Below are 56,497 nucleotides of genomic sequence, written 5' to 3'. Positions count from 1 at the left end.
CGGCGGGTCCGCGGCGATCCGCGGCATGCCGTCGACGGTCTCGGTGAGCTTCTCGAAGGCCTGCAGGCTGTCCCGCGTCCGGGCCTTCGCCATCGCCTGGGCGAGGCCGCGCTGGCCCCGCTTCGGGGCGTGCTCGGCGGCCAGCTCCTGCAGGGTGTCCGCGTCCATCCGGGCATACCAGACGTCCAGGTTCCGCATCTCGGCGAACCGGGCCATCGACTCACGGTACTGACGCACGGTGGCCCGTACGATGTCCGACCGCTCGGCGTCGTCGAAGCCGTTCGCCCGTCCCGCGATGACCAGGCTCGCCGAGAGCCGCTTGACGTCCCACTCCCAGGGCCCGGGAAGGGTCTCGTCGAAGTCGTTGATGTCGAACAGCAGCTGGCGCTCCGGCGAGGCCAGCAGCCGGAAGTTCAACATGTGGGCGTCACCGCAGAGTTGGGCGTGGATCCCGGAGTCGGGGCTGCCCGCCAGGTCGGAGGCCATGATCGCGGCGGCGCCGCGGTAGAAACGGAAGGGCGACTCGGACATCCGGCTGTAGCGGATCGGCACCAGCTCGCTCACCCGCTTGGCCGACTGCGCCTCCAGGATCGCCAGCGGATCCGGCCGTTTGGGGCCCGGCCGGTACTCGGCATGGCTGGAGCGGGGCGCCGTCCGCCGGGCCTCGCGCCCGCGCGCCGCGCGCTCCTCGGGCGTGGCGTGCGCCGCCGGGGTCGCCGTGCTCTGGTCCTTCGCCATCGGGGTCCTCCTGCCCTGAAGGGGTGCGGCCGAATGCCGCCGCGCGGGGCGGCCGCGCACAGACCCTCCGATCATCGCCGCCCCCGCCCGATCCGGCCTGCCGTGCGGCCGCCGCCACCCGTACGCCCACCCCCGGTGGTGGCCGTACCGGGCCGCGCTTCTCCTGGGAGGGCGAACTGCCGCAGGCCCCGACCCGAGGAGAGTGCGATGGCGTCGAGCGAATCCGAGCCCGGCCCCGGCGAATCCGCGGCCGGCGGGCCCGGCCCGCGCAAGCCGCCGGAACCCGCCCCGCCGGGCGGACCGCCCCCCGGCGGCACCACCCCGCAGCCGCCCGCCGCCGAGCAGCCCACCGTGGTGACCCGCGGCGGCACGGACGAGGTGGCCGAGCTGAAGGCCCGGCTCGCCACCCTGGAGGCAACCACTCCGCCGCACAAGAGGGAGCACCACCGGTGGCGGACCTCCGGCGCCGTGGTGCTCATCGTCATCGCCTCGCTGCTCTCCATGCTGTCCGTGATGGCGGTGTGGACGGCCAACTTCGTCGGCGACACCGACCGCTACGTCCAGACCGTCGCCCCGCTCGCCACCGAGCCGGACGTCCAGGACGCCATCACCAACCGGGTCACCACCGTCGTGCTCGACCAGATCGACGTGAACGCCCTGGTCAAGCAGCTCTCGGACGCCGCCGCCCAGCAAGGCGTGCCGGAGAACCTGGCCGGGCTGATCGGCAACCTCAGCGGCCCCATCAAGAGCGGCCTCACCGACCTGGTCAGCTCGACCGTCCACAAAGTGGTGACCAGCGATCAGTTCGCCACCATCTGGGCCGACGCCAACCGCCTGATCCACAGCACGCTCGACAAGGCGCTCACCGGCAAGGGCGGCGGCACCGTCAAACTCGAGAACAACCAGGTCTCCATCGACCTGGCACCCCTCATCGAGAAGGTGAAGACCCAACTGGTCGACTCCGGACTCTCGGTCGCCTCGAAGATCCCGGACGTCCACACCAACTTCGTGATCTTCTCCTCCAAGGACGTCGGCAAGATCCGGACGTACTTCCGGGTGCTGGAGATCATGGGCAACTGGCTGCCGATCGTCACGGTGCTGGTCGCCGCGGGCGGCGTCTTCCTTGCCGTCAACCGCCGCCGGGCGCTGATCGGCGCGGCGGTCGGCATCGCCCTCGCGATGCTGCTGATCGGCGTCGCTCTGACGATCTTCCGGGCGATCTACCTGGACCACCTGCCGCCGGGCGCCAACCAGGCGGCCGCGGGCACGGTCTACGACACCCTGATCCGGTTCATGCGTGCCGGAATCCGGGCGGTCGGTGCCGTCGCCGTGGTCACCGCCGTCGGCGCCTTCCTGATCGGGCCGTCGAAGGCCGCCGTCGCCGTGCGCACCGCCTGCCGGCGCGTCATCGGCGCCGTGCGCGAATCGCTGTACTCGCTCGGCATGAAGCTCGGCCCGGTCGGCCCGTTCGTGCACCGCTGGAAGCGGTGGCTGGGCGTGCTGATCCTCGTGGTCGCGGCCGTGGTGCTGGCCACCTGGAGCTACCCGACCTGGGCCGTGGTCGTGTGGATCACCGTGGTCGTGGCGATCGCCTTCGCCATCAGGGAGTTCCTGGACACCGGTCCCGAGGGCGACCGCGGAGCGCCGCCCGCCCGGACGGGCGGACCGCCGCCGGCCACCGCCTGACCGCCCCGGGGGCGGGGCCGACCGCCCCGCCCCCCGCTCAGTCCGTTCCGCGCCCGGCGCGCCGTCGGCCGATCCGCTGCCACGCCGCCCGCTGGGCGCGGAGCGCGAGCGTGCCGACCACCACGAGCACCCCGACGTTCAGCAGCAGTTGCAGGAACGAGCCCCAGGACTTGTCCCAGTCCTCGAACGCCGCCGAGACGCTGACGTCCGCGGCCGCCGGAATGGTCGTCACCGAGATGAACACCCCGAGCAGCGCGCCGGTGCGCGCCTCGGTCAGCGAGACGATCCCCACCACGCCCGCCAGACAGGCGACGACGACCGAGAAGAAGTCCGGTGTGCCGATCAGATGGGACACCGGCTGCAGACCCAGGTCGTAGGCCCGCGACTGCAGGCCGAAACCCCGGATCAGCAGCGCGAACAGAAACGTGATCAGCATCGCCGCCAGGAAGCCGCAGACCAGTGCGGTGAGCCCGCGCCGGACGGCCCCCCGGTCGCCGCGGTCCAGGCCCAGCGCCACCCCGACGATCGCCCCGTACTCCGGGCCGACCACCATCGCCCCCACGATCAGGATCTGCGAGTTGGTGACGATGCCGACCGCGCCGATCAGCGCCGCCACCACCAGGTACAGGTAGAAACTCGGCGCGTAGCCGCGCTGGGCACGGATCCGCGCCTCCACCGCAGCCCAGATCGGCGCGTGCGCGCGCCGGCCGAGACTGCGCCGGCCGGCCTCGGCGGCGGTGCCGTAGTACGCCAGGTCCACCGGTTCGATCACCACCGACCCGCGGCTGTCCAGGCCCAGCCCGTGCAGGCCGAGCAGCACCTCGTTGGCGCGACCCGCCAGCACGTCGAAGGCCAGCGCGTCGCCGTCCGGGTGCCGGGCCGCGCCCGGCTGCACCACCAGGTTCAGCACGCACAGGTCGCCCGCGAGCAGCTCCACGGCCCGCCCGGTCAAGTCCGGCGGACTCACCGCACGGACATGGATCGAATCCACCCGGACCTCCCGCCGTTCCGACCCGCCTCCGGCCTCCAGTAACACCGCAGCCCGCGGCCCGGGGCGTGCAGGCGCGCCGGGCCGCGGCGGGCGCGGTTGGGCCGTCCGGTGGATAGTGGACCGAGCGGGGGACAGCCCGAGAGGGGACCTTCATGGACCGCTACCCGCCGATCGCCGACCACGGGCTGGTGGGCGACCTGCAGACCTGCGCCCTGGTGTCCGCGGAGGGCGTCGTCGACTGGTTCGCCGCCCCGCGGTTCGACTCGCCGAGCCTGTTCGCCGCACTGCTCGACCACGACCGAGGCGGCTACTTCCGGCTCGCACCCGAGCACCCCGGCTCCACCTGCCGGCAGCTCTACTACCCGGACAGCGCCGTCCTCGTCACCCGCTTCATGTCCCCCGACGGCGTCGGCGAGGTGGTCGACCACATGGTGCCGATCCACGGCGCCGCCACCACCCGGCACACCCTCGTCCGCACCGTCCGGTGCGTGCGCGGCGAGGTCCGCTTCACCCTCGAGTGCCGGCCCCGCTTCGACTACGGCCGGGCCACCCACGAACTCGACCTGCGGCCCGAGGGCGCTGCCTTCCGCAGCCCCGGCGGCGCCGCCCACCTGCGGACCACCTTCCCGGTGGAGCGCGACGGGCACGACGTCGTCGGCCGGGTGACGCTCGCTCTGGGGGACAGCGCGGTCGCCGCGTTCACCGCCTGCGCCCCCGACGACCCGCCCCCGCCGCCGGTGACCGTCGAGGACGCCGCCGAGGAGCTCGGGGCGGTCGTCGACTTCTGGCAGGACTGGGCGCGCAACTCCCGCTACCGGGGCCGCTGGCCCGACATGGTCAACCGGGCCGCCATCACCCTGAAACTGCTCACCTACCGCCCCACCGGCGCACCCGTCGCCGCCGCCACCATGGGCCTGCCGGAACAGGTCGGCGGCGAACGCAACTGGGACTACCGCTACACCTGGGTGCGGGACGGCTCGCTCTCGGTGCGCGCCCTCATCGACCTCGGCTTCATCGAGGAGGCCGGCGCCTTCACCCGCTGGCTCGGCGCCCGGCTGCGCGACCGCGCCGAGGTCGAGGGCGAGGCCCTGCAGATCATGTACAAGGTCGACGGCGAGCCACTGCTGACCGAGGAGATCCTCGGCCACCTGGAGGGCTACCGCGGCTCCGCGCCCGTCCGGCTCGGCAACGCCGCCTCCGACCAGTTGCAGCTCGACATCTACGGCGAGGCGCTGTACGCCCTTACCGAAGGCAGCGAGGTCGAGCTGCAGGCCGGCTACCGGGGCTGGAAGATCGTCGCCCGCACCCTCGACTGGCTCGCCGACTCCTGGGACCGCCCGGACGAGGGCATCTGGGAGACCCGCGGCGGCCGCAAGGACTTCACCTACAGCCGGCTGATGTGCTGGGCAGCCTTCGACCGCGGCGTGGACCTCGCCACCCGGTTCAGCCGGCCCGCCGACACCGCCCGCTGGACGAAGGCCCGGGACGCCATCCTGGAACAGGTGATGGAACGCGGCTGGAGCGAGAAGCATCAGGCCTACGTCCAGCACTACAGCGGGGACGTGCTCGACGCCTCGCTGCTGCTCATCCCCCGGGTGGGGTTCCTCGCCCCCAGGGACCCGTCCTGGCTCGCCACCCTGGACGCCATGGACCGCACACTGGTCTCCGACAGCCTGGTCTACCGCTACGACCCGGCCGCCTCGCCGGACGGACTGCGCGGCTCCGAGGGCACGTTCAGCCTCTGCACCTTCCTGTACGTCGACGCCCTCGCCCGCGCCGGGAGGCTGCGGCAGGCCCGCTACACCTTCGAGAAGATGCTCACCTACGCCAACCACGTCGGCCTGTTCGCCGAGGAGATCGGGCCCACCGGCGAGCAACTCGGCAACTTCCCGCAGGCGTTCACCCATCTGTCGCTGATCATGGCGGCCACCACCCTGGACGACGCGCTCGACCGGCTGCGCCGCTGATCCGCGGCCTCCCTACGACGTGGGCGGGCTCAGCAGGACGGCCCTGTCGCCCGGTGTCGCGGTGGGGGTGCGGTCGTCGGTCACGGGGAGGAGGCGGCCGTCGGGCTTCACCAGGCAGAGGAGACGGTGGCCGTCGGGCAGGCCGCCGTTCACCGGACGGGTGGTGACGCGGGCGCCGTCCGCGTAGTGCCGGGCCACCTCCGGGCGGGTCAGGCCGCCGCCGAAGAGTGCCTCGCCCCCGGTGTACGGTGCCACCACGCCGCGGCTGCCCGCGGCCGGCGCCAGCCGGTACACCGCGCCCTCGAGCGTTTCGTGCAGGGTCATCGAGGCCAGCGCGTTGAAGTCGTCCTCCTCGGTGAGCAGCAGCACGCCGGTGATGCCCTCGAGTTCGGCGCCCGCGCCGGTCGCAGCGGCGAGCAGTTCGCCCGGCGCCAGCTCCAGCCCGGCCTCGGTGATGCGGGCCCGCTCCGCGTCCGCGCCGGCCCACATCAGCACGTCCAGGCCGAGCGAGCGCAGCGCCCGTCCGAGGTCGACGGCGAACGCGTCGCCGCCGACCAGCAGCGGCCGCGAGCGGGCCGGCCGCAGGACGCCGAGCCGTTCGGCGACCGGATAGGCCGTCAGCCCGTACACCGTGACGGTGGCGACGATCACCACGAAGGTGGCGGGCAGCAGCCGTTCCGCGCCGTCGACACCCTTGGCGATCAGGGTGGCGGAGAACGTGGAGGCGGTGGCCGCGGCCACGATGCCGCGGGGCGCCATCCAGCCGACGAACAGCCGCTCGCCGCGGGACACGTCGGTGCGGAGCGTCGCCAGCAGCGCGACCGCCGGGCGGACGACCAGGACCAGCGCCGCGGCCAGACCCAGGGTGGGCAGCACCACGTGCCGCAGCGAGTCCGGGGTGACGGTGGCCGAGATGGAGACGAAGAGCAGGCCGATGATCAGCGAGACCAGGGTCTCCAGGAAGGGCCGGCGGGCCGGCAGGTCGAGGCCCGGCAGGTTGGCCATCGCCATGCCCATCACCACCGCGGCGATCAGCCCGGTGTCGTCGCGCAGCGCGTCGCAGCCCGCCGCCGCCCCGATCACGGCGGCGAGCTGGGCGGTGGTGCCGAGGATCTCGTTCGGCCGCAGCCGGCGCAGCACCAGCCAGAGCACCGCGGCGCCGACGGCGCCGCCCGCGCAGCCGACCAGGACGCTGAGCCAGAACCCGCCGAGCTGGCCGCGCAGCCCGTCCTCGCCGGAGGAGACGACGCCGTGGAAGACGAAGGCGCCGAGGATGCCGCCGACCGGGTCGATCAGCGTGCCCTCCCAGATCAGGATGCGCTGCAGCCGCTCGGTGGGCCGGACGAAGTGCAGCAGCGGCCCGACGACCGTCGGCCCGGAGACGACCAGGATCGCCCCGAGCATCACCGCGGAGCGCTTGGACATGTCGAGCAGCGGCGCCGCGAGGGCGGTCGCGGCCGTCCAGGTGACGATGGTGCCGAGCCAGATCAGCCGGACCACCGTCCGGCGGGTGTGCCCCTGCAGGCGGCGCAACTCCAGACCGAGGCCGGAGTCGTAGAGGATGACGGCGACGGCGAGCGAGACCAGCGGGGAGAACGCCGGGCCCAGCAGCAGCTGCGGGTCGACGGTGTCGGTGAGCGCCCCGGCGGTGAAGCCGACGGGCAGCAGCACCAGCAGCGCCGGGATCCGCAGCCGGGCGGCGAGCAGCTGGGAGGCGGCGGCGAGCACCACGATCAGCCCGGTGCCGACCAGGATCTGATCGGCGGTCACGGGCCGGCCCCCTCGCCCGGGCCGCGGCCGCCCGCCACGTCGGCGTCGGTCAGCGGCTCCAGCACGCCGTGGGTGTCCAGCCGGTAGAGCACCACCAGGGCCGGACCGATCAGCACCACGGCGACCGCGCTGACGAACAGCAGCCACTTCAGCGGCCCGTCCGCGCCGGCGGCCTGCTGCACCGTCAGCGAGGTCGGCACCAGGTACGGCCTCTGGGCGAAGCCCCACGCGGCGACCACCAGCACCACCGAGGCGACCGAGCTGTACCGCGCCCAGCCGGCGGACCGCCCCGCGACCAGCCATCCGGTGGCCGCGGCCGCGACCGCCGCGGCGGCCAGCAGCGCGAGCCCGATCCCGTGGGTGAGCCCGTGGTGGACGTAGGAGGCGTGGTCGTCGGTCACCGTCAGCCCGATCAGCGCCAGGACGGCGACGGCGGCGAGGCCCGCCCAGGCCCGCAGCCGGAAGTACCGCACCAGGTCGGGCGCGTCGAATCGGCCGGCGTCGGCGGTGAGGAACACCGCCCCCAGGTAGGCGGTGGCGGCGACGGTGAGCAGCCCGGTCTGCACCGAGGCGGTGTTCGCCCAGACGTCCGCGGAGGCGGTCGTGCCGGGGGCGACCCGGCCGGAGGCCACCCCGCCGACCACCGCGCCGAAGAAGAACGGGGTGACCACCGAGGACACGGCGAACACCGCGCCGTACACCCGCCGGGCCGCCAGCCGCCGGGCGGGCTTGCGCAGGGCGAAGCCCGCGCCGCGCAGCAGCAGGCCGACCGCGGCCAGCGCCAGCGGCAGCCACATCGCGGTGAACACCGTCTGGAAGAAGACCGGGAAGCCCGTCCACATCAGCACCAGGACGAAGATCAGCCAGACGTTGTTGACCTCCCACACCGGGGCCATCGCGTGGTCGATCAGCCACCGGGGCCGGCGGCCGCGCTCCGCGCCGCCCGCGACCAGGTCCCAGAAGCCCGCGCCGTAGTCGACCCCGCCGCCGCAGGCGTAGGCGGCCACCGCGGCCAGCAGGATCCAGGCCAGGACGTCCGCGGTCACGGGGCGCCCCCACCGCCCGCCGCGGCCGCCGGGCGGGGCCCGCACGGGGTGTCGGCCGCCGGTCCGTCGCCGGGCGGCGGGCCGGTGCCGACCGGCCGCCGGCGGGTGCGCACTTTCGGCAGCACCGTCAGGAAGGCCGCGAAGAGCAGCAGGTGGACGCCGACCACGACGCCGGACATCGTCCGGAGCGAGGCGGCGGCGGTCGGGACGTCCCCCCGGCGGCCCGTCATGCCCGGCCACAGCAGCCCGAACTCGAAGGACAGCACCGTGCCCGTCACGATGCCGACCGCGAACCGCACCGCCGTCACCGCCGGCCGGCGGCGGGCCGGCAGCGCCGCCACCGGGTCGTTCCGGCGCAGCCCTCGGTGGTGCATCACCGGGGTGACGAACGGCAGCGCCACACCCGGCGGCACCAGGGTGATGTGCGCGGCCGGGGTGAACGCCGTGAGCTCGCGGGCGGGCAGCAGCTGCGCCGGCGTGCCCGCCGGCAGGAATGGTGCGGTCGTCATGCGGCCCTCGGAAGCTCGAACCGGACAGCAGGCGGCACCGCCGGGCGCACGCGCCCCGCGCGGTGGCCCGCGCCAGCCTTCCGCCGCCGCGCCCGGAGCGCAGGCCACGGCTCGCGGCACTGCGCCGTCGGAGTGAGCGCTGTCCCCCCGACGGCCCATCCGCGGCGCCCGCGCCCTGCGTGTTCGACCCCGTGTGCGCCGTCACACCCCGGGTCTACACTCGCGGTCTGACGCCAGGTCAGGCCGGGGCGCGGTGCGCGTCCGCGGGGGGCGGCTACGGGGGTGCAGGTGGCTCAGGGGTCGGCGCGCGAGAGCGCCCGGATCGGCGGTGTGCGTACCACCGCCAAGTACGAGGTCGACGCGCTGGTCAAGGACCTCATCGACCAGTTCAGCGGCGCCCGGCTGCCGATGCCGGTCGTCGTGCTGTACGCCGAGGACGACGACCCGGAGCTCGACCGCGAGGTCCGCGGCGTGGTGCACGCCGTCCAGGAGGCCCAGGAGAGCGGCGGGCTGCCGCACCGGGTGGTCTCCGGCGCCGACGGCGACGACCCGCACCGTAACGCCGTCGGCATCATCGACGGCCTCGCCAAGGGCCCCTGGGCCCGCCGCGGGCCGTCCTGGTACCGGGCCTACCCCGCGCCGCGCTCCCGCCTCGTCGCCGCGATCGAAGCGGCCGCCCGGCACACCCTCACCACCCCGGACGCCGCCGGGCGCTCCCTCGACGACCTCGTCGAGTCCGTCCTCGGCCGGCTCCGCGACCTGCACTGGCGGCCCGAGCCGCGCACCAGCGGCGGTGAGGTGCAGCGGCTGCTGTCGCCCGTGCTCAACTCCACCACCCTGATCGGCGCCTTCGTCCTCGCCGGGCTCACCAGCCTGCTCACCCAGGCCAGGTGGCAGGTCGTCGTGCTCGTCCTGCTCGCCGCGCTGCTGCTGCTCGGCGTCACCGGCTTCGTGCGCCGCAACACCGCGCCGCTCTCCTGGCTCGGCAGGGCCAGCCGCTGGTTCGCCACCACCACCTTCCTCGCCGCCTCCGGCCGGCAGGCCGCCGCCTGGTCGCTCTGGCGACCCCGGATGTCCTGGGACGTCACCCGGGCCCGCGCCCGCGAGGTCGCCGGCGAGATACTCAAGGCCCAGCTGCCCGACACACCCGCCGAGGAGAAGGACCGCGCCCAGCAGTTCCACCTGCAGCTGCGCACCCTCGCCCTGCTGGAGGACCTCCGCTGGGCGCACCGCTCCTGGGCGCCCGACCTGCGCGGCCGCAAGCGCCGCGTCCCGCCGGTGGTGTTCGTGCCCCGCGCGGACGCCCGCAACGGCGCCCTCCGGGTGCTCGGCGCGATCTCCGACGTCCGCAGCCGCCGCAGCGAGCAGGACCCGCTGCTCGTCCTCGCCGCGGTCGCGCACGCCGACGTCGCCGCCTGGCAGGAGGACGCCGGCACCGACCCCGGCACCGTGCACGCCGTCGGCTCCCGCCGCCGCGGCCCGTACGAGAACTGGGTCAGCGACCTGCGGGTGCGCCAGGCGCCGAGCCGCGGCCGCGCCCTGGCCTGGACCCTGCCGGTGCGGCTCACCCGGCTCCAGCTGAGCGCCGGCGAGACCACCCGGCTGACCGCGGTGCCCGTCCGGCGCTCCTGGTGGTTCCTCTGGTCCCGCTGGACGGTGCTCGCCGTCCTCGTCCTCGCCGCCTGCGGCGGCGTGCTGCGGGTGCAGCAGCTCGGCGGGCACTACTGCGAGGCCCGGCTGCTCGGCTCCAACCCGGACGCGGTCTGGCGGACCGACCCCGGCGGCACCCGCGAGTGCGTCGGCGTCGCCACCGGCGGCGTCTCCTTCGCCGGCGACGGCGACGGCATCCGCCTCAGCGGCACCCTGCCCGGCGAGGGGACCGACCGCACCGGCGCCGACGTCGACCTGGCCACCCTGGAGGCCGCGATCCGGCGGGAGAACGCCCGCGTCGACGCGCTCCCCGACGTCCGCTACGTGACCGTCGTGTACGCCGGCTCGCTCACCACCACGGCCGGCCAGCAGCCGCGCGCCCTCAACAGCCTGAAGGAGCTGACCGGCGTCCACCTCGCCCAGCTGCGCAACAACGCCGGCGACCCGCTGAAGATCAAGGTGCTGCTCGCCAACGGCGGGCAGGACATGTACTTCCAGACCGAGATGGTCCGGCGGATCGTCGACGTCGCCCGACGGGACCGCTCGATCGTCGGTGTGGTCGGCCTCGGCCGCGACACCTCCGACAGCGACAGCTCCCTCACCCTCCTCCAGCAGGCCGGCCTCGCCGTGGTCAGCACCACCAACTCCGCGACCTACCTCGCCAAGGGCCACGTCAACTACTTCGGGCTGGCCGCCACCGACCAGGAGGAGGCCGCCGCCCTGCGGCAGATCGTCGACGGCCTCGCCCTGCCGACCGCCGACCGCTGGGCCGCCGTGCTCACCCGCATCCCCAGCCGCGACGACCGGTACAGCCCGGAACAGGCCCAGTACGGCTCCGCGATGCTCAAGGACGCCGGGTTCCAGCTGATCGGCGGCCACCCCCTCGAGTACGGGCTCACCAGCAACGGCGACCCCGACTTCGAGGCGGCGCTCAGCACCAGCTGCCACTCCGAGCACCAGCCGGCCGTGCTCTACCTGGCCGGCCGGGCCGACGACGTCAACCAGCTGATGCGGCGCCTCGCCGCGGACGCCGGCTGCAGCCGCCCGCTCACCGTGCTCACCGGCGACGACCTGACGAAGGCCCAGTTCCGGACCGGTGCCACCTGGATGGCGCCGCAGGCCACCCTCTACTACACCGCGCTCACCGACCCGTCCGTCACGGCCCGGGCCTCCGACCTCGCCGAGGTCGCCGCAGCCGGGCTCCGGCTCGCCCCGCGCGGCGACAACCCGTACGAGGACGACGTGTTCTCCGACGGCGCGCTCGCCCTCGGCTACGACGCCACCGCCGCCCTCCAGGCCGGCGCGGCCAAGGCCGGCGCCTCCCAGAAGGGCGGGGTCGGCTCGGTCATGGCGGGCCTGCGCGCGGTGGAGATGAAGAACCGCGCCACCGGCACCGTCGACTTCCGGGACACCCGGCCGCTCGCCACCGGCCCGCAGCCCGGCCACGGCCTGCACGTCATCCGGGTCCGCCGGGCCGCCGAGGGCGCGCCCCTCATCGAGCACATCTGCGGCCGCCCGGCCGGCGACCCCCGCCCGCTCACCGGGTGCACCCCGTGACGGCCGCGGCCGTCGGCGGGGGTCAGTCGGGCTGCTCGGCGAGCAGCCGGAACGCCCGTGCGTCCGCCTCGATCCGGTCGAGGTCGAGGGCGCGACCGGTGCCGACCTCGCTGAACATCGCCTGCATGCTGCCGTCCGCCCAGAGGCAGAGCCCGCCGGGGAAGCCGCCCAGCTGCTCGGCCGGCTGGAGGCCGCACTTCATCGCGCCGCCCCGCGGGCCGGGGTCGGCGCGGTGCATCTCCTGGGCCGGCTGTCCCGAGGCGGCGCCCTTCTTGATCGCCTCGTCCACCGACCAGGCCGGCGCGAAGTCGTGCCGCTGGTACCCCGTCACCATGACGTACCCGGTGCTCGGGGTCCCGTAGACCGCGGCGAACGCCTTGGGGCTCGCCAAGCCCGCGGCCGCGTCACTCTGCACCCGCCGCACCAGCGGGTTGTCCGTGTCGGCGGGCATGCCGCTGAACTCCGCCGGGGTGACGTACCGATAGGCGCCGAGGGCGGCGAAGCGGTCCGCGGTGGCGTACCCAGCCCCGGCCAGGACCAGCACGACGGCCGCCCGGCGATCAGCCACCGGCGGCGGTGCCGCGACGGGGCCGGGGCCGGGTCCGCCACGGCGAAAGGTGATGCCTCGTCGGCCGGCGGTGTGTCCTGGACGGGCGGCGTCTGCGGCGACGACATGCGTGCTCCCCGGGCTGGTTCGATGAGCGCACATCGAACCAGCCCGGGAAGGTCCTGACAAGATCCATTCTTCGACGGGCCGGGGCCCGACGCGTCCGGTCAGCCGCAGTGGAATCCGGTGACGGAGTTGAAGAAGGCGTGGCGGTGCGCGGTGTCGTCGGTCTGGGCGTTGAGGTAGATGCAGTGCCCCTTGCCCTGGACCGCCACCGGCCCGGCGTAGTAGCTGTAGTCGACGTCGTTCACCGGGTCGTAGACCTCCTGCAGCTCGTTGCACGGGCCCGGGGTCGTCTGCTGGCACTCGATCAGGGTGACCAGGGTCGTGGTCGGGGTGCCGTAGAGGCTGCCCAGAGCCGTCGTAGAAGAGGTGCGCGTAGCTGTACACGGCCCCCGAGTCGGGCCACGGCCCCGCTCAGGGCGAGCCGCCGTGACAACGTGCGCATCATGGGGTGGACCTCGCTGTCGTACACGGGGGCGCCCGACGGCACGGGCGTATCCCGCCTCACCGGCCGTCAGGCCCGGTGCCACAGGCCCGGCACCGCGAAATGACCTTGTCGAGCCCCCGTATCACGGCGTATCGCGCCGAGCGGCGGCCGAGGTCGGGCCGCAGGTGGCGGAGGAGAAGGAAACGGTTGCGCGCCGGCGCCGTCCTCGGCCGGTGCGGCGGGCTACACCGGGTGGCCGGCCGATCGAAGGCCCTCGCGGACGGCGAGGGCCGCGGTGACGGCGCCCGCATGAGCCTCCGGGCGGGCGTCGGTGGCGGCGGCGATCCGGGCGGCACGCCGCTCGGCGGCCTCGGCGACCTGCCGGGCCTCCTCGTCGGTCAGCCGGGCGCCGTCCCGGCAGACGGCCCGTCGTTCGCGCAGCACCTCGGCCTGCCGAAGGGCACGCGCCAGCGCCACCTCGGCCTCGGTCACCCGGTCGGTGAACCAGTTCGTCACGGCGTCCCGCACCACCGCCGGATACGGTGCGCCGCGCTCCTCCCCGTCGGCCATCTCACTCCTTCCGGGCCTTCGCGCAGGCCCGCGCGGCCCGCGCGAGCTGCTCCTGCTCGTGGGCCCGCTGCGCCGCGAACAGCATGCCGCAGCCGAAGGCGTCCTCGCCGCGGCGGCGCGCCCTGGCGGCGATCTCCAGCAGTGCGGCCTCGGCGACCACGCCGTCCTGGTGGTCGCCCAGCGGCTGCTGGACGCGCTTCATGTCCTTGCGCAGCCGACCGGCCCGCTTCTGCGTGAGCGGGGTGACGCTCTCCGCCGCGTAGCGGGCCCGTTTGGCCGCCTTGCGGGCACGGTGCAGCGCCTTGTCCCGGGCCGGGCCGGGCGGCAGGTCGAGGGCGGGGCCGAGCCGCCGCAGCACGCGCCTGCGCTGCCGCTCCAGCACCCGCCGCGCCTCGCGCCCGCCGCGGCGGGCCCGGTCGGTCAGCGGCGGGCGGGCGGCGAGCTCCTCGACCGCGTCCAGCAGGGCGTAGTAGCGGCGGCTGCCCATGGCCTCCAGGGCGACGCGGTGCGCCCGCGCGTAGCGGCGTCCGAAGCGGGCGCGCAGGCGTGCGCGGACCTCCGCGGGCCGGGCGGCGGCGGGCAGTCCGGCGGCCTGGGCGGCGAGCCGCTGCCCGAGCACCTCCGGATCGCGGGCCCGGCCGAGCACCCGGCCGAACCAGCGCAGCTCGGCGTCCAGCCGGTCGACGGTCCGACCGTCCAGCAGCTTGCGGTGCGCGGCCAGCGCGCTGCGCAGCCGGCGGACCCGGACGCGCATCCGGTGCACCGCGTCCGGCGCGTCGCGGCGGACGGCCGGGTCGAGTGCGCGGAGTCCGGCCGCCTGCTCGCGCAGGTAGGCGGTGAGCGCGGCGCCGACGCTGCCGGCGGGCGGCTCGGCCGGCCGCGGCCCGGCGGACAGCCGGTCGCCGAGCACCCGGCCGAGCTTGGAGCTCGCGGCGGCCGGGCGCAGGCCCTCCTCGCGCAGCCGGTGCTCGACCGCGTCCAACAGCTCGGTGGTGCCCTCGGCCAGCTCCACCTCGGTCTCCAGCCAGCGGCTGACCTCGCCCGGTGGGCGGTCGGGGCCGCCCAGCGTCCGGGCGGACACCTGGTCGCGGACCACCTCGGCGAGCGTGCGGTCGTCGGCGTCGATCAGCAGGGTGATCTCCCGCCGGGTGCGCAGCCGGGCGACCGGCGCGAGCGGTCCGCCGCGGGCCGCGCCGCGGGTGAGCCGCAGGAGTTCCTTCGGGGGTGTCCGGCCGCGGCCGGCGTCCAGCGGCAGCCGGGTCTCGATCCGGATGCCGTCCGAGGCGGGAGTCTTCAGGTGCCAGCCGGCGTCGTGGCCGCCCTTGCGGCGGCGCAGGGTGATGCCGTCGCGCAGCAGCCGCAGGTCCGGGGTGTCGAAGTAGACGGCGTCGAGGCGCTCGGTGCCGCCGGGGACGGCCCGTGCCACCCGGGGCAGCCCGTCCGCGGTGAGCGGCTGCCGCGGAGCGCCGTCGTACTTGCGCTCGATCTCTTCGTGCACGGTCGTCATACCGACCGTCTGTCCGCTGCGGGGCCGGTTCAAGCCGGGCGGCGGCCGGTGATTTCGTCCGGCCGGCCCGGCGGTGCGGGGCGGATCACTTCTGCTTGACCGCGGAGATGTCGAACTCGAGCACGATCCGGTCGGAGACCAGGACGCCGCCGCCCTCCAGCGCGGCGTTCCAGTTGACGCCGAAGTCCTTGCGGGAGATGGCCACCGAGCCCTCCAGGCCGACCCGGAGGTTGCCGTAGGGGTCGACGGCGTTGCCGGTGTACTCGAGCTCGATGGTGACGGGGCGGGTGGTGGCCTTCACGGTGAGGTCGCCGGTGACGTGGTAGCTGATGGTGCCGACCTGCTCGACGGCGGTCGTCACGAAGGTGATCTCGGGGTGGTGCGGCACGTCGAGGAAGTCGTTGGTGCGCAGGTGCTGGTCCCGCTGCTGGTTGCCGGTGTCGATGCTGCCGGCCCGGATGGTGACGCGGGCGTTCGAGTGGCCCGGGTCCTCGCTGTCCAGGTGCGCGCTGCCCTCGAACTCCTGGAAGGAGCCGTGGACCTTGGTCACCATGGCGTGGCGGGCGACGAAGCCGAGCCGGGTGTGGGTGGGATCGAGGACGTACTCCCCGGTGAGCCGGGGCAGCGTGGTGGACATGGCGGCGCTCCTCCTCGGGCGCGCCCGGCGGCGGACACCGCACGGGCATTCCCCTCTCGGCGGGCTCCTGCCCGGCTCCCGGCCCCGCGACACGCAGGGCGGCGGGGAAACGGGAACGGCCGCGGTCACCCGCGCGGGGCGGGTGGCCGCGGCCGTCCGGCACCGGGGCCGGCGGATCAGGCGTGGGCCGCGGCGGCCGGCTCGCCGGTCTCCGTCGCGTCCTCCGCCGTGTCCTCCGCCGCGCCGTGTCCGCCCTGCGGGCGGGCGTGCTTGGGCAGCAGGAAGATCGCGACGAAGACGACCGCCATCATGGCGAGCTCGACCACGAGGGTGATCTGCTCGGCGTGCACGAAGTCGCCGCTCTTCACCTGCTCGAAGAAGACCGTGCCGAGGATCGCGGTGCCCAGCGCGGCACCGAACTGCTGCACCGAGGTGAGCGTGCCGGAGGCGGAACCGGTCTCGTGCGGCTCCACCGAGGCGAGCACGGTGTCGAAGAACGGCGCCATCACGAAGCCCATGCCGAGGCCGGTGACGGTCAGCGCCGGGGCGAGCTGCCACGGGGTGACCGTCAGGCCCTGGAGGTGCAGGGTGAGCATGATGCCGCCCACGCCGAGCGCCATCACCAGCAGGCCGCCGTGCATGACCTTGCGGCCGAAGCGCTGCAGCGCCTGCGAGGCGACGAACGCGACCACCATGCCGAGCGAGGACGGGATGCCCGCGAGGCCGGCCTTGAACGGCGAGTAGTGCAGGCCGATCTGGGTGTACAGGCTGAAGGTCAGCCAGAAGCCGGTCATCGCGGAGAAGAACAGCAGACCGAGGACCATGCCGCCGCTGAAGCCGCGCTTGGCGAACAGGCTGGGCTCCACCAGCGGGTCGCCGCCGGTGCGGCTGCGCCGGCCCTCGTACCAGCCGAAGAGGCCGAAGACGGCGACGGAGGCGGCGATCAGGGCGAAGGCCCAGACCGGCCAGTCGTGCTCGCGGCCCTGCACCAGCGGGAAGATCATCAGGGCCGAACCGGCCGCGGCGAGCAGCGCGCCGAGCAGGTCGAGACGGACGGCACGGGCGCTCTTCCACTCCGGCAGGAAGGTCAGGCCGCCGACGATGGCGAACAGGCCGAGCGGGATGTTGATCAGGAAGATCATGCGCCAGCCGGTGCCGAACAGGTCGGCGTCGACCAGCCAGCCGGCCAGGATCGGGCCGCCGACCGTGGACAGGCCCATGACCGGCCCGAACAGGCCGAACGCGGTGGCCTGCTCCTTCTCGGAGAACATCTCCTTGAGCATGCCGAGGCCCTGCGGCAGCATCACGGCGCCCAGCAGGCCCTGGAAGACCCGGGCGGCGATCAGCTGGTCCGGGCCCTGGGCGAGGCCGCAGCCGATCGAGCCGAGGGTGAAGCCGACGGCGCCGATCAGGAACATCCGGCGGCGGCCGAAGATGTCGCCGAGCCGTCCGCCGGTGATCAGGCCGATCGCCATGGCGAGGGTGTAGGCGGCGCCCATCCACTGGATGGTGCTCTCACCGCCGCCGATGTCGGCACGGATGGACGGTGCGGCGATGTTGGTGACCAGCGAGTCGAGGAGGTCCATGACCTCGGCGGCGAGGATCACGAACAGCGCGGCCCACCGCCATCGGTACGGGGCGGGGGTGTCGGTCATGGCATCTCCAGAGGACGGGGAACAGCGTTTTCATCGAACGAACAACGTTCTACGGACGCGATCGCCGTTCTGTCAAACAGTATTCGTGGCGGCGAACGATGTTCGTCCTCGGTTACGATGTTCGTCGACGCCCGTCGACCTGGGCGTCCGTCGATCTGGAGGAGGTGGCCGTGGCCTCGGAGATGCCCGCGATCCCGTGGCACAAGGTGCGCAAGGCGGACAGCCGCCAGCCGCTCACGCCCGAGGCCGTCGTCGAGGCGGGGATCGCGGTCCTCGACCGCGAGGGGCTCGAGGGCCTCACGATGCGCCGGGTCGCGCAGGAGCTCGGCACCGGCCCCGCCTCGCTCTACGCGCACGTCTCCGGCAAGGACGAGCTGCTGGAGCTGATGCTGGAGCGCATCTCCGGTGAGATCCGGCTGCCCGAGCGACCCGAGCCGGAGCGCTGGAAGGAGCAGGTCAAGGAGATCTGCCGGGAGGCGCAGCGGGTCTACACCGCGCACCGGGACATCACCGTGGTCTCGCTCGGCGGCATCCAGCTCGGCCCGAACAAGCTGAAGGTCGCGGAGTTCGTGGTCGGCCTGATGATCTCGGCCGGCATCCCGCGGCAGGTCGCCGCCTGGGCGATCGACGGCCTCGGCCAGCTGGTCGACGCGGACGCCTTCGAGGCCTCGCTCTACACGACCAGGATCGCGGCGGGCGTGGACGTCGACGCCTACTTCGACAGGGTCCGGGAGTACCTCGGCCGGCTCCCGGAGGACCGCTTCCCGCTGATCAAGGGCATGGCGGAGACGATGGTCGTCGGTGCCGGCGACGAGCGCTTCGACTTCAAGGTCGAGGTCTTCCTGCGCGGACTCGAGTCGTACATCGAACGGTAGTAGCCCCCGGCTTGAAGCAAAGTTTTTGCGTTAAGCGCCGGGATCGGTATGCTTAACGCAACATCTGAGCTTTAATCGGAGGGGCGCCATGTCCGCGCAGCACGCCGCACCGACCCCTGCCTGGACGGTGGGGGAGATCGTCGTCCGCCGCATCGACGAGGTCGAACTGGCGCCGGAGACCGGTGCGTGGCTGCTGCCCGGCGCCACCCCCGAGGTGGTCGCCGGCCACCCCTGGCTGCAGCCCGACTTCGTCGGCGCCGACCGGGCGCTGCGCCTGGCCAGCCACAGCTTCGCGGTGGAGGCCGGCGGTCTGCGGATCCTCGTCGACACCGGCGTCGGCAACGGCAAGGACCGCGCCAACCCCGCCTGGCACCGGCTCGACACCGACTACCTCCGCCGCCTGGAGCGGGCCGGCTTCGCCCCCGAGGCGGTCGACCTGGTCGTCCTCACCCACCTGCACACCGACCACGTCGGCTGGAACACCCGCCGGGAGGGGGGCGCCTGGGTGCCCACCTTCCCCAACGCCCGCTACCTCGCCGACCGGGCCGAGTGGGACCACTGGGCCTCCGCGGAGATGGACGGGCCGCGCCGCCAGATGTTCCGCGACTCCGTCCACCCCGTCGCCGAGCACGGCCTCCTCGACCTGGTCGACGTGCCCGCCGACGGCCTGGAGATCGCCCCCGGGGTCACCCTCGTCCCGGCGCCGGGCCACACCCCCGGGCAGGTCGCCGTCCGGCTCGGCAGCGGCGGCGCCGCGGCGGTCATCACCGGGGACTGCATCCACCACCCGGTCCAGCTCGCCGAGCCCGGCATCCACAGCCACGTCGACATCGACCCCGCCCGGGCCGGGGAGACCCGCCGCGAGCTGCTCGCCGCCCTGGCCGACACCGACACCCTGCTGCTCGGCAGCCACTTCCCGCCGCCCACCGCGGGCCTGGTGCGGAGCGACGGCGCGGCCTACCGCCTGCAGCCGGTGCCGCCGGGCACGGTCTGACGGCGTCCGGCGTCCGGCGTCGGGTGTCCGGCGTCAGGAAGCGGCGAGGTGCCGCTCCAGGGCGGTGACGACCAGGCGGTGGTCGTCGGCCTGCGGGAGGCCGGAGACGGCGACCGTGCCGACGACGCCGACACCCTCCACGGTGACCGGGAAGGCGCCGCCGTGCGCGGCGTAGGTGTCCGGGTCGAGCCGGGACTTCTCCTCGAACGTCTCGCCCTTCGCCGCGAACCGCAGGCCCACCAGGTAGGACGAGCAGCCGTAGCGGTCCACGGTGCGGGTCTTGCGCAGCAGCCAGGCGTCGTTGTCGGCCGAACTGCCGGGCAGCGCGCAGTGGAAGAGCTGCTGTCCGTTGCGGCGGATGTCGATCGCCACCGGCGCGTTCTCGGCCCGGGCCAGCTCGACCAGCAGGGTGCCGAGCCGCCAGGCGTCGTCGTTGTCGAAGTGCGGCAGCCGCAGCCGGCGCTCCTCGTCCTCGATCCGGTGGATCAGGACGGCGATCTCCTCGGGGGTGGTCGGACGGCTCATCGGGCGGCCTCGGCGGTCGGAGCGGCCTCGGCGGTCAGCGCGACGGTGCGGCCCTCGGCGGAGGAGCGGCGGGCGGCCTCCAGGACGGCGAGCGCGGCGACCGCGTCGCGCGGGTCGACCGGCGCGGGCGCGCCGTCCCGCAGGGCGCTGACCACGCCGGCGTAGAAGGCCGGGTAGTCGCCGGGCAGCGAGGGGTGCGGGGCGGCGCCGTCCACGGTACCGAGCAGGCCGCGGTCGGCCTCGGCGACCTCGCCCCAGCCGGGGCCGGGGCGCTGCCCGGCGCGCAGCGCGTCCTCCTGCGGGTCCATGCCGTGCACGGTGTACGCGGACCGGTCGCCGAGGACCCGCAGGCGCGGGCCGAGCTGCCCGGCGAGGGCGCTCATCCACAGGTGGGAGCGGACGCCGGAGGCGTGGGTGAGGGCGACGAAGGCGTCGTCGTCGACGGCGGCGCCGGTGCGGCGGGCGTTCACCTCGGCGTGCACGTGGGTGGCCGGGCCGAACAGGGTGAGCGCCTGGTCGACCAGGTGGCTGCCGAGGTCGTAGAGGATGCCGCCGGCGTCGGCCGGGTCGGCGGACTCGCGCCAGCCCTCCTTGAGCTCGGGGCGCCACCGCTCGAAGCGGGACTCGTACCGGTGCACGGTGCCGAGCGCGCCGTCGGCGAGCAGCTGCCGCACGGTGCGGAAGTCGGCGTCCCAGCGGCGGTTCTGGAAGACCGTCAGCAGCAGGCCGCGGGCCTCGGCGAGGTCGGCCAGCGCGGCGGCCTCGGCGGCGGTGGTGGCCAGCGGCTTGTCCACCACCACGGGCAGGCCGGCCTCCAGGGCGGCGCGGGCGATCGGCACGTGGCTGCGGTTGGGGGAGGCGACGACCACCAGGTCCAGCGCGGCCGGGTCGGCGAGCAGCTGCTCGACGGTGTCGACGGCGCGGGCCTGCGGGTGCTCGCGGCGCAGCTGCTCGTGGCGCTCGGGGTCGGCCGTGACCGCGGCGTCCAGCCGCAAGCCCGGGGTGGTGGCGATCAGCGGGGCGTGGAAGGCGGCGCCGGCCATGCCGTAGCCGACCAGGCCGACGCGGAGTGCGGGGCGCTCGGTGCTCGGGGTGCTCTCGGTGGTCATGATGCCAGTTAAACAACAGTGTTTCTTAAGTGCAAGTCCCATCGACCGGAGCCGGGCACAATGGCCCCATGACGACGCCCTCCGGCCCGACCGGCACCAACCTGGCCGGACTGCGCGACCACAACGCCGCGCTCGTCCTCGCCCTGCTCCGCGCCGCCCCGCAGGGCGGCAGCCGGGTCGAACTCGCCGCCCGGACCGGCCTCACCCCGCAGGCCATCGGCAAGATCACCGGTCGGCTGCTCGCCGACGGCATGATCGAGGAGGCCGGCCAGTCCGCCTCCACCGGCGGCAAACCGCGCACCCTGCTCCGGCTGCGCGCCGAGGCCGCCTGCGCCGTCGGAGTCCACCTCGAACGGGACGAACTCACCGTCCTGCTCGTCGACCTGGCCGGCCGCCACCACCACCTGCACACCCGGCCGGTGGACGAGGCCGCCGCCCCCGAGGACGCCGTCCGCCTCGTCGCCGACGAGATCCACCGGGCCGCCGGGGCACTGCCCGCCGGCGCCCGACTGCTCGGCGCCGGGATCGGCTGCCGCGGACCGCTCGACCACGCCGCCGGCGTGCTGCACTGGTTCACGCCCGTCGGCCCCCGCGGCTCCTCCGACTGGCACCACTACCCGCTGCGCGACGAACTCGCCGCCCACCTCGACGGACTGCCCGTCATCGTCGACAAGGACACCAACACCGCGGCCCTCGCCGAGGCCCCCGCCACCCCGCGACCCGGCGGCGGCCTCGCCTACGTCCACCTCGCCGCCGGACTCGGCGCCGGCCTCCTCCTCGACGGCGCCCTCCACCGCGGCACCCGCACCAACGCCGGCGAGTTCGGCCACCAGACCGTGCAGGTCGACGGACCGCGCTGCGCCTGCGGCAACCACGGCTGCCTGGAGGTGCTCTGCCTCGCCGAACTGCGGCGCGGCGACCACGCCGCCGCCGCCCGGCTGATGGGCGTGGGCGTCGCCAACCTCGTCCGGCTGCTCGACATCGACCGCGTCGTCCTCGGTGGACGGGCCGTCCTGGCCGCCCCCGACACCTACCTCGACGGCGTCACCGCCCAGCTCAAGGCCCGCATCCCCGACCCCGAGTGGCAGCCCGTCCCGGTCACCCTCAGCACCGCCGGCCCCCTCGCCGTCGCCGCCGGCGCCGCCGAACTCGTCCTCGGCCCGCTCTTCGGCCGCCGGACCTGAGGCACCGGACCTGAGCCGGGCGGCCCCGGAGGTCAGCGTTCCGGCCCGTTGCGGCGCGTGCGACCTCTCGACTCGGCAACGGTGTCGTCTCGTCCGGCTCCGCCCCGCCCGGCAGTCGGCACGATGGAGCCTGCCGGAGAACCAGGGGGGCGACATCGTGGGAGCACCGCAGAGGGACGGGCGCGGCATCGGATCCGCGGCCGACGGGGTGGTCGCGCTGTTCATGTGGGGGGTCGTCGTCGGGCTCGACAGCTGGCTGCTCGGAGCGATCTGGAGCGGCTACCGGCGTGCGACCGCCCAGGGATGGGACCTGTCGGCCGTGCACGGCCAGGAGAAGTCGGCGCTGCTCACATCCGCGCTGCTGTGCGGCGCGGTCTTGCTCGGAGCCCTGTGCGGCGGCTTCGCCGGGCGGAACGAGACGGCAGCGCGTCGCTGGCGCAACGCGGCGGTGGGGGCACTGGCGGCCCACCTGCTGCTGCTGGGCCTACTGGTCGTCGCGATCCTCGTCCATCCGCCGAGGCTCGTCTTCTGACCACGTGACAGCAGACCATGGCGGACCTCCGGCGCGAGCCGATCCGGTGGAGCCGTGGACTACGGAGCGCCCAGCTTGATCAACGTGCCGTCGGGGCTCAGTCGGTAGGTGCTCGGCGGTCCCATGGCCGCCACAGCTGCCCCGAGTGCGGCCTCCCGCACCGCGGGATCCGGAGCGTCCGGATCCCGCACGAGGAAGCCGTGCAGCCCGATGGTGTCCGCATCCACGTCAGCGGGCTCCGGGCGGCCTGTTACGACGAACCCGCAGAGCGCACGCAGCGCGTCCTCACCCATGTCCAACGGGTGGAACGGCAGCGGGTACGGCTCGTCGTCCTCGTCCGGCCACGGGATGACGGCTGCGCGGCGTTCCCCGGCCCAGTAGGGCAGTTCGAAGGGCAGCGGCTCGCCGATGTCCTCGACGATCCCGTTGTCCGGGGACAGGCTCAGTGAGCGGACGAGGCGACCGTCGTCCCAGACAGCGAAGGCCAGCCAGTCGACCACGCTGTGCATGGCGTGCAGCACCATTCTCCGGCCCGCGCCTGCCGCGACGAGCCCACCCGGGAGCCGGGACGGCAGACCGACCATCATGCGCCGATCGCAGACCAGATCCACCCCCGGCCAACTTCCCGCGTAGGTCCGACCGTCCGGAGGGTAGAGCCCGTCCCACAGGGTCGAGCCGACGGCAGGGTGAATCGCCCAGCCCGGGTGCAGCCGTTGCATCATGGCGGTCGTCCGCTCCAGGCCCGCCTCACCCACCTGCCTCAGGCGGCGCGGCCCGTCTCCGTCGGCATACACGAGCAGACCGGTCTTGGCTCCCAAGGCCCCTCCCCACAGCGGAATCCACGGTGCGGCCGCACCCTACTCACGAGTGCTGACAGGCGGACGTCGGCTGCTTGGAGTGCCGTGACCGGCCCGGGGGAGTGTCGCCGGCCGGGCGCTCAGCCGCCGTCCTGGCGTTGTGCCCTGCCCTCGCGCAGGAGGACTCGCCAGCCGCCCGCCCGGTTGTCCGCGGCGATCTGGCGGAACATCGCCTGCAGGGCGGGTGCGTTGATCTCCTCGCCCTCGCGGTAGGCCACCGTGCGGCCGGTGGTGTTGCGGTGTCCGGCGGTGATGATGCCCTCCGGGTCCGGCACGATCCCGCCGTCGTACAGGAACACGTTCACGTGGTCCTTGGCCGCCAGCAGGGCGCAGATGTTGCCCTGCAGCACGAAGTACGGCCGGACCGTCCGCTTGACCGTCTCCTCGACCTCCGGATCGGCGCCGTGCACCAGGTCCCTGACCTGCCGGCAGATCGCCTGCTGCCAGGCGGGCAGTGCGTCGATGTACGCGTCCACCCGCGGGTCGGTCCGGTACTCCACCGCATTCCTCCCGCCGTTCCCGGATCACGCCGCACCGAGCCTAACCGGCGCCGGGCCGCTGCCCCGGGCAGCGTTCAGCCGTGTCGGTCGCCGGTGCGCAGGCCGGCGAGCAGGGTGTCGATGGTGCGGCGGGTGGTGGCGGCCATGTCGACGGACTGCGGGGCCAGCAGCCACTGCAGCTGGAGGCCGTCCATCACCGCGATGATCGCGTTGGCGACCGACTCCACGTCCGTGTCGGCGCGGGTCTCACCCAGCTCGCAGGCCTCCGTCAGCGCCTCCGCCACCATCGCGCGCAGGCCGGCGTAGCGGCTGCGGAAGAAGTCCTGGGCGGGGTGGCCCTCGGTGACGCTCTCGGCGGAGAGCACCGCGTACAGCCGGACGATGCCCTCGCGTTCGGTGTTGCGCCGCACCGTCTCCACCAGGTGGTCGAGGAAGGCCAGGCCGCGCGGGCGTTCCGGGCCGAGCTGCGCCATCTCGGAGGTGTCGCGCAGCTCCAGGACGCCGCTGAGCAGGGCGGTCTTGGAGCGGAAGTGGTGCAGCAGGCCGGGCTGGGTGAGGCCGGCCCGTTCGGCGATCTCGGCGAGCGAGGCGTGGTGGTAGCCGCGGGTCGCGAAGGTCTCCACGGCGATGGCCAGGATCTCCTCGCGGCGGCGGGCGCCGCCGGCGCGGGGGGAGCGGGTGCCGGAGGCCCGGTCGGCCGGGCGGTCGGCGGTGCGGTCGAGGGTCACCGGGTGAGTGTACGAGCCGCCCGGCCGGCCCGGCGTGCCGGTGGCCGCGCCGGCTCCCGACGATCCGTCACGCTGTGAAAAAAGTGGCGCAGGAGACTTACCTAGTGGTCGGTAGGTCTGATTGCATGTCAGCTGCCCTCGGCTGTGCACCACCGGCGCGGCCCGTTAGCCGCCGCCGGACGCGCCTGTGTGCGCGTGTCCGCCCATCCACCGTGAGACGGAGAGCCACGTGGAACCCACCCGCTTCGGCCCCACCCGCCGCCCGCGTCGCCGGGCCCTGCTCGCCGGCGCCGTGCTCGCCGCGTCCGCCCTGGCCGCGGGCACCGTGCCGCTCGGCGCGGCGCAGGCCGCCGACCGGGCCGGCGGCCGCCCGCTGCCGTACCTCGATGCGCGGCTGCCCGTGCAGCAGCGGGTCACCGACCTGCTCGCACGGATGACCCTGGACGAGAAGATCGGCCAGATGACCCAGGCCGAGCGGAACGCCGTCGACGCGAACCGGGCGCAGATCACCGACCTCGGGCTCGGCTCCCTGCTGTCCGGCGGCGGCTCGACACCCACCCCGAACACCCCTGCGGCCTGGGCCGACATGGTCGACGCCTACCAGGAGCGCGCCCTCGCCACCCGCCTGCACATCCCGCTGATCTACGGCGTCGACTCGGTGCACGGCCACAACAACCTGGTCGGCGCCACCGTCTTCCCGCACAACATCGCGATGGGCGCCACCCGCGACCCGGACCTCGTCGAGGACGCCGCCCACATCACCGCGGCCGAGACCCGCGCGACCGGCCCGCAGTGGGTGTTCGCGCCGTGCGTCTGCGTGGCCCGCGACGACCGGTGGGGCCGCACCTACGAGAGCTACGGCGAGGACCCGGACCTGGTCTCCCGAATGGAGACCGCCGTCGACGGCTTCCAGGGCGACGGCCGCCGGGACCTGGCCCGCCCCGACCGGGTGCTCGCCACCGTCAAGCACTACGCCGGCGACGGCGACACCGCCTACGGCAGTTCCACCAGCGGAAGTTACAAGCTCGACCAGGGCGTCACGATCACCGACCGGGAGCACTTCCGCACCGTCGACCTCGCCCCCTACGTCACCGCCGTCCGCAAGCACGACGTCGGCAGCATCATGCCCTCCTACTCCAGCGTCGACTGGACGGAGGACGGCATCGGAAACCCCGTCAAGATGAGCGCCAACAAGGAACTGCTCACCGACGTCCTCAAGCAGAAGATCGGCTTCGACGGCTTCCTGATCAGCGACTGGGACGCCATCAACCAGATCCCCGGCGACTACCCCACCCAGGTGCGCACCGCCGTCAACGCCGGCCTCGACATGTTCATGGTCCCGTACAGCGCCGGGAAGTTCGAGCAGGCCCTGCTCGCCGAGGTGCAGGCCGGCCGCGTCCCGACCGCCCGGATCGACGACGCGGTGCGCCGCATCCTGCGTGCCAAGTTCGAACTCGGCCTCTTCGAGCACCCGTACACCGACCGCGGCAACGCCCCCGCGATCGGCTCCGCCGCCCACCGCGCGGTCGCCCGCCGGGCCGTCGCCGAGTCCCAGGTGCTGCTCAAGAACGCCGACCGCGCCCTGCCGCTGAAGCCCCACCAGAAGATCTACGTCGCCGGCGCCAACGCCGACGACATCGGCAACCAGGCCGGCGGATGGACCGTCACCTGGCAGGGCCAGAGCGGCGCCGCCATCCCCGGCACCACGATCCTCCAGGGCATCCGGCAGTACGCCCCGGACGCCGCCTACAGCAGCGACGCCTCCGCGCCCGCCGCCGGCTACGACGTCGGCATCGTCGTCGTCGGCGAGACGCCGTACGCCGAGGGCATGGGCGACGTCGGCAACGGCCACACCCTGGACCTCTCCGACACCGACCGGGCGACCATCGACCGCGTCTGCGCCGCCGTTCCCACCTGCGTCGTCCTCGACGTGGCCGGCCGCCCGCAGATCATCACCGGCGAGCTGCCCAAGGCGGACGCCTTCGTGATGTCCTGGCTGCCCGGCAGCGAGGGCGCCGGCGTCGCCGACGTGCTCTTCGGCAAGCGTCCCTTCACCGGCAAGCTCCCGGTCAGCTGGCCGCGCAGCGAGGCCCAGGAGCCGATCAACATCGGCGACCGCCACTACGACCCGCTCTTCGCGTACGGCTTCGGCCTCACCACCCGCCGCTGACCGCACACCGGCGGACGGTCACGAGCCACCCGCCGCCGCCGCCGACCCGGCGGTGGCGGGGACCGGGCGGAGGGCCCTCCCGGCGCAGGGAGGGTCCTCCGCGCACCCGGCACGGCGGTGCAGACTGGAGCCGTGCACCGAGCCTTCGTCCACGAGGCGCTCGTCGCCCTCGAACCGGGCGGCGACCCGGGCGCCCCCGGCGCCGCCGTCACCGTCGGGCTCTGCGGCGGCTGGGAGCACGAACCGCCGTGCCCGCTCGCCCCGCACCACACCGCCACCGAGCCCGCGGACGGACCCGGCCGGCACCGGCTGCGCATCCTCTTCGCCGCCGACCCCGCCGAGGAGCACGAGGCCCGGACACGCATCGAGACCGCCCTGCGCCGCGGCAGCCTGACCGGGCCCGACGGCGTCCGATCCCGCTGGCGGCTGCTGGACGCGGCCCCGGGCACGCCGAACCCCGAGGAGGCCGAGCGCGCCCTGCGCCTCGCCGGATCCTGAGGCGGCCGCCGGCGGGACACGCGGGGGAGAACCGCCCGGCCCGGCGGAGACCCGCCCCGCGCATACGATCGGGAGCACTGGGCCGCCGTCCGGTCGCGCACCGGGGGAAGACAGGTGCGCGCGTGATCGCGCTGGTCGTCAGCATGGGGACGCTCTTCGCCTGGGCCCTGGTGGCCGGCCGGCTGGCCCGCTGGAGCATCACCGCGCCAGTCGCGATGACCGCCGCCGGCGTGGCGCTCACCGTCGGCCCGCACCCGCTGGTGACCGTCACCCTCACCACCGCGGACGCCGAACGCGCCGTCGAGATCATCCTCGCGGTGCTGCTGTTCACCGACGCCACCGCCGTACCGAAGGGCATCGTCCGTGGCCACCGCCGCCTGCTCGCCCGGCTGCTCCTGGTCGCGCTGCCGCTCACCGTCCTCACCGGCGTGCTCGTCGGCGGCCTGCTCTTCCCGTCCGGCCGCTGGTGGCTGGTCGCGCTGTTCGCCTCCGTCACCGTGGCCGTCGACCTGGCGCCCGCCGCCGAACTGATCAAGGACAGCCGGCTGCCCGCCTGGCTGCGCGGCGTCCTCACCGTCGAGACCGGCCTCAACGACGGCATCCTCGCCCCCGTCTTCCTGCTCTGCCTGGCCGGCGCCGAGGCCTACGGTGACATCCCGCAGCCCTCCGGCGACCCGCTCGGCGACGCCCTCAACGCCGTGCTCTGGGCCGTCGTCGCGGGCGCCCTGGTCGGCAGACCGGGCGGCGTGCTGCTGCGCCGCGCCTGGCAGGCCGGCTGGACCAGGCCGTCCGCCGTCCGGCTCGGAATCCTCGCGCTGCCGCTCGCCGCGTACGGGCTGGGCATCGTGCTGGACGGCAGCGGCTTCATCGCCGCGTTCGTCGCCGGACTGTGCTTCGCGCCCGACGCACGGGCGCTGCCGCCCAAGGCCCTGCACCTGGTCGAGGACGTCGGTGCCCTGCTCTCGCTCGCCCTCTGGTTCGTCTTCGGCGAGCTCGTCACCCAGGCGTTCACCGGCGACTTCGACGGCCGGGTGGTGGCCTACGCCGCCCTCTCGCTGACCGTCGTCCGTGTCGTCCCCGTCCTGCTCGCTCTGACCGGCAGTGGCCTCGACCGGGCCGACCGGCTGCTGCTCGCCTGGCTCGGCCCGCGGGGCATGGCCACCATCGTCTACGGCCTGCTCGCCTTCAGCAGCCTCGCCCCGGTCGACCCGCACGCCGCCGACCTGGTCGGCCAACTGATGACCATGACCGTGCTGATGAGCCTCGTCCTGCACGGCCTGACCTACGGCCCGCTGGCCGCCCGCTGCGCCCGCCACGGCCGGGCCGCCGCGAGCAGGTGAGGGGGTGTCACCGCGGTGCGATTGAATGGCCGTTTCACCGACGGAACGGGGGAGTGGCGTGAACGGGGACGAACTGGTGGCGGCCGCGCGGCGGCCGACGACCGAATGGCTGGAGTCCTGCTTCGGCCCGGGGACGGTCTGGCGGCCGGCCGAGGCCGAGCTGCCGGAGCGGCTGGCGGACGCCGGGGCGCGGGCCTTCCTCACGACGGTCGGGCTGCCCGCCGTCAGCCTCGCCTTCGCGGACTGGGACTCCACCGGCCTGCCCGCGGACGGCATGTGGGAGGAGGACCCGGACGAGCTCTTCGGCAACCGCACGCCGGACGACGACTCGCCGCCCGTCTGCCTCGCGTACAGCATCGGCACCCACCAGGCGCGGCACCTGATGCTCCGGGGCGACACCGGCACCGTCGAGGTCTACGACCCCGACGGCTGGGACCACGCGTGCGGCTACGGCGGCCACGCGGCCGGTGCGCTGCCCGAACTGGTCGGCGCCCTCGGCCTGCTCGCCCGATACGAGGCCGGCCTAACCGGCGACGACGCGGACGCCGCCCGCGCCGAGTTCACCGCCCTGCTGGCGGAGTTGGGCCAGGGGCCGGGCGATTCTTCGTTCTGGGAGCACCTGCTGACGAGCCTGGAGGAGGAGTGCGGAGCCTGGGAGGACTGACGGCCGGTCGGGCCCGCCCGGCCTTCACCGGGCGGCCCAGCAGGATGCCGGCCAGGATCAGTGCCGTCCCGGCCAGCTGGCGCGGCGTCAGCACCTCCCCGGCGAGCGAGGTGCCCAGCACCACGCCCGTCACCGGGTTGAGCAGGCCGACCAGCCCCACCGTCCCGGCCGGCAGGTGCCGCAGGCCGGCGAACCAGGCGACAAAGGCGAGGGCGGTGGCCACCACCGTCACATAGCCGAAGGCCAGCAGCTCGGACGCGCCGAGCGCCGGCGGCGGCCCCTCGACGACCGCGGCGACCGGCAGCAGGAGCAGCCCGCCGGCGACCAGCTGCCACGCGGTGGAGGCCAGCAGCCCGGCGCCGGTGCCCCACCGCTTGCCGAGCACGAAGCCGATCGAGGAGACCAGCATCGCCGCCGCCGAGGCCAGTACCCCCGGCAGGCTCACCCGGCCCGTCCCGCCCAGCAGCATCAGGCACACCCCGCCCATGCCGATCCCGGCCCCGGCCAGGTGGGCGGGGCGGGGCCGCTCGCCGAGCAGGGCCCAGCCGGCCAGCATCATCACCACCGGGGCGAGCGCCATCACGGTGGACGCCACGCTGGTCGCCAGCAGCTGCGAGGCGGTGTAGACGAGCACGAAGAAGGAGCTGGTGTTGAGCAGCCCGAGCACCACGGACCGCCACCACCAGGCGCCGCGCGGCAGCGCCCTGGCGAGAGCCAGCAGGAGCAGCCCGGCGGGCAGCGCACGGACGGCCGCGCCGGACAGCGGATGGTCCGGCGGCAGGAACCGCTGGGTGACGAAGTAGTTGACCCCCCAGGCCACCGGTGCGACCGCCGTGACCAGGATCCACCGCAGATTGGCTTCCATGGAAGACAATATAGCTTCCCTGGAAGATATAATCGCGGCATGGACCGGCAGCCGCTCGACCACGTAGCCCGCATCCAGGCCGAATGGGCCCGCGAACGCCCCGACCTCGACGTGGGGCCCCAGGGCGTCATCGGGCGCCTGCACCGCCTCGCCGCACTCCTCACCGAGGAGCTCTGCCTCGTCTACCGCCGCTACGGCCTCGGCGAGGGTGAGTTCGACGTCCTGGCCGCGCTCCGCCGCGCCGGGGACCCTTTCGAACGCGCCCCCGGCGAGCTCGCCGCGCACACCATGGTCACCACCGGCGCCATGACCAAGCGGATCGACCGCCTGGAGCGGGCCGGGCTCGTCACCCGCCGCCGCAGCGAGGCCGACGCCCGCGGCAGGGTGGTCGCCCTCACCCCCGCCGGCCGCGATCTGATCGACCGGGCCTTCGCCGAGCACATGCGCAACGAGCGCCGCCTCGTCGAGGCACTCACCCCCGCCGAGGCGGCCTCCCTCGAAACACTGCTCACCTCGTGGCTCGCCCACGTGGAGACCCCGCGGCCCCCGGGCGGGCCCTGACGGCCGGATCGGTTCGCGAACACCGGCCCGCACGGCGGCTGCGACGGGCGGGACGCGCCCCCGGCCGTCGAGCGGGCCCTCGTCGCCGGAAATCACGCGCCCGACGGCGCCGCCGCACGTACCCTTCTCGCCGTCCGATGCCACCAACTCGCCGACAGCGACACGGATTTACCCGGATCGAGTGACCTGCGGCCGGACATGCCGAGCACACCGCCGGCCCCCTGGAAGGATCGCGTCCGCACCGGTCCCCCGACCGGCCCGGCACCTGCCGCCCGTGCGCGCCTCCCGCACCGCGGAACCCGCACGTCCCGCAGATCCCGCACGTCCCGCACCGCATCGCCTCGCCGCACCAGACCGGCAGCCCGAACGCCGACCCGAGGAGCAGCATGTCCGAGCCGAGTGTGACCCCCGACGACCAGCCGGTGCCGTCCGCCCCGCAGCCGCCGGAGGGGGACCACCCGCGCGACGAGCAGATCCGCGCCCGCTTCCCCGGCGACCAGAGCGTCACCGCCGGGGCCACCATGTCCACCGCGGCGATGCTCCGCCGGATGCCCGAACTCGTGCGCCGCGCCATGGCGTTGGCCTGGGCCGCCGACCGCGCCTCGACCGGCTGGCTGCTGGTCTGCCAGCTGCTCTCCGGCGTGTTCGGCGCCCTGGCGCTGTACGCCACCACCCGTACCCTGGACGCGCTGCTCGTCCCCGGCCCGGTCGACGCCCATCTGCTGGACGCCGCCCCCTCGTTGACGCTGCTCGCGGTCTCCGCCGGGCTGCACGCGGTGCTCGGCATCGCGGTCGCCGCACTGGCCGCCCGGGTCTCGCCGCGGGTCAACCGGGAGGCCGACCTCGCACTGATCGCCGCCGGCTGTGCCGCCGAGCTCAAGGCCTACGACGAGCCCGCCTACAACGAGCAGTGGGAGTCCGCGGACCGCGGCGCGGCCACCACACCGGACCTGCTCTCCAACGCCCAGGACCTGATCGCCTCCACCGTCTCCCTGGTCTCGGCGGCCGGCGTGCTGGCGACCCTGCACCTGTGGCTGGTGCCCTTCCTGCTGCTCGGTTCGGTGCCGAGCGGTGTCGCCGCCGTCCGCACCGCCCGGATCCACTACCTGGCCGCCGTCACCACCAACGAGGAGCGGCAGGCGCTGCGGATCTACCGCTGGTTCCTGATCGACAAGTTGCGGGCCGACCAGGTCCGCTCCGACCAGGTCACCCCGTTCATGATGGCGACCTACCGGGAGGTCGAGGCGCGCATCGCGGCCGCCACCGACCGGGCCGCCCGGCAGGCGGCCCGGGTGTCCCTGGTGGCCGCCCTCGGCAGCGGCGCCGGCAGTGCCCTGATCTGGGGCGCCCTGCTGTACCTGGTCGCCTCCGGCCGGATCGGCCTCGCCGCCGCCGGCGGCGCCGCGTTCGCGCTGCGCACCGCCGCGACCGGCGTCCAGGGCATGGTCGGCAACGGCGCCCGCCTCTACCGGACGGGTCTGTACCTGGACGACTTCTTCACCTTCCTCGACGAGGCCGGCGGCCACCGCATCCGGCGCGGCGACGTGGTACCGGGTGCCCCGGCGGCGGTGGAGGTCGAGGACGTCTCCTACACCTACCCCGGCGACCAGCAGGAACCGGCGCTGGACCGGGTCAGCATGACGCTGCGGCGCGGCGAGGTGGTGGCGGTCATCGGGCAGAACGGCAGCGGCAAGTCCACCCTGCTCAAGCTGCTGGCCGGCCTCTACCTGCCGCAGTCCGGCCGGATCGCCTGGGACGGCGTGCCGGTCGAACAGCTGGACGCCGAAGGGATGTGGACCCGGGTGGCCCGGGTCCCGCAGGAGTTCGCCCGCTGGCCGCTGCGGGCCGCCGAGAACATCCACCTCGGCCACGGACCGGAGAGCCGGACGGACGGGGTGCGGCGGGCCGCCGCCCGGACGGGCTTCGACGAGGTGGTCGCCCGCCTGCGCTCCGGCTGGGGCACCCTGCTCGCCCAGGGCTGGCTCGGCGGCGCGGAGCTCTCCGGCGGCGGCTGGCAGCGCGCGGCCGTCGCCCGGGCGCTGTACCGCACCTCGCTCAACCCCGGTCTGCTGATCCTCGACGAGCCGACGTCCGACCTCGACCCGCGCGCCGAGCACCGCATCCTGCACGCCCTGCGCGAGTACGCGCCGGAGCGGATCACGCTGCTGGTCACCCACAACATCGCCAACGCGAGGGTCGCCGACCGGGTGGTGGTGATGGACCGCGGCCGGGTGGTGCAGACCGGCACCTGGACGGAGCTCGCGGAGCAGCCGGACGGACTGTTCCGTGAGCTCCTGGACCTCCAGCGGGACCGCACCGTCCCCGCCCCGCGGACCGTCACCGATCCCGTTCACTGAGCCGGGTCGCGCGGCGGCGCCCTGGGGTCAGTCCTCGCGCATGCCCCACGGGGAGCCGTAGTCGGTGAGCAGGTCGAGGAAGGGCTGCGCGGGCAGCGCCTCCGGGCCGAGCACGCCGGAGCCGGACCACGCGCCGGTGGCGACGAGCTCCAGGGCGATCACCGGGTTGATCGCCGTCTGCCAGACCACGGCCTGCGAGCCGTACTCGCGCATCGACCACTGGTTGTCGACCACGTGGTACAGGTACACCTCGCGGGGCCGGCCGTCCTTGGTGCCCTTGACCCAGGTGCCGGCGCAGGTCTTGCCGTGCATCCGCTCGCCGAGGTCGGCGGGGTTGGGCAGGACGGCGGCGACCACGTCCCGCGGCGAGACCTTCGCCGGGCCGAGGTCGCTGCCCACGGTGACGGGGGCGGTGCTGTCCAGGCCGAGCGCGTGCAGGGTCTTCAGCTTGTCGATGAAGTCGTCACCGAGGCCGTACTTGAAGGTGACCCGCTTGGCGTCGACCCAGCGCGGCACCAGCAGCACCTCCTCGTGCTCCACGTTGACGCACTCGACCGGGCCGATGCCCTCCGGGAAGTCGAAGACCTCCGGCTCGCTGAACGGCGCGGTGGTGAACCAGCCGCGGTCGGCCTCGTAGACCACCGGCGGGTTGAGGCACTCCTCGATGGTGGTCCAGATGCTGAACGACGGGGCGAAGTCGTAGCCCTCGACGGTGAGGTTGGCGCCGTCGCGGATGCCGATCTCCTCGATCTCGTCGAAGAGCTCGTCCGCGGCGTACCGGGCGAAGACGTCGGAGAGGCCGGGCTCCACACCCATGCCCACCAGCGCGAGCAGTCCGGACTTCTCCCACTCCTCGGCGCGCTCGAACTGGCGGTCGCCGAGTTTCACCCCGCACAGCTCGTAGGGCCGCTCGGAGTGCGGCTTGGACAGCGACATCGCCATGTCGACATAGTGAGAGCCAGCCGCCAGGGCGGCCTCGAACAGCGGCATGACGAAGCGCGGGTCGGTGGCGTTCAGCAGGACGTCGCAGCGGTGGTGGGTGAGCAGCGCGCGGACGGCGGCCTCGTCGGAGGCGTCCACCTGCCGGGCGCTGAACCGGTCGCCGGCCTCGCCGAGCGCGGCGACCGCGGCCTCGGCCCGGGAGAGGTCGTAGTCGGCGACGACCATGTGGTCGAAGAACGGGCGGCGGGCCGCGATCCGGGTGACGGCCGTGCCGACGCCGCCGGCTCCCACAAGCAGTACTCGCATGGCAGAACTCTTCCTTCCCTGGCGGGTTCCCGCCTGTCGGAAGGAAACCCCCGGCGGTTGCGCAAGGTCAATGGCGTTGGCATAAGCTCACCCGCACAGCAGTCCGAGGGGAGCAGTGCCGTGCCGAAGCAGGTCGTGCCCGAGTCGCAGCGCCGCAGGCGCCGCCCGACCAAGCAGGGCGCCGTGCTCTCCGAGCAGCTGATCGTGCGGACGGCGCTGCGGATGCTGCGCGAGCACGGCGGCAGCGGCCTCACCGCCCGCCGCCTCGGCCTCGCGCTCGGCTGCGACCCGAGCGCCCTCTACCGCTACTTCCGCGGCATGGACGACCTGACCCTCGCCATCGGCGACGAGCTCATCGGCCGCGCCCTGGAGGGCTGGCAGGCCGGCGGCCGCTGGCAGGACGACCTGCGCGAGCTCGGCCTGCGCATCCACCGCTCCTACCTCGACCACCCGCAGGCCGCCGCGCTCACCGCCAGCCGGGTCACCGGCCGGGCCCGGGAGATCGCCGCCGACGAGACGATCCTCGGCATCCTGCGCACCGCCGGCTTCCCCGACCCGGCGGCCGTCCGGGTCTACCACGCCTTCATCGACCAGGCGCTCGCCTTCGCAGCCCTGGACGCCGCCTCGCTCGCCCTGCCCGGCGAGGCCCGTGAGGCCGACGAGCGGATGTGGGAGTCGACCTACGCCCGGCTGCCCGAGGACACCCACCCGCACATCGCGGCCACCTCAGGACTGCTCGCCGCCCGGATGACCGACAGCGCCTACCCGGTCGCCCTCGACATGCTGCTCGACAGCGCCGAACGGCAGCTCTCCCCGCTTCTTTGACGGTCCGTCACGTCATCGCGTCGAGGCGCGGGCGGAAATCCGTTTGCGGCGCCCGCCCGGTGAGCGGCAGAGTGGGCGCACCGCCGACCGGGCCCAGGAGAGGAGCGCACCGTGACCACCATCGACCGTGGCCGCTCCTCGTATCCGCGCACCGCGAACCACCGCTTCCCGACCGCGCGTTGACCGGGCGTCCGCCCGCTCCGACGCCGCGCGCCACCGAGGGCGAGCCGGGCATCGGCGAGCCCAAGGGCCTGTAAAGCCCCCGCTTCGGCTGTGACGGTTCGAATCCGTCCTCGCCCACCTCGGAACCTTCCGCCGCGCCGCCGTGCGCACACCGCTGCATGCCAGGATGGCGCACATGCTGCCCGTACGCGTCGCCCACACCGCCGATCTCGACAGCGCCGCCCTCACCGACGCCCGCCGGCTGCTCGACGAGGTCTTCGCCCCCGACATGACGGACGAGGACTGGGAGCACTGCCTGGGCGGCCTGCACATCCTGGTCCGGGACGGCGCCGAACTGGTCGGCCACGCCGCCGTCGTCCAGCGCCGCCTGCTGCACGGCGGACGGGCGCTGCGCACCGGCTACGTCGAGGGCGTCGCCGTCCGCGCCGACCGGCAGCGCCGGGGGATCGGCGCCGCGATGATGGCCGAGGTCGCCCGGATCGCCCGCGGCGCCTACGACCTGGCCGCACTCGGCAGCACCGACACCGCCGTCCCCTTCTACACCGACCGCGGCTGGCAGCCGTGGCAGGGACGCACCTTCGCCCTCACCCCGGACGGCGTCCGGCGCACCCCGGAGGAGGACGACGGCATCTACGTCCTCCCGCTCGCCGTGCCCCTGGATCTCACCGGGGACCTGGTCGCCGACTGGCGCGACGGCGAGGTCTGGTGACCCGGGCCGCCCCCGGACCGGTCAGCCCGACAGCACCGGTTCGCCGCCGTGCAGCCACTGCTCGGCGGTGCGCCATGCGGCGGTGACGGCCTGCCGGGCCGCCTCCGTGGCCGCGGCGGTGTCGCCCTCCAGCCGGAGGGGCGCACCGAGGTGGACGTGCAGGGCCGGACGGCGCACCGGCGCGGTCACGAATCCGGCGAACTGCTTGGCCGTGCCGCCCGAGCTCAGACGGCGGGCGCCGCACTGTCCGAGCGGCACCACCGGGGCACCGCTCGCCGCCGCGAGACGGGCGAGGCCGGTGCGGAAGGTGCCGGGCGCCGCGTCGCGGGCGTCCCGGCGCTTCGGCAGGCCGCCCTCGCCGTAGATCAGGACGACCCGGCCGGCCGCGAGCGCCTCGGCCGCCAGGTCCAGGGCCCCGGCCGCCCGGGCCGTCCCGCGGTGGACGGGGATGTGCCCGCCGGCGCGCAGCACCCCGCCGAGCAGGGGAATCCGCCACAGGCCGGCGGTCGCCATCACCACCGGCTCGGTGCCCAGCCGGTGCAGCGCCGCCAGCACCACGCCAGGGTCGGCGAGCGAGCTGTGGTTGGCCGCGACGATGCTGCCCGCGGCGACCGGCCCGGGGGTCTCGGAGCTGACGGACAGACGGCCGAGAACGGGCACCAGCGTGCTGGCGATCCGGCTGAGCATGGGTGTTCCTTCGTCCCTGGTGGCGGCGTGGTACCGCCATCCTCCCGGCCCGCCGACGCCGGCCGCCTGAGTCGCCGTACTCAGAGCCCGCCGCGGAGGGCTCAACGCGGCGTCAGGCGGCGTCCCGCCCACGGCCGACGCGGCACGCCACCTCGGTGACGACCAGTCCGAGGAGGACGAGGGTCGGGCCGGGCCACCACGTGGACAGCAGCAGGCCCAGCGTGCAGCCGACGGCGACCAGGACGCCGCCCAGCGCCCACAGCCGCGGCGCCGCCACCCGGTCGCCGAACCACCGCGGAGCGCGCCCGCGCGCCAGCGCCGGTACCGCCTGGATCACCACCACCAGCCAGACCGCCACCGTGCACGACATCCGGAACGAACCCACCGAAGCCATCCCCTTGTCGTCGTCGCCCGGCGTCCGCCGGGGAGCGGATCGTCCCACACGCCGGGCCGCGGGCCGCGCTCAGGGGGCGGCGAACAGCCCGGGGAAGGCCGGGGCGAGCCACGGCCGACGGCCCCAGGCGAGGACCTTGCCGCGGGCGAGCGCGGTGGTCGCGGTGTACCGGCCCAGCGCGATGAGGAAGAACGCCACCGGCTCGGTGAGGATCGTGCAGTCGACGCGCCGCGGCGGCTCCTGGCCGACCACGGCGACGCCGTCCGTGAAGGTCACCGCGAACCCGCCGCCGCCGCGCACCCTCAGCCGGTAGCAGGCGTTGTGGCCGGCCGCGGACCGCGGGTCGACCACCCGCGGCATCGCCGTCCGCAGGAAGGGCATGGCCAGCTCGACCCGGTGACGGTCGATCGGGTGCGGCCGCCCGAGGGCGACGGCGATGTCGTAGAGGTGACCCAGCATGTGGGTCAGCAGATAGGCGCCGAGGGTGTCCAGATCCATCGGGCCGAGCGGGGTCAGCACCGGGTCGGTGCCCGCACGCGGGCCGGCCGCCGCGGTGAACTCCCGTGCCTGCCGGGCGATCTCCTCGGCGAGGACGGCCGGGTCCCGCTCCGGCAGGGCGGCCAGCGAGGCCGCGTTGGCGGCGGCCAGCGAACCCGGCGAACCGTCCCCGTACGGCCGCTCCTCACCGGCGGCCAGCGCGGCCATCAGCTCGTTGGCCATCGCCAGGTGATTGGCCGCCTCGGCGACGGTCCACTCGGCGCCGGGTATCGGGGTGTCGCCGCGGCAGCCGGCGAGCAGGGCCACGGCCTGATCACCAACCGCGGTGAGCGCCTCGAAGAGCGTGGTGCGCGCGGCACCGGGGGAGTGCTGGGGGAGCGGGAGGGTCATGGTGGTGAAGACTGACCGACTCCCGCACCGCTGTCCAGACCCGTGACGAGGTCAGGACGCCGCACGTTCCTGCTGCTCCGCGCCCGGGCCCGCCCCGACGGACGGAACGCTCCGCAGCGGGGCCGCCGCGCGCACCGGCCGCGCCGGACGCACCACCCGGGCCAGCACCGCGGGCGCCAGCAGCCGCTGAGGCGGCTCCTCCAGGTTCGCGACCGCCAGGAAGGCCCGCCCGACCGCGGCATCGGCCTCGGCCGCCCGGTGGACCCGCGCCACGTACCGGTTGAGCAGCCGCACCCGCGGCGAGCGGCGGCCCGCCACGAACGGGAAGCGCAGATCGCCGCCGACCGACATGTCCCAGGCCACGTCGGTGATCGCGGCGGCCCGCCGGAAGAACCGCCGCGCCAGCGGCTCCCCGGACGCCTCCGCCAGGCACTCCCGCAGCGCCGCCGCCTCGCAGGCCGCCACCGTCATCCCCTGCCCGTACGTCGGGTTGAACTGGCAGAGCGCGTCCGCGACGACCAGGTAGCCCTCCGGGAAGCGGTCGAGCCGCTCGTACCGGCGGCGGACCGACACGGGGCTGCGCATCAGCCGCGGTTCGGTCAGCGGCTCCAGGCGCTCCAGCAGCCGGTGCAGGTCGGGCACGGGCAGCCGCGCGGCGAAACGGTGGTAGCCCGCCGGGTCGACCGGCGGCACGTCGCCGTTCATGCCGAAGAGCGTCACCAGCCAGCGGTCGCCCTCGCCGCTGAGCGCCACGCCGCCGCGCGGGGCGTCCGCCGAGGCGCCGACGACGAAGGCGTCCGCGTCCGCGTCGCCCGGGCGGCGCCGGTACTCGCGCGAGACGTACACCAGCCCGGAGTCCACCCGCTCCTCCGGCGCCGGCGCGTAGCCCAGCGCCCGCAGCCAGGTCGCGCCGCGATTGCTGCGGCCGGTGGCGTCCACCACCAGGTCGGCCGCGAGTACCTCCGGCTCGGCGTTGACCCGCAGCAGCCGCACCCCCGTCACCCGGCGGCCCGCCGCGACCGGCTCCAGGACCTCCGTGCGCTGCAGGATCTCCACCCCCGGCAGCGCCGCCACCCGGGAGCGCAGGTACCGCTCCAACTCGGGCCGGCTCACCATCAGGCACGGGATCCCGGACGGCGCCCGGCGCAGCCGCCGGCCGTCGTTGAACCAGTTCACGTCCCCCTGCACGTCCCGGACGAGCGCGCCGCCCGCGACCAGGTCCTCGCGCAGCCCCGGGAAGAGGTCCTGCAGCACCTCGAAGCCCTTCGACAGCATGCCGTGCGCGTGGTGGCTCTGCGGCACCCCGCGCCGCGGCCCGCCGCCCGCCGGCAGCGCGTCCCGGTCGACCACCGTGACCCGGGCGAAGCGCTCGCTCAGCACCCGCGCCGCCAGCAGTCCGCCGATCCCCGCCCCCGCCACGACCGCGTGGCCCCGTTCCGTTCCGTCCCCGTCCCGCACGGTGTCCCCCTCGTCCTCGACCGAGCCAGCCTGCCCGACGCCGATTGACGTCCGATTGCCGTCCGATTGCCGACCGCGGAAGGCCCCCCGGCGGGGTCGGCGGTGGCGGGGCGCCCGGCCGCGCGGCGAAGCTTGGAGGGAGCGGGACGCCGCACCCGGCCCGCCGGAGGGACGACCATGAGCGACGACGCGCAGCAGCGGCCGCCGGACCGCCGGCACGACCGCCCCGCCGGCATGGACGACGCGACGGTCGAGGCCCTCGGCCTGCTCTCCGAGGCCCTGGAGATGACCGAGCGGGCCCGGGGCCGGCTGTACGACTTCCACCAGCTCACCGGCGGGGCCGACCGGATCGTCGCGCTCGCCGTGCACGCCCTGCGGGCCGCCGGCCACGTCGAGTGCGCCGACCTGGTGGTCCGCGAGGTCCAGGGCCGCGACGTCCTGCCGGGCATGTGGACGTACCAGATCGTCGAGACCTACAACGACGACTACTACCGGACGTTCGTCGAGGTGGAGCGGCGGATCCGCGAGAGCCTCGCCCCCGGCCGGGACCACATCGCCGAGGCCGAGATGCACGAACGCCGCGAGACCCGCTGAGTCGCCCCCTGCCCCCCGGGCCGCCCTCTGCGGAGCGCGTGAGAGTGTGAGCGGCATGACCGAGACGATCACCCTCACCACCTGGTACCTGGAGCAGACCTCCCGCGGCGACCTGGCCGAGGCCCCCGCCCCCCGGGACACCCCGCTGCAGATCCTCCGGGCGGAGGAGATCGGACCGGAGTTCGCCCGCTTCCTCTACACCGCCGTCGGCGGCCCGTGGACGTGGACCGACCGCCTTCCCTGGACCTACCGGCAGTGGCAGCAGTGGCTGGACCGCGAGGGCGTGGAGACCTGGGTCGCCTACGTGGCGGGCACCCCGGCGGGGTACGTCCAGCTGGAGCCGCACGAGGACGGCCGGGTCGAGGTCGCCTACTTCGGCCTGCTGCCCCGCTTCATCGGCCGCGGCCTCGGCCGCCACCTGCTCGGCACCGGCCTGGCCCGCGCCTGGGACCTCGCCGACCGGCACCCGGCGCTCCCCGCGACCACCGCCGTCACCGTCAACACCTGCTCGCTCGACGGCCCGGCCGCACTGCGCACCTACCAGGCCGCCGGCTTCCGCATCACCCGCACCGACACCACCGACAAGCCCGCCATCCCCACCCCCGGCCCCTGGCCCGGCGCCGAATCCTGACGGCCGCCCCCGGCTGTTCGCGACAGCCCGATGCCCGCGGACACGTCCGACGAGGTGCCTCGCCGGCGGCTCCGGCTCAGCATGGACGGGGCGGCGGATTCCGGTCGGGAGCGTCGCACCCGCGACGGGCACCGGGAGGCGCTGTGATCACGAAGCTCGAGGACCTGCCCGCGGGCGTGATCGGCTTCGAGACGGCCGGCACGTTGTCGGCCGAGGACTACCGGGACGTCCTGCTGCCGGCGTTGGCCGAGGCCGCGGAGGGCGGCGAGGTCCGGTTCGTCATCGTCGTGCCCGAGTGGCACGGCATGACCGGCGGCGCCCTGTGGCAGGACCTCAAGGTGGGCGTGGAGCACCTGGGCGCCTGGAAGCGCATCGCGCTGGTGACCGACATCGAGTGGATGACCCACCTGACCGCGCTCTTCGGCTGGATGACCCCCGGCGAGACGAAGACCTTCCCCCTCGCGCAGCGCGCCGACGCCGTCGCCTGGGCGGCCACCGGCGGCAGCTGACCCCGGCGGCCCCGCCCGGCGTGACGTTTGCGACGGCTGCTCGTTGGTGAGCGAGACGGGTCGGCGGGCGCGAGCGAGCCCCGGAAGAGCGAGGGGCGGTGCCCATGCGGGGGAGGTCGGTGGCCCGGAGCCGTGACGAGAGCCGGACCGCGGCTCCCGAGCTCCGTGCGACCGGTACGACCGGTGCGACCGACGGCGCGTTCCCCCGTCCCTGCCCGGGGCAGCCGGCCGGACCGACCGCACCAGCCTCACGGGGGTTCCCCACCTTGTCCTACCGTCCTGCCCTCAGCGCCGCGAAGGCCACCGCGGCCCTCGCCCTCGTCCCGGGCGTGCTGCTCGGCGGGTCGCCGGCCGGCCCCGCCGCGGCGTCCGCGGCCGACGACCCCGCGCGGGCCGCCGCGCCGTACGAGGACCCGGGGCACCGCTCGGCCGACGCCGCTGCGCCCCTGCGGCCGCTCCACGCCACCGTCGACCCGCTGCCCGACCGGGGCCTCGGCGTCTTCACCGCGCACGGCACCGGACTGCGCCTGCAGGCCGACGACCTCGGCTCCTCCCGGGCCGCGGACGGTGCGGAGCTCCGTACCGCACCCGTCACCGGCGCCGACGCCCAGGAGTGGCTGGTGCGCCCGGCGGCGGACGGCCGGCTGCTCGTCCAGTCCCTGCTGGCCGGCGACGACACGGCCGGCCCGCTGCTCCTCACCGCGGAACCGGACGGCTCGGTCCACCTGCGGACCGAGCGGGCCGGCCCCATGGTCGACGACCCCGCCCAGGTCTGGTCCTTCGTCCGGGTCGGCGCCCCCGACCCCTGGCACCGGGAGTCGCAGCCCGCCCGGGCCCGCTTCACGATCCGTGCGGACGGCGGGGGCTGCCTCACCGACCGCGGCCCGGCAGCGGCCCCGGTCGTCGGCAGCTGCGACACCCCCCGGGCGTGGTGGACGGCCGACGGCCTGACCACCTGACCTCGGGGTTCGGGGCACGGCGACGCGGCCGCCGGCCGTCGGCGCGGTGCGGTCTGTCGGCGGTGAGGCCCGGGGCCGGCCGTCAGTGGACGTCCCAGTGCCCGGTGGTCACGGCCCGGTCGCACACGGGGCAGACCCGGGAGGACTCCGGCGACGGATCCCAGGCAGGGACACCCGCGGCCTCCATGTCCACCTGGCTCATGCCCTGGGCCTCCTGCCCGCAGAACGTCCGGGTGAGCGGGACATCGGTCGGTGCCGCATGCAGGGTGGTGCCACCCGCCCCGGCGCGCAGGTCCACCGCATGTTCGGTCACCGGCTCGTGCAGAACGACGATGCTCATACCTCCACTGTGGCGCGGCACGCCGGCCCCGGCGACGCCGACACAGTGGTGGGCGGGCGCGGCGGCGTGCCCGTACAGCCTGTCGGCCGCCTCGCGGCGGAGTTCAGGCTCGTCGGGGCGCTGGAGGACTACCAGCCGGTAGACGGCGTTGCGGATGCGAACGGGCAGGCGGCCGTCGACCAGGTGCGGTGAGAGTTCACGCGGCATGGCGAGGACGGCGTCCGGGCCCACGAAGGTGAGTTCTTCGAGCGGCTGCGTTCGTCGCGGTCGCGATCCGCAAGCGGCCCGGGGCGGTCGGCCGGAACCGGCGGGGGCCGGTCGGCCGGGGGCGTCCGGGCCGCGGGCGTTCAGAGGGCCGGCGTGGCCGGCTGAAGGACGGTGTGTGCCGGTGAGGGGTCCTCGTCGCCCGGCAGAGCCTCCTCGGTGGTGCGCTGGCAGGCCGGGCACAATTCGTGCCGGCCGGAGTCGGTGATGACGCTGCCCCAGCCACGGCATTCGGTACAGCCTCGGGCGAGGGCGACGTCGGCACGGGGGGCAGGGGTGGGAGCAGGGTGGGCTCCGTGATGCATGGGTGATGTCCTCTGTAGAGCGGTATCACTTCCACCCAGCTTGTCATGATTTCCGACCAAACGTCTGTGACTCAGCTCTCCCCGTCCGCTACCGCGCGCAGACACCCGTGCCGTCGACCGCCCGACCGCCGCGCCGGCCCCCGGCGCGTCGCCGGCCACCGCCCGCCGGCCGTGCCCGTGCGGGGCGGCGGAGTTGACGTCGTTTCGGGAGCGGCGCAGGGCACTCCGGGAGGCCTCTCCCCGGCCAGTGCCGGGGACCGTTCGTGCACCGGCAAAATATCTGTGCCGCCGGTCCGCAGCCTGCCTGTATCCCACGCCGGGCCGGCGCCGTGCGGTGCCCGGCACGGGCGGGCCCGCGTGACAGAATCGCGGCGAGGCGGACCGGCGAGCGGAACGGGGCGGACAGCGTGGCCATCGAGGTACTGCGGGCGGCGGAGCGGACGGCGGTGCCGTGGCTGAACGGCGGCGGGGTGACGCGCGAGGTCGCGGCCTGGCCGCCCGGCGCCGGGATGACCGACTTCGACTGGCGGGTCAGCCTCGCGGACGTCGCCCGGGGCGGGCCGTTCTCCGCCTTCGCCGACATCGACCGGGTGATCACCCTGGTCGACGGGCCCGGGATGGTGCTGACCGTGGCCGGTGCCGAGCATGCGCTCACCGAGCCGCTCCGGCCGTTCGCCTTCCCCGGTGACGTGACCACCGACTGCCGGCTGTCGGCCGGCCCGGCGGTCGACTTCAACGTGATGACCCGGCGCGGCCGCGCGACGGCCCGGGTCGAGATCGCCGACGCCCCGCGCCCGGTCCGGGCCGCGGAGGGCGACACCCTGCTGGTCGTCTGCCTCGACGGCACCACCGCCCTGGCGTCCGCCGGACTCTCCCTGGACCGCCTCGACGCCGTGCTGATCCGCGACGGCGGCGACCTCCTGCAGGTCGACGGCGCCGCCGCCGTGGTGACGATCCGCCAGTAGCGCACAGGACGGGCCGCGGGGGCGGTGTCACGGGTCTGCCGGAGAGCGAGCGGCCGTCGGCGACCGGCTCCGGCTGCTCGGTGCGGGTACCCGGGGCCCGGTCGCGGCCACGGGCGCGGGATGCTGCTCGGCTCGGACGGCTGAACCTCCGCGCGGGTCGCGCGCCGCGACGGCCCGAGCCGCACCGCCCGCCCGAGGGTGTGCCACACGGATCGGGCCGGGCTCCCGCTCCCGGCCGCCCAAGCGGAGAGAGGCCGTTCGATGCCGCGCGAGATCGCCCTGCTGGGAGTACCGTCCTGCGCCGGAACGCACGGACCGGGCCAGGAGAAGGCACCGGCCGCCGTCCGCGCGGCCGGGCTCGTCGAGGGACTGCGCGGCGCCGGGCTGAGCGTCCACGACCACGGCGACCTGCCGGCGGTGCCCTTCCGCACCGACCCCGCGCACCGCAACCGGCAGAACCTCGCCTCGGTCGCGGAGGTCGCCCGGTCCGTGGCCGGGAAGGTCGGCGCCCTGCTCGACGACGGCGCGCTGCCGCTGGTGATCGGCGGGGACTGCACCATCACGCTCGGCGTCACCGCCGCGCTGGTCGAGCGGCACCCCGACGCCGGACTGATCTACTTCGACGGCGACCTCGACCTGTCGGTGCCCGCCACCACCCTCTCCGGCATCCTCGACACGATGGTCGTCGCCCACCTGCTCGGCGAGGGCGCGCCGGAACTGACCGGCCTCGGCCCGCGCACCCCGCTGCTCCCCGCCGACGCCCTGACGGCCTTCGGCTACGACCCCGTGGAGCTCGGCCCGGCCGAGGTGGAGCTGCTCACCCGGTACGGACTGCGCACCCACCCGTGCACCGAGGTCACCGCCCCCGGCACCGATCCGGTCGCCGCCGCCCGCGCGGCCCGCCGCGCCCTGGCCGAGGGGCACTCGCGGCTCCTGCTGCACTTCGACGTCGACGTGATCGACTCCACCGAACTCCCGCTGGCCGACTTCCCGCACTTCAACCAGGGGCTGCCGCTGGCCGTCGCCCTGGACTGCCTCGCCGAGTTCGCCCGGGCCCCGCAGCTCGCCGCCGTGGTCGTCACCGAGATCAACCCCCACCGCGACCCGGACGGCAGCCTGCTGCGCACCCTCACCGACGGCCTGGTCCGCGCCCTCGCCGCCGCACCGGACACCGCCTGACCGGCGTCACCGGCACAACCCGCGGCACGCCGTCCGCGTCGGGCACGGCACCCGGCGGCGGGGCCTCAGCGGGTGGCCAGGGCGGTGTCGCAGTCGAGACAGTGCCGGGTGGTCTGGGACGGCGGGTACCAGGTGTCGCCCGGGGCGGCGGGCCGGTAGGGCTCGGGTTCGAGGTCGCCGGTGGCGAGGCCGCAGAAGGTCGTGCCGGCGGGTCGCTCCGGGTCCTGCGGGTCGGCGGGTGCGGCATGGACCCAGCGGATGCGCGCGCCGACGTCGACCTCTCCGTTGTCCAGGACCTCGGTGGACGGTTCCAGTTCGAGGAGTACGACGACATCCCTCATGCCTCGACCTTGCCCCGTTCGGCGCAGTGCCGCATCCCGGCCCGCACGCGTTCCCGCGGCCCGCCGACCGGCGCTCCCGGGATCTGTCCCACCCCGGCGATAGATTCGGTCGGAGGGTGCGGCCGGGCCGCACCGGAACACCGACTGCCGGAGGTCTCGCGTGTCGCAGGTACGGGTCCACAACTTCTCGGTGTCGCTCGACGGCTACGGCACGGGGGAGGGGCTGAGCCTCGACGCGCCGTTCGGGCACGCTGGCGACCGCCTGCACAGCTGGTTCTTCCCCACCAGGACCTTCCGCGCCATGATCGGCGAGGAGGGCGGCGACCTGGGCGTGGACAACGCCATGGCCCGGGCCTGGGCCGACGGCATCGGCGCGGAGATCATGGGGCGCGGCAAGTTCGGCCCGCAGCACGGCCCGTGGCAGGACCACGAGTGGAACGGCTGGTGGGGGCCCGAACCGCCCTTCCGCACACCGGTCTTCGTGATGACCCACCACCCGCGGCCCGCCGTCGAGATGCAGGGCGGCACCACCTTCCACTTCGTCGACGCCCCGCCGCGGGAGGTACTCCGGCAGGCCCGCGAGGCCGCCGGCGGCCTGGACGTGCGGATCGGCGGCGGGCCGAGCACCGTGCGGGCCTTCCTCGCCGAGGACCTGGTCGACCATCTGCACGTCGTCGTCGTGCCGATCGTCCTCGGGCGCGGCGTGCGGCTCTGGGACGGTCTCGAAGGGATGGAGCAGCGCTTCCGCACCGAGACGGTCGCCAGCCCCAGCGGCGTCACCCACCTGACCTTCACGAAGATCTGACGTGCGGTCGGACGACTAGGCTGACCGGGTGACCTCACCCGACCTCGCGCGAGCCGCCGGCGAGCGTACGCCGCAGGACCCGGCCGCCGCGCTGATCGCCGACCCGTACACCGGCTACGCGCGGCTGCGCGCCGCAGGACCCGTCCACCGGATCACCGGACCGGACGGGCTGCCGGTCTGGCTGGTCACCCGGTACGCCGACGTCCGGCAGGTGCTCGCCGACCCGCGGTTCGCCCTCGACAAGCGGCACGCCACGCCCGGCAACTACCGCGGGTTCGCGCTGCCGCCCGCCCTGGACGCCAACCTGCTGAACATGGACCCGCCGGACCACACCCGGATCCGCCGGCTCGTCTCGCAGGCCTTCACCCCCAGGCGGATCGCCGCGCTGCGCGCCCCGGTCGAGCAGGTCGCCGACAAGCTCCTCGACGCGATGGCCCCGCACGGCCGGGCCGACCTCATCACCGAGTACGCCGCGCCGCTGCCGATCACCGTGATCTGCGACCTGCTCGGCATACCCGCCGAGGACCGCCGTGACTTCCGCGCCTGGACGGACAGCCTGGTCGCCCCCGACCCGGCCCGCCCGCAGGACGCCAGGGCCGCCGTCGGCGCCATGCTCGCGTTCTTCACCGCGCTGATCCGGCGCAAGCGCGCCGAACCCGGCGACGACCTGCTCTCCGACCTGATCGCCGTCCGCGACGAACATGACCGGCAGGACCGCCTCGGTGAGGACGAACTCACCTCGCTCGCCTTCCTGATCCTCTTCGCCGGCTACGAGAACACCGTCCACCTCATCGGCAACGCCGTCCTCGCCCTGCTGCGCCACCCTGGGCAACTCGCCGCGCTGCGTGCCGACGAGAGCCTGATCCCCGGCGCCGTCGAGGAGTTCGCCCGCTTCGACGGACCGGCCCCGCTGGCGATCCGCCGTTTCACCCGCGAGGCGGTGGCCGTCGGCGGCGTCACCGTCCCGGCGGGCGAGACCGTGCTGTGCGCACTCGCCTCGGCCAACCGCGACGGCGAGCAGTTCCCCGACCCGGACCGGCTCGACGTGCGCCGCCGCGACAACGGCCACCTCGCCCTCGGCCACGGCATCCACTACTGCCTGGGCGCCCCGCTCGCCCGGCTGGAGACCGCGGTCGCGCTCACCGCGCTGCTGCGGCGCTTCCCCCGTCTCGAACTGGACGTGCCCGAGGAGCAGTTGCGCCACCGGCCCTCGCTGCGCGCCCGCGGACTTCTGGAGCTGCCCGTGCGGTTCTGAGCCGCCGCTGCGAGGACGGCCGGGGCCGGTGCGGGTGGGACCGCACCGGCCCCGGCCGTTTCGCGAGGTCCGTGGCCGGGCCGGGCGGTGAGTGCTGCGCTGCCGCGCTCACCGGACACACCGAACACACAGTGAACGCGCGATGATGCGCAATTGTGCGCGAACATCGGCTTGTTCGCGCAATTGACGTCACATCAGGGCTCTGCTCTGATGTGCAGTGCTCGACCACACCTGCCCGCGGACATGCCACGTGCCGCGGCGCACCACCGAGCCATCGGACCCCGCAGACCTCCCAGGAGGCACCCCCGTGCGATCCGCTCCGCCCGCCGTCCGACCGCGGCCGGGTAGTCCCGGCAACCGCGGCACGGCACTGACCCTCGCCCTGCTGCTCGTCGCCGCCCTCGCCGCCGTCCTCGGCCCCGCGCAGCCCGCCGCCGCGGCAACTCCCGGCAACGCCACCGCGATCAGCCGAACCGGCAACACCTTCACGGTGACCGCCTCCGGCGGCGCCGCCGCCCGGGTCGTCCTCGCCCGGGCCGACGTCCTGCGCGTCCGGATCTCGCCCGACGGCACCTTCACCGACGACCCGGCCAGCCACGACCTCGCGATCACCACCGACTTCGGCACCGTCGACGCCACCCTCACCGACGCCGGCGGCTACTGGCGGATCGCCACCTCGGTCGTCTCCCTGCGCGTCAACAAGTCACCGCTCACCTTCGCGCTCTACCGGGCCGACAACACCACCCTGCTCTGGGCCGAGTCCCAGCCCACCAGTTGGACCGCCAACCGGACCACCCAGTACCTCGCCCGCGGCGCCGACGAGCAGTTCTACGGCACCGGCCTGCACCTCGGCGACTGGGCACTGCGCGACAAGACCGTGCCGGTCGCCGTCTCCAACCAGTGGACGGAGGGGACCAACGCCAGCCCGGCCCCGTTCTACATGTCCACCAACGGCTACGGCGTGATGCGCAACACCTGGGCGCCCGGCTCGTACTCCTTCGGCGCGCCCACCACCCTCGCCCACGACGAAAAGCGCTTCGACGCCTGGTACTTCGCCGGCAACTCGCTCAAGGACGTCCTCAACGGCTACACCGACGTCACCGGCAAGCCCTTCCTCGCACCCATCTGGGGCCTCGAACTCGGCAACGCCGACTGCTTCAACGCCTCCAACCCCGCCTACAGCGGCGACCACGACCGGCTGCGCCACCAGACCACGCCCGACGCGGTCGGCTACGCCACCGACGCCAGGGCCGCCGACATGCCCTCGGGCTGGTTCCTGCCCAACGACGGTTACGGCTGCGGCTACACCGACCTGCCGACCACCGTCTCCGGCCTCGCCGCCAAGGGCGTGCACACCGGGCTGTGGACCTCCACCGGACTCTCCAACATCAACTGGGAGGTGGGAACGGCCGGTTCACGGGCGGTGAAGACCGACGTCGCCTGGATCGGCGGCGGCTACAAGACCGCCTTCACCGGCGTCCAGCAGGCCGTGGCGGGCATCGAGAACAACTCGGACGCCCGCCGCTTCGTCTGGACGGTCGACGGCTGGGCCGGCACCCAGCGCAACGCCGTCGTGTGGACCGGCGACACCAGCGGCACCTGGGACGCCATGCGCTGGCACGTCCCGTCGATCGCCGGTGCGGGCCTGTCCGCCCTCAACTACGCCTCCGGCGACATCGACGGCATCTTCGGCGGCAGCCCCCGGACCTACGTCCGCGACCTGCAGTGGAAGGCCTTCACCCCGGCCTTCATGACGATGTCCGGCTGGGGGGCCACCAATCCGTCCGCCGGCTACCAGGACAAGCAGCCCTGGCGGTTCGCCGAGCCCTACCTGTCCATCAATCGGAAGTACCTGCAGCTGAAGATGCGGCTCACCCCGTACCTGTACACGATGAGCCGCAACGCCACCGACACCGGCGTCCCGGCCACCCGGGCCATGGTGCTGGAGTACCCGGACGACCCGGTGGCCCGCGGCAACCAGACCAGCGGCCAGTTCATGGCCGGCGACTCCTTCCTGGTCGCCCCGGTGGTCTCCGACACCTCCGTCCGCGACGGCATCTACCTGCCCGCCGGCACCTGGACGGACTACTGGACGGGCAGGGCGTACACCGGCCCCGGCTGGTTCAGCGGCTACAACGCGCCGCTCGACACCCTGCCGCTGTTCGTCAAGTCCGGTGCCGTCGTGCCGATGTGGCCGCAGATGAACTACGCCGGCGAGAAGCACGTCGACACCCTCACCTACGACGTCTACCCCCGCGGAACCTCCACCTTCAGCCTGTACGAGGACGACGGCACCACCCGGGCCTACCAGAGCGGCGCCTACGCCCGGCAGCGGGTGGACGTCACCGCCCCGCCGTCCGGCACCGGCGACGTCAGCATCGCGGTCGGGGCCGCCACCGGCAGCTACACCGGCAAACCCGCCTCCCGCGGCTACGAGTTCACCGTCCACGCGGCCGGCGCCCCGAGCGGCGTCTCCGCCGGCGGCACCGCGCTGCCCGCCCTGACCAGCCGCAGCGCCTACGACACGGCCACCACCGGCTGGTACTTCGACCCGGCGGACCGCTCCGGCGTGCTGCGGATCAAGACCGGCTCCCGCTCCTCGGCGTTCACCGTGACGGCCACCGGACTCACCCTGCCCACCGGCGGCGCCGTCCCCGGCGCCACCCCGATCCCGACCGCGAACTGGACGGTCGTCTCCACCGACAGCCAGGAGACCGCCGCGGAGAACGGCGCCGCAGCCAACGCGATCGACGGCAACCCGGCCACCATCTGGCACAGCCGGTGGTCCGGCACGGCCGCCCCGCTACCGCACGAGCTGCAGATCGACCTCGGCGCCCGCCACAGCGTCGACGGCCTCAGCTACCTGCCGCGGCAGGACGGCGGCGTCAACGGCCGGATCGGCGGCTACGAGGTGTACGTCTCCGACACCACCGGCGACTGGGGCAGCCCCGTCGCGACCGGCACCTTCACCGACAGCGCGGCGCAGCAACGGATCGCCTTCGCCGCCAAGAACGGCCGCTACCTGCGGCTGCGCGCCCTCACCGAGGCCGGCAACCGCGGCCCGTGGACCAGCGCCGCCGAGATCGGCGCGACCGGCCGGGCCCTGCCGCCACCGACCGACACCACCCTGGTCAACGGCGCCTCCGGCACCTGCGTCGACCTGCCGGGCTCCGCGACCGCCCCCGGCACCCGGCCGACCCTCTACACCTGCCACGGCGGCGGCAACCAGCGCTGGACACTGCACAGCGACGGTACGCTCACCGGGCTCTCCGGGGTCTGCCTCGACGGCACGGGCGGCAGCGCCGCCGTCCAGCCCTGCAACGGCTCCGCCGCGCAGCGCTGGCAACAGGGCCCGCAACTCGCCCTGGTCAGCGGCGGGAAGTGCCTCGCACCCGAAGGCTCCGGCACCGCCAACGGCACCGCACTGCTGCTCGCCACGTGCACCGGCACGGCCGCGCAGCGCTGGGCGACCACGCCCTGACCCGCCGGCCGTCGAACCCCGGGCACCGCGCCCCGGGGTTCCGCGGCCCCGGGGCGTCGGCTCAGCGCACGCTGGCGGCGATCTGCGCGTACTCCTGGGCGGCGGCCCACAGCTCCCCGGCGGCCGGCCGCGTGCCGGGCAGCGCGTTCATCGCGGCCTCGGCGTTCATCGCGGCGAAGCCCCACAGCTCGCGCAGCTCCCCGTGCGCCGCCCGCTCGGCCTCCCGCAGGGCCGCGAGCAGCACCCGGCCGGTCAGCGGCGGCGGCACGTTCAGGAACGACCACGGCCCCGGCGGGGCCTGGTCGAGCAGGGCTGTCGGCTGTGTTCCGCCGGGCGGAGTGGTGTCGTTCATGCGGCACACCATCGCACCTGGAACTGACACGCCGTCGATCGAGCACGGACGGCGGGCGCGGGGCGGCCCGGCTCAGCCCGTGAGGCGGTCGACGACGGCGAGCACCGGTGCGACGCCGTCCTCCTCGCGCAGGCGCGCGGCCAGCGCCCGGGCCCGGTGGGCGTGCTCCGGGTCGGTGGTGGCCGCGCGCAGCGCCGCGGCGAGGGTGCCGGATGTCAGCCGGCGCAGCGGGACGGCCGCGGGTGCCACACCGAGGCCGGTGAGGCGGCCGGCCCAGAACGCGGCGTCGAACTGGATCGGGACGGGGACGGCCGGTACGCCGGCACGCAGGCCCGCCGCCGTGGTGCCGGCCCCGGCGTGATGCACGACGGCGGCCGTCCGCGGGAAGAGCAGGCTGTGCGGGACCTCGCCGACGGTGATCACGTCCGGGCCCTCGGCCTGCAGCTCGCTCCAGCCGCGCTGGACCACGCCGCGCAGTTCGGCCGCGCGCAGCGCCGCCACGACGGTGCGGGAGACCGGTTCGGGATCGGGCACCGCCGCGCTGCCCAGACCGACGAAGACCGGCGGATCGCCGGAGTCGAGGAAGTCGCGGAGCTCGGGCGGGAGTTCGGCCTCGGGCGGGTCGCCGGGCCACCAGTAGCCGGCCACCCGCAGGCCCGGGCGCCAGTCGTGGGGACGCGGCACCACCAGCTCGCTGAAGCCGTGGAAGACGGGCCAGTCGGCCCGCTCGCGGGCCCGGCGGGCGGAGCGTAGGCTCCACCGGGGCAGCCCGAGGCGGGCGCGGGTGTGGCGGACGGCCTCGGTGAAGATGCTGTCCACAGCCGCGTTCACCGCGCGGCCGGCCAGCCGGTTGGGGCCCGCGCCCCAGGACCGCGCGCCGATCATCGGCGGTGCGAACTCGGCCGTCGCGGCGAGCGGTTGCAGGTGGAGGCCGATGCTGGGCAGCGCCAATCCCTCCGCAACGGCATGCCCCAGCGGCGCCAGCGCGGCCGACACCAGCAGAACGTCCTGCCCGTCCGCGGCGACCAGCAGCCCGTCCGCCATCCCGCCCGACCAGCGACCGCGCCATCGAGACCAGCCGGGCCAGCTTGGCGACGCCACTGGAACTGCGGTGCAGGCCCTGCCCGGCGGCGGACTCCAATGCCTCGCGCGGGTCCACCGGCAGCGGATGGAAGCCGATGCCGGGGGCCTGCGCGAGCGGCGCGAACCGCGCATGGGTGACGAGGGTGACCTGGTGGCCGGCCCGGGCCAGCCCGGACCCGAGCCCGGTGAACGGGGCGACGTCGCCCCGCGAACCCGCCGTCATGAGCGCGACACGCATGGCCACCAGTATCGCGCCGAATCCCGTTTCGGCGGGTCTTCGGCGCGCCGTTCCCGGCCGGGGCCGCGCGGGAGCGGCCGTCAGCGTTCGAATCCGGGGACGGTGCGGACCGTGACGTGCGGGGCGGGCCGGGCGACCATGTCGAACACGCACGGATTCCGGCAGATCATCCACCTCTGTCGCGCATCCGTTTGACGATCCGTCACTCCAGCGACGACCCGTTCGGCATTGCGCCGCCGCAACCGACCGGGTGCGGCCTAGGCTGCGGAGTACCGGCAAAGGGGCCCCTCGGCCCGGAGGAGACCGGTGCGGACGAGGAGGGACCTCATGCCCAGGCCGCCGCTGCCCGAGAAGGCCGTCGCGCTGTTGCGCAAGGCGAACCCCGCCGTCATCGCCACCGTCCGCCCGGACGGCCAGCCCGTCTCCACCGCCACCTGGTACCTCTGGGAGGCGGACGGCCGCGCCCTGGTCAACATGGACGAGGGCCGGACCCGCCTGCGCCACCTGCGGGCCGACCCCCGGGTCAGCCTCACCGTGCTCGACGAGCACTCCTGGTACACCCACGTCACCCTGGTCGGCCGGGTCGCCGACATGTACGAGGACAGGGACCTCGCCGACATCGACCGGCTCTCCCGGCAGTACCTGGGCCGCGACTACCCCGTGCGCGACCGCGGCCGGGTCACCGCCCTGATCGAGGTCGACCGCTGGCACGGCTGGGGCAAGGTCACCGGCCGCTTCCGCTGACCGGGTGAACGGCGACGGCATCCTGCGATAGCAGTCCGGGTCACCCGGGTGTGCGCGGAATCGCCCGTGGCCGGCGTGCCGGATCGCTGCCCAGGGTCCCGCGCGGCCGTCGCGTCACGCGTCCGGGGCCGGCCCGGCCGGCGGATTCGGTCCGGTCGGCCCGGCCGGCGGGGCCGGTCCGGTCGGCGCGCCAGGACCACCGGGCGCGCCAGGACCACCCGGTGCGGCCGGTCCGGTCGGTGCGGCCGGTGCGGCCGGTGCCGCGCCGCCACGGGTGCCCCGGCGCCGGACGAGGAGGGAAACGGCGACCAGCACCGCGCCGACCACGCCCAGCACGATGGGCAGGATGGTGCCGACGAGCGAGATGGCGTTCCGGCCGTCCTTGGCGTCGTCCGCGGCTGCCTTCACGGAGTCGGGCGTCTGCCGGTACGAGACGTCGGAGACCGGCAGCAGCGGAAGGAAGGCGCCGTCGCTCGGGGCGACGACCCCGGCCGTGCGCTGCTGGGACCGCTGGGTGTCGACCACGATGCCGGTCTCGGGCTCGATCCAGAACGTGTCGGCGCTCTGGAGCGTGTAGCTCAGCGGAACCGGATCGGGCAGCGTCGGCAGCAGCACGGCCAGTCTCTGCTTCGCCTCCGCCGAGAGGGTCCCGACCTGGGCGACCAGCGCCAGGGTGCTCTTCGGGACGGCCGGCGGGAGTCCGGCGAGCACCTGGGTGTCGGTGATCCGGGTGGCGGGCAGCCTCGCCAGGTACACGTAGGTACTGACGCCGGACCTGCTCTCGGTGCGCGAGTACGTCAGCGGGGTGGTGGTCCCGGTCTCCGGCCGCCAACCGGTGTACGTCTGCTTCTTCGCGCCGATCGGCCAGCTCACCGTCAGGCCTTTGGCGTCGACCACCGTCCAGCTCGCCGGGTGATCGGTGGCCGGTTCGAGGGTCTTTCGGTCGACGGCGTACTGCCAGGTGGTCTTCTCGACCGCGCGGCCTGCCGCGGTCGTCGTCCGGCTGTCGCTGACCAGGGCGGTGTCGTCCGAGGTGTCCAGCACCTTGACGGTCCGTTCGACGGCCATCGGGACATCCCGCTTGACGGCCGAGAGAAGGTTGCCCTTCGCCACCTCCTGCGCGTCGAGCAGGGTCTTGAAGCTGCCGGTGTAGGAGCGCGTGACGTCGGTGTCGCTGGGCACCCGGGCCACATAGGTGGGCGTGACGAAGAACGTGAGGACGAACGCGCCGGCGATCAGGACCAGACCGACCGCGACGCCGACGCCGCGGAGCACCATGTTCGTCCGCATGATCCGCTCTCCCACTGAACTCGATCCGTGCCGCTCCTGTCCGGCCCAGTGTCAGGTGGGCCGGGCACCCGCGCCACAGCGCGGCCCCGACCGTCGTTCCCGGCGCGGGCGCGGTCCCGGCCGCCGACCTGGGACTCGTCCCCGGCGCGCCCCCCGGCCCGGGCCCCGAGCGGATTCGTCTGCGATCGACCGAGCGGTGGACGGCGTGCACCCGCACGGGCGGGGCAACCCCGCTCCCGGCCGCCGGCTGCGGGGTGCCGGCCGGCGAGTGTTCAGCCGGTCCGCTGTCCCGGACCGACGACCAGGAACTGGCCCATCATTCCGTCGTCCTCGTGGCGCATCAGATGGCAGTGGAACATGTACGGGTTCTGCGAGTCGGTGTAGTCGCGGAAGACCACGGCGAGGCGCACCGAGCCCGACGGCGGCACGGCGACCGTGTCCTTCCAGCCGGCCAGTTCCGGTGGGGGAGGGCTGCCGTTGACGTCGAGGACCTGGAAGTGGTTGTCGTGCACGTGGAAGTTGTGCACCCGGTTGTGGGTGTTCGTCACCGTCCAGATCTCCGGGACGTCGACGGTGGCGGTGAGGTCCATCCGGTCCATGTCCATCGGCAGGCCGTTGATCGTGTTGCCGTCGAGTTCGAAGGTCCGTGCCACTGCGGCGGCCGTGACGGGCGGGGGAATCACGGCCAGCTTCGAGGGCGTCGCCGTGCCGGTGCGGAGCTGCGGCCGCGGGTTCAGGAGCAGGATCTCGAACTCCTCGCTCCGGGCGGCGCCTGCGGACGGTCCGCGGCCCTTCCTGGCGGGCAGCGGGGTCGGGAAGGAGCGCAGGGTACGCGGCCGGCCGGCCTGCATGCGGACGACGATCTCCGCCCGCTCGCCGGGCGTCAGTGGCAGGCGGCGGAGCCGGACGGGGGCCGCGAGCAGCCCACCGTCGGAGGCCACCATCTCGAACTCGCCGTCGTCGTCCAGGCCGAGGTTGTAGACCCGCATCGTCGAGCCGTTGAGGATGCGCAGGCGCACCCGGTCGGTGGCGACCGGGGCATACGCTCCCGCGATCCCGTTCGCCGTCACCGTGGGACCGAGCAGCCCCGTCCCGGCGTCGTCGCGTTCGTCCAGGGTGCCGTCGGGGTTGAGCTTCTTGTCCTGCACGATCACCGGGAGGTCGTCGATGCCGTACTCGTGCGGCAGTCCCGCGCCGGTCTCGTCGTCGACGAGGAACAGCCCGGCCAGGCCGCGGTAGGCGTGCACCTGGGTCGACCCGTGGGGGTGCGGGTGGTACCAGAGGGTCGCCGCGGGCTGGGCGATCACCCAGGAGGGCTCCCAGATGGCGTCCGGGGCGATCGGCTGGTGGGGGCCGCCGTCGAAGCGTGCGGGCAGATGCATGCCGTGCCAGTGGACCGAGGTGGTCTCGGGCAGGCGGTTGCGGACCCGGACGCCCACCGTCTCGCCGGTGCGGGCGCGCAGGGTCGGACCGAGGAGGTCCTGCGAGTAGCCCCAGGTCGGGGTGGATGTGCCGGGCACGATGCTCGCGCTGCCGGGCCGCGCTTCCAGGGTGAACCACCGCACGCCGTTCTCCGTGCGGGATTCCGCGAGCGGCGGGATCGGCAGCCGCCGGTAGCCGGCCGGCCCGTG

At 74.6% G+C, this 56,497-nt stretch carries 51 protein-coding genes, 1 tRNA gene and 2 pseudogenes (2 of these 54 cut by a window edge); 26 read left to right on the top strand and 28 right to left on the bottom strand.

The window, feature by feature from the left end; genetic code table 11:
* On the bottom strand, positions 1-738 hold the 5' portion of the coding sequence (locus tag AB0P35_RS22085; protein WP_363513063.1) for a DUF2252 domain-containing protein. The gene continues 696 nt to the left of window position 1, outside the view; only the first 738 of its 1,434 coding nucleotides appear in the window; it begins with the start codon at positions 736-738; its stop codon lies off the left edge, out of view.
* A 207-nt stretch (positions 739-945) separates the two neighbouring features.
* Here AB0P35_RS22085 and AB0P35_RS22080 point away from each other — a divergent pair, with 207 nt between their 5' ends.
* Positions 946-2,424: a hypothetical protein gene (locus tag AB0P35_RS22080; RefSeq protein ID WP_363513060.1), complete on the top strand. Its 1,479-nt coding sequence runs from the start codon at positions 946-948 to the stop codon at positions 2,422-2,424.
* 37 nt (positions 2,425-2,461) lie between these two features.
* On the opposite strand, the gene AB0P35_RS22075 is transcribed toward AB0P35_RS22080, so the two are convergent.
* Positions 2,462-3,415, bottom strand: a complete 954-nt coding sequence (locus AB0P35_RS22075; RefSeq protein WP_363513057.1) for a DUF389 domain-containing protein — start codon at positions 3,413-3,415, stop codon at positions 2,462-2,464.
* A 152-nt stretch (positions 3,416-3,567) separates the two neighbouring features.
* On the opposite strand from AB0P35_RS22075, the gene AB0P35_RS22070 reads away from it, so the two are divergent.
* Positions 3,568-5,382 carry a glycoside hydrolase family 15 protein gene (locus AB0P35_RS22070; protein ID WP_363513054.1) on the top strand — a complete coding sequence of 605 codons (1,815 nt, stop codon included), beginning with the start codon at positions 3,568-3,570 and terminating at the stop codon, positions 5,380-5,382.
* A gap of 12 nt (positions 5,383-5,394) precedes the next feature.
* On the opposite strand, the gene AB0P35_RS22065 is transcribed toward AB0P35_RS22070, so the two are convergent.
* The 3 genes and pseudogenes from AB0P35_RS22065 to AB0P35_RS22055 all read right to left on the bottom strand — a co-directional run.
* The gene (locus AB0P35_RS22065) at positions 5,395-7,152 is read right to left on the bottom strand and encodes a cation:proton antiporter (protein WP_363513051.1); all 1,758 of its coding nucleotides are present in this window, start codon (positions 7,150-7,152) and stop codon (positions 5,395-5,397) included.
* A complete protein-coding gene (locus AB0P35_RS22060; RefSeq protein WP_363513048.1) occupies positions 7,149-8,198 on the bottom strand; it encodes a cytochrome d ubiquinol oxidase subunit II in 1,050 nt (349 codons plus the stop codon). Before AB0P35_RS22060 ends, AB0P35_RS22065 begins: the two co-directional genes overlap by 4 nt.
* Before the next feature lie 206 nt (positions 8,199-8,404).
* A pseudogene (locus tag AB0P35_RS22055) lies at positions 8,405-8,707 on the bottom strand (cytochrome ubiquinol oxidase subunit I); the annotation flags it as partial.
* Positions 8,708-9,037: 330 nt separating this feature from the next.
* On the opposite strand from AB0P35_RS22055, the gene AB0P35_RS22050 reads away from it, so the two are divergent.
* Entirely contained in the window at positions 9,038-11,914 is a 2,877-nt protein-coding gene (locus AB0P35_RS22050; protein WP_363513045.1) for a hypothetical protein, read from the top strand.
* 22 nt (positions 11,915-11,936) lie between these two features.
* Here AB0P35_RS22050 and AB0P35_RS22045 read toward each other — a convergent pair whose 3' ends face one another.
* The 6 genes from AB0P35_RS22045 to AB0P35_RS22020 form a co-directional block, all read right to left on the bottom strand.
* The gene (locus tag AB0P35_RS22045) at positions 11,937-12,482 is read right to left on the bottom strand and encodes a hypothetical protein (protein ID WP_363513042.1); all 546 of its coding nucleotides are present in this window, start codon (positions 12,480-12,482) and stop codon (positions 11,937-11,939) included.
* A gap of 206 nt (positions 12,483-12,688) precedes the next feature.
* Positions 12,689-12,832 (bottom strand): hypothetical protein, encoded by a 144-nt coding sequence (locus AB0P35_RS22040; protein WP_363513039.1) that lies wholly within the window; start codon positions 12,830-12,832, stop codon positions 12,689-12,691.
* Positions 12,833-13,254: 422 nt separating this feature from the next.
* On the bottom strand, positions 13,255-13,581 hold the full coding sequence (locus tag AB0P35_RS22035) for a hypothetical protein (protein ID WP_363513036.1): 327 nt from the start codon (positions 13,579-13,581) through the stop codon (positions 13,255-13,257).
* Between the two features lies 1 nt (position 13,582).
* Positions 13,583-15,088, bottom strand: a complete 1,506-nt coding sequence (locus AB0P35_RS22030; RefSeq protein WP_363513033.1) for a CYTH and CHAD domain-containing protein — start codon at positions 15,086-15,088, stop codon at positions 13,583-13,585.
* Positions 15,089-15,173: 85 nt separating this feature from the next.
* Positions 15,174-15,725, bottom strand: coding sequence for a YceI family protein (locus AB0P35_RS22025; RefSeq protein ID WP_363513030.1), 552 nt, complete (start codon positions 15,723-15,725; stop codon positions 15,174-15,176).
* 176 nt (positions 15,726-15,901) lie between these two features.
* Positions 15,902-17,380 (bottom strand): MFS transporter, encoded by a 1,479-nt coding sequence (locus AB0P35_RS22020; protein ID WP_363513027.1) that lies wholly within the window; start codon positions 17,378-17,380, stop codon positions 15,902-15,904.
* A gap of 170 nt (positions 17,381-17,550) precedes the next feature.
* On the opposite strand from AB0P35_RS22020, the gene AB0P35_RS22015 reads away from it, so the two are divergent.
* Together AB0P35_RS22015 and AB0P35_RS22010 are read left to right on the top strand one after the other, a co-directional pair.
* Positions 17,551-18,255: a TetR/AcrR family transcriptional regulator gene (locus AB0P35_RS22015; protein ID WP_363513024.1), complete on the top strand. Its 705-nt coding sequence runs from the start codon at positions 17,551-17,553 to the stop codon at positions 18,253-18,255.
* Between the two features lie 88 nt (positions 18,256-18,343).
* Positions 18,344-19,249 (top strand): MBL fold metallo-hydrolase, encoded by a 906-nt coding sequence (locus AB0P35_RS22010; protein ID WP_363513021.1) that lies wholly within the window; start codon positions 18,344-18,346, stop codon positions 19,247-19,249.
* A gap of 33 nt (positions 19,250-19,282) precedes the next feature.
* Here AB0P35_RS22010 and AB0P35_RS22005 read toward each other — a convergent pair whose 3' ends face one another.
* Both AB0P35_RS22005 and AB0P35_RS22000 read right to left on the bottom strand, forming a co-directional pair.
* On the bottom strand, positions 19,283-19,774 hold the full coding sequence (locus AB0P35_RS22005) for a heme-degrading domain-containing protein (protein ID WP_363513018.1): 492 nt from the start codon (positions 19,772-19,774) through the stop codon (positions 19,283-19,285).
* Positions 19,771-20,883 (bottom strand): Gfo/Idh/MocA family oxidoreductase, encoded by a 1,113-nt coding sequence (locus tag AB0P35_RS22000; protein ID WP_363513015.1) that lies wholly within the window; start codon positions 20,881-20,883, stop codon positions 19,771-19,773. The genes AB0P35_RS22005 and AB0P35_RS22000 overlap by 4 nt, the downstream gene beginning before the upstream one ends.
* A 68-nt stretch (positions 20,884-20,951) precedes the next feature.
* On the opposite strand from AB0P35_RS22000, the gene AB0P35_RS21995 reads away from it, so the two are divergent.
* Together AB0P35_RS21995 and AB0P35_RS21990 are read left to right on the top strand one after the other, a co-directional pair.
* On the top strand, positions 20,952-22,067 hold the full coding sequence (locus AB0P35_RS21995; RefSeq protein ID WP_363513012.1) for an ROK family protein: 1,116 nt from the start codon (positions 20,952-20,954) through the stop codon (positions 22,065-22,067).
* 157 nt (positions 22,068-22,224) lie between these two features.
* On the top strand, positions 22,225-22,599 hold the full coding sequence (locus tag AB0P35_RS21990; RefSeq protein ID WP_363513009.1) for a hypothetical protein: 375 nt from the start codon (positions 22,225-22,227) through the stop codon (positions 22,597-22,599).
* A gap of 59 nt (positions 22,600-22,658) precedes the next feature.
* Here AB0P35_RS21990 and AB0P35_RS21985 read toward each other — a convergent pair whose 3' ends face one another.
* From AB0P35_RS21985 to AB0P35_RS21975, 3 genes are all read right to left on the bottom strand, one after another.
* The gene (locus AB0P35_RS21985; protein WP_363513006.1) at positions 22,659-23,417 is read right to left on the bottom strand and encodes a hypothetical protein; all 759 of its coding nucleotides are present in this window, start codon (positions 23,415-23,417) and stop codon (positions 22,659-22,661) included.
* A gap of 119 nt (positions 23,418-23,536) precedes the next feature.
* Positions 23,537-23,956, bottom strand: a complete 420-nt coding sequence (locus tag AB0P35_RS21980; protein ID WP_363513003.1) for a DUF1801 domain-containing protein — start codon at positions 23,954-23,956, stop codon at positions 23,537-23,539.
* A gap of 74 nt (positions 23,957-24,030) precedes the next feature.
* Entirely contained in the window at positions 24,031-24,684 is a 654-nt protein-coding gene (locus AB0P35_RS21975; RefSeq protein WP_363513000.1) for a TetR family transcriptional regulator, read from the bottom strand.
* Between the two features lie 229 nt (positions 24,685-24,913).
* Between AB0P35_RS21975 and AB0P35_RS21970 the strand changes: the two genes are divergently transcribed.
* From AB0P35_RS21970 to AB0P35_RS21955, 4 genes are all read left to right on the top strand, one after another.
* Positions 24,914-26,854 carry a glycoside hydrolase family 3 N-terminal domain-containing protein gene (locus AB0P35_RS21970; RefSeq protein WP_363512998.1) on the top strand — a complete coding sequence of 647 codons (1,941 nt, stop codon included), beginning with the start codon at positions 24,914-24,916 and terminating at the stop codon, positions 26,852-26,854.
* 132 nt (positions 26,855-26,986) lie between these two features.
* Positions 26,987-27,352, top strand: a complete 366-nt coding sequence (locus tag AB0P35_RS21965) for a hypothetical protein (protein WP_363512996.1) — start codon at positions 26,987-26,989, stop codon at positions 27,350-27,352.
* 122 nt (positions 27,353-27,474) lie between these two features.
* Positions 27,475-28,692, top strand: coding sequence for a cation:proton antiporter (locus AB0P35_RS21960; protein ID WP_363512994.1), 1,218 nt, complete (start codon positions 27,475-27,477; stop codon positions 28,690-28,692).
* A 58-nt stretch (positions 28,693-28,750) separates the two neighbouring features.
* Positions 28,751-29,356, top strand: coding sequence for an SUKH-4 family immunity protein (locus tag AB0P35_RS21955; RefSeq protein ID WP_363512991.1), 606 nt, complete (start codon positions 28,751-28,753; stop codon positions 29,354-29,356).
* Here the strand turns inward: AB0P35_RS21955 and AB0P35_RS21950 are convergent.
* Positions 29,253-30,221 carry an EamA family transporter gene (locus AB0P35_RS21950; protein ID WP_363512988.1) on the bottom strand — a complete coding sequence of 323 codons (969 nt, stop codon included), beginning with the start codon at positions 30,219-30,221 and terminating at the stop codon, positions 29,253-29,255. The two genes, AB0P35_RS21955 and AB0P35_RS21950, sit on opposite strands and share 104 nt — an antisense overlap.
* 39 nt (positions 30,222-30,260) lie before the next feature.
* On the opposite strand from AB0P35_RS21950, the gene AB0P35_RS21945 reads away from it, so the two are divergent.
* Both AB0P35_RS21945 and AB0P35_RS21940 read left to right on the top strand, forming a co-directional pair.
* Positions 30,261-30,782 carry a MarR family transcriptional regulator gene (locus AB0P35_RS21945; RefSeq protein ID WP_363512985.1) on the top strand — a complete coding sequence of 174 codons (522 nt, stop codon included), beginning with the start codon at positions 30,261-30,263 and terminating at the stop codon, positions 30,780-30,782.
* A gap of 386 nt (positions 30,783-31,168) precedes the next feature.
* Complete coding sequence (locus AB0P35_RS21940; RefSeq protein WP_363512983.1) at positions 31,169-33,139, top strand: ABC transporter ATP-binding protein; 1,971 nt, start codon at positions 31,169-31,171, stop codon at positions 33,137-33,139.
* A gap of 27 nt (positions 33,140-33,166) precedes the next feature.
* Here AB0P35_RS21940 and AB0P35_RS21935 read toward each other — a convergent pair whose 3' ends face one another.
* Positions 33,167-34,387: a saccharopine dehydrogenase C-terminal domain-containing protein gene (locus tag AB0P35_RS21935; RefSeq protein ID WP_363512981.1), complete on the bottom strand. Its 1,221-nt coding sequence runs from the start codon at positions 34,385-34,387 to the stop codon at positions 33,167-33,169.
* A gap of 120 nt (positions 34,388-34,507) precedes the next feature.
* Here AB0P35_RS21935 and AB0P35_RS21930 point away from each other — a divergent pair, with 120 nt between their 5' ends.
* The 3 genes from AB0P35_RS21930 (at position 34,508) to AB0P35_RS21920 (ending at position 36,104) form a co-directional block, all read left to right on the top strand.
* Positions 34,508-35,212, top strand: a complete 705-nt coding sequence (locus AB0P35_RS21930; protein WP_363512979.1) for a helix-turn-helix domain-containing protein — start codon at positions 34,508-34,510, stop codon at positions 35,210-35,212.
* 220 nt (positions 35,213-35,432) lie between these two features.
* A tRNA-Tyr gene (locus tag AB0P35_RS21925) sits at positions 35,433-35,512 on the top strand.
* A 58-nt stretch (positions 35,513-35,570) separates the two neighbouring features.
* A complete protein-coding gene (locus AB0P35_RS21920; protein ID WP_363512977.1) occupies positions 35,571-36,104 on the top strand; it encodes a GNAT family N-acetyltransferase in 534 nt (177 codons plus the stop codon).
* Positions 36,105-36,125: 21 nt separating this feature from the next.
* Here AB0P35_RS21920 and AB0P35_RS21915 read toward each other — a convergent pair whose 3' ends face one another.
* The 4 genes from AB0P35_RS21915 to AB0P35_RS21900 all read right to left on the bottom strand — a co-directional run bounded on the left by AB0P35_RS21915 (position 36,126) and on the right by AB0P35_RS21900 (position 39,531).
* Complete coding sequence (locus tag AB0P35_RS21915) at positions 36,126-36,791, bottom strand: lysophospholipid acyltransferase family protein (protein WP_363512975.1); 666 nt, start codon at positions 36,789-36,791, stop codon at positions 36,126-36,128.
* A gap of 112 nt (positions 36,792-36,903) precedes the next feature.
* Positions 36,904-37,176 (bottom strand): hypothetical protein, encoded by a 273-nt coding sequence (locus AB0P35_RS21910; RefSeq protein ID WP_144298725.1) that lies wholly within the window; start codon positions 37,174-37,176, stop codon positions 36,904-36,906.
* 78 nt (positions 37,177-37,254) lie between these two features.
* Complete coding sequence (locus AB0P35_RS21905; RefSeq protein ID WP_363512973.1) at positions 37,255-38,073, bottom strand: maleylpyruvate isomerase family mycothiol-dependent enzyme; 819 nt, start codon at positions 38,071-38,073, stop codon at positions 37,255-37,257.
* A gap of 51 nt (positions 38,074-38,124) precedes the next feature.
* Entirely contained in the window at positions 38,125-39,531 is a 1,407-nt protein-coding gene (locus tag AB0P35_RS21900; RefSeq protein ID WP_363512970.1) for an FAD-dependent monooxygenase, read from the bottom strand.
* A gap of 177 nt (positions 39,532-39,708) precedes the next feature.
* Here AB0P35_RS21900 and AB0P35_RS21895 point away from each other — a divergent pair, with 177 nt between their 5' ends.
* The 4 genes from AB0P35_RS21895 (at position 39,709) to AB0P35_RS21880 (ending at position 42,224) form a co-directional block, all read left to right on the top strand.
* The gene (locus tag AB0P35_RS21895; RefSeq protein WP_095875851.1) at positions 39,709-40,125 is read left to right on the top strand and encodes a hypothetical protein; all 417 of its coding nucleotides are present in this window, start codon (positions 39,709-39,711) and stop codon (positions 40,123-40,125) included.
* 55 nt (positions 40,126-40,180) lie between these two features.
* Complete coding sequence (locus tag AB0P35_RS21890; protein ID WP_363512967.1) at positions 40,181-40,756, top strand: GNAT family N-acetyltransferase; 576 nt, start codon at positions 40,181-40,183, stop codon at positions 40,754-40,756.
* A gap of 143 nt (positions 40,757-40,899) precedes the next feature.
* Positions 40,900-41,265: an STAS/SEC14 domain-containing protein gene (locus tag AB0P35_RS21885; RefSeq protein ID WP_363512964.1), complete on the top strand. Its 366-nt coding sequence runs from the start codon at positions 40,900-40,902 to the stop codon at positions 41,263-41,265.
* A gap of 266 nt (positions 41,266-41,531) precedes the next feature.
* Positions 41,532-42,224, top strand: coding sequence for a hypothetical protein (locus tag AB0P35_RS21880; protein WP_363512961.1), 693 nt, complete (start codon positions 41,532-41,534; stop codon positions 42,222-42,224).
* Positions 42,225-42,306: 82 nt separating this feature from the next.
* On the opposite strand, the gene AB0P35_RS21875 is transcribed toward AB0P35_RS21880, so the two are convergent.
* Entirely contained in the window at positions 42,307-42,795 is a 489-nt protein-coding gene (locus tag AB0P35_RS21875; protein WP_363512959.1) for a hypothetical protein, read from the bottom strand.
* Between the two features lie 745 nt (positions 42,796-43,540).
* Between AB0P35_RS21875 and AB0P35_RS21870 the strand changes: the two genes are divergently transcribed.
* Positions 43,541-44,098 carry a HutD family protein gene (locus tag AB0P35_RS21870; protein ID WP_363512956.1) on the top strand — a complete coding sequence of 186 codons (558 nt, stop codon included), beginning with the start codon at positions 43,541-43,543 and terminating at the stop codon, positions 44,096-44,098.
* A gap of 261 nt (positions 44,099-44,359) precedes the next feature.
* Positions 44,360-45,277, top strand: coding sequence for an arginase family protein (locus AB0P35_RS21865; protein WP_363512953.1), 918 nt, complete (start codon positions 44,360-44,362; stop codon positions 45,275-45,277).
* 65 nt (positions 45,278-45,342) lie between these two features.
* On the opposite strand, the gene AB0P35_RS21860 is transcribed toward AB0P35_RS21865, so the two are convergent.
* Positions 45,343-45,618: a hypothetical protein gene (locus tag AB0P35_RS21860; protein ID WP_363512950.1), complete on the bottom strand. Its 276-nt coding sequence runs from the start codon at positions 45,616-45,618 to the stop codon at positions 45,343-45,345.
* A 160-nt stretch (positions 45,619-45,778) separates the two neighbouring features.
* Here AB0P35_RS21860 and AB0P35_RS21855 point away from each other — a divergent pair, with 160 nt between their 5' ends.
* From AB0P35_RS21855 to AB0P35_RS21845, 3 genes are all read left to right on the top strand, one after another.
* The gene (locus AB0P35_RS21855; protein WP_095875841.1) at positions 45,779-46,423 is read left to right on the top strand and encodes a dihydrofolate reductase family protein; all 645 of its coding nucleotides are present in this window, start codon (positions 45,779-45,781) and stop codon (positions 46,421-46,423) included.
* A gap of 28 nt (positions 46,424-46,451) precedes the next feature.
* Entirely contained in the window at positions 46,452-47,678 is a 1,227-nt protein-coding gene (locus AB0P35_RS21850; RefSeq protein WP_363512947.1) for a cytochrome P450, read from the top strand.
* Positions 47,679-47,985: 307 nt separating this feature from the next.
* Positions 47,986-51,159, top strand: coding sequence for a TIM-barrel domain-containing protein (locus tag AB0P35_RS21845; RefSeq protein WP_363512944.1), 3,174 nt, complete (start codon positions 47,986-47,988; stop codon positions 51,157-51,159).
* A gap of 61 nt (positions 51,160-51,220) precedes the next feature.
* Here the strand turns inward: AB0P35_RS21845 and AB0P35_RS21840 are convergent, their stop codons facing one another.
* The gene (locus AB0P35_RS21840; protein WP_095875839.1) at positions 51,221-51,511 is read right to left on the bottom strand and encodes a hypothetical protein; all 291 of its coding nucleotides are present in this window, start codon (positions 51,509-51,511) and stop codon (positions 51,221-51,223) included.
* A gap of 72 nt (positions 51,512-51,583) precedes the next feature.
* Positions 51,584-52,817: pseudogene (locus tag AB0P35_RS21835) on the bottom strand (glycosyltransferase).
* A gap of 342 nt (positions 52,818-53,159) precedes the next feature.
* On the opposite strand from AB0P35_RS21835, the gene AB0P35_RS21830 reads away from it, so the two are divergent.
* Entirely contained in the window at positions 53,160-53,576 is a 417-nt protein-coding gene (locus AB0P35_RS21830) for a TIGR03618 family F420-dependent PPOX class oxidoreductase (protein ID WP_363512941.1), read from the top strand.
* 114 nt (positions 53,577-53,690) lie between these two features.
* On the opposite strand, the gene AB0P35_RS21825 is transcribed toward AB0P35_RS21830, so the two are convergent.
* Together AB0P35_RS21825 and AB0P35_RS21820 are read right to left on the bottom strand one after the other, a co-directional pair.
* The gene (locus tag AB0P35_RS21825) at positions 53,691-54,866 is read right to left on the bottom strand and encodes a porin PorA family protein (RefSeq protein ID WP_363512939.1); all 1,176 of its coding nucleotides are present in this window, start codon (positions 54,864-54,866) and stop codon (positions 53,691-53,693) included.
* Between the two features lie 272 nt (positions 54,867-55,138).
* Positions 55,139-56,497, bottom strand: partial view of a multicopper oxidase domain-containing protein gene (locus AB0P35_RS21820; protein ID WP_363512936.1) — the 3' portion only. 12 nt of this gene lie beyond the right edge of the window; only the last 1,359 of its 1,371 coding nucleotides appear in the window; its start codon lies beyond the right edge, outside the window; it ends in the stop codon at positions 55,139-55,141.

Origin of the sequence: Kitasatospora sp. NPDC085879, from assembly GCF_040686255.1 — a bacterium.
Lineage (GTDB): Bacteria > Actinomycetota > Actinomycetes > Streptomycetales > Streptomycetaceae > Kitasatospora.
This window is presented reverse-complemented; position numbering and strand designations above follow the sequence as displayed.

What these genes read in the sequence shown, in the direction of transcription:
- AB0P35_RS22005 (WP_363513018.1), bottom strand. Translation starts at nt 19,774, where the DNA reads ATGAGCCGTCCGACCACCCCCGAGGAGATCGCCGTCCTGATCCACCGG.
- AB0P35_RS21895 (WP_095875851.1), top strand. Translation starts at nt 39,709, where the DNA reads ATGAGCGACGACGCGCAGCAGCGGCCGCCGGACCGCCGGCACGACCGC.
- AB0P35_RS21860 (WP_363512950.1), bottom strand. Translation starts at nt 45,618, where the DNA reads ATGAGGGATGTCGTCGTACTCCTCGAACTGGAACCGTCCACCGAGGTC.
- AB0P35_RS21865 (WP_363512953.1), top strand. Translation starts at nt 44,360, where the DNA reads ATGCCGCGCGAGATCGCCCTGCTGGGAGTACCGTCCTGCGCCGGAACG.
- AB0P35_RS21945 (WP_363512985.1), top strand. Translation starts at nt 30,261, where the DNA reads ATGGACCGGCAGCCGCTCGACCACGTAGCCCGCATCCAGGCCGAATGG.
- AB0P35_RS21905 (WP_363512973.1), bottom strand. Translation starts at nt 38,073, where the DNA reads ATGACCCTCCCGCTCCCCCAGCACTCCCCCGGTGCCGCGCGCACCACG.
- AB0P35_RS22010 (WP_363513021.1), top strand. Translation starts at nt 18,344, where the DNA reads ATGTCCGCGCAGCACGCCGCACCGACCCCTGCCTGGACGGTGGGGGAG.
- AB0P35_RS21995 (WP_363513012.1), top strand. Translation starts at nt 20,952, where the DNA reads ATGACGACGCCCTCCGGCCCGACCGGCACCAACCTGGCCGGACTGCGC.
- AB0P35_RS22070 (WP_363513054.1), top strand. Translation starts at nt 3,568, where the DNA reads ATGGACCGCTACCCGCCGATCGCCGACCACGGGCTGGTGGGCGACCTG.
- AB0P35_RS21890 (WP_363512967.1), top strand. Translation starts at nt 40,181, where the DNA reads ATGACCGAGACGATCACCCTCACCACCTGGTACCTGGAGCAGACCTCC.
- AB0P35_RS21940 (WP_363512983.1), top strand. Translation starts at nt 31,169, where the DNA reads ATGTCCGAGCCGAGTGTGACCCCCGACGACCAGCCGGTGCCGTCCGCC.
- AB0P35_RS22080 (WP_363513060.1), top strand. Translation starts at nt 946, where the DNA reads ATGGCGTCGAGCGAATCCGAGCCCGGCCCCGGCGAATCCGCGGCCGGC.
- AB0P35_RS21920 (WP_363512977.1), top strand. Translation starts at nt 35,571, where the DNA reads ATGCTGCCCGTACGCGTCGCCCACACCGCCGATCTCGACAGCGCCGCC.
- AB0P35_RS21840 (WP_095875839.1), bottom strand. Translation starts at nt 51,511, where the DNA reads ATGAACGACACCACTCCGCCCGGCGGAACACAGCCGACAGCCCTGCTC.
- AB0P35_RS22025 (WP_363513030.1), bottom strand. Translation starts at nt 15,725, where the DNA reads ATGTCCACCACGCTGCCCCGGCTCACCGGGGAGTACGTCCTCGATCCC.
- AB0P35_RS21935 (WP_363512981.1), bottom strand. Translation starts at nt 34,387, where the DNA reads ATGCGAGTACTGCTTGTGGGAGCCGGCGGCGTCGGCACGGCCGTCACC.
- AB0P35_RS21830 (WP_363512941.1), top strand. Translation starts at nt 53,160, where the DNA reads ATGCCCAGGCCGCCGCTGCCCGAGAAGGCCGTCGCGCTGTTGCGCAAG.
- AB0P35_RS22035 (WP_363513036.1), bottom strand. Translation starts at nt 13,581, where the DNA reads ATGGCCGACGGGGAGGAGCGCGGCGCACCGTATCCGGCGGTGGTGCGG.
- AB0P35_RS21915 (WP_363512975.1), bottom strand. Translation starts at nt 36,791, where the DNA reads ATGCTCAGCCGGATCGCCAGCACGCTGGTGCCCGTTCTCGGCCGTCTG.
- AB0P35_RS21950 (WP_363512988.1), bottom strand. Translation starts at nt 30,221, where the DNA reads ATGGAAGCCAATCTGCGGTGGATCCTGGTCACGGCGGTCGCACCGGTG.
- AB0P35_RS22030 (WP_363513033.1), bottom strand. Translation starts at nt 15,088, where the DNA reads ATGACGACCGTGCACGAAGAGATCGAGCGCAAGTACGACGGCGCTCCG.
- AB0P35_RS22000 (WP_363513015.1), bottom strand. Translation starts at nt 20,883, where the DNA reads ATGACCACCGAGAGCACCCCGAGCACCGAGCGCCCCGCACTCCGCGTC.
- AB0P35_RS21825 (WP_363512939.1), bottom strand. Translation starts at nt 54,866, where the DNA reads ATGCGGACGAACATGGTGCTCCGCGGCGTCGGCGTCGCGGTCGGTCTG.
- AB0P35_RS22020 (WP_363513027.1), bottom strand. Translation starts at nt 17,380, where the DNA reads ATGACCGACACCCCCGCCCCGTACCGATGGCGGTGGGCCGCGCTGTTC.